This is a genomic window from Achromobacter sp. JCM 18799 (assembly GCF_055395645.1).
On record NZ_AP043866.1, the window covers coordinates 4,431,369 to 4,487,149 of the forward strand.

The 55,781-nt window shown below is 66.9% G+C and carries 53 protein-coding genes (1 of these 53 only partly in view); 23 read left to right on the plus strand and 30 right to left on the minus strand.

What is annotated here, in order from left to right; all coding sequences use genetic code 11:
* Positions 1–104: 104 nt before the first annotated feature.
* Positions 105–542: a universal stress protein gene (locus ACZ5YA_RS20860; protein ID WP_059377110.1), complete on the plus strand. Its 438-nt coding sequence runs from the start codon at positions 105–107 to the stop codon at positions 540–542.
* An 18-nt stretch (positions 543–560) separates the two neighbouring features.
* Here the strand turns inward: ACZ5YA_RS20860 and ACZ5YA_RS20865 are convergent, their stop codons facing one another.
* The 4 genes from ACZ5YA_RS20865 to ACZ5YA_RS20880 all read right to left on the minus strand — a co-directional run bounded on the left by ACZ5YA_RS20865 (position 561) and on the right by ACZ5YA_RS20880 (position 5,266).
* A complete protein-coding gene (locus tag ACZ5YA_RS20865; RefSeq protein WP_464091171.1) occupies positions 561–1,568 on the minus strand; it encodes a 2Fe-2S iron-sulfur cluster-binding protein in 1,008 nt (335 codons plus the stop codon).
* Between the two features lie 12 nt (positions 1,569–1,580).
* Complete coding sequence (locus ACZ5YA_RS20870; protein ID WP_059377103.1) at positions 1,581–2,060, minus strand: GlcG/HbpS family heme-binding protein; 480 nt, start codon at positions 2,058–2,060, stop codon at positions 1,581–1,583.
* Between the two features lie 38 nt (positions 2,061–2,098).
* A complete protein-coding gene (locus ACZ5YA_RS20875; RefSeq protein WP_059377100.1) occupies positions 2,099–3,559 on the minus strand; it encodes an aldehyde dehydrogenase family protein in 1,461 nt (486 codons plus the stop codon).
* Between the two features lie 174 nt (positions 3,560–3,733).
* On the minus strand, positions 3,734–5,266 hold the full coding sequence (locus ACZ5YA_RS20880) for a hypothetical protein (protein WP_059377097.1): 1,533 nt from the start codon (positions 5,264–5,266) through the stop codon (positions 3,734–3,736).
* Between the two features lie 229 nt (positions 5,267–5,495).
* Here ACZ5YA_RS20880 and ACZ5YA_RS20885 point away from each other — a divergent pair, with 229 nt between their 5' ends.
* Positions 5,496–6,239 (plus strand): sulfite exporter TauE/SafE family protein, encoded by a 744-nt coding sequence (locus ACZ5YA_RS20885; protein ID WP_118932329.1) that lies wholly within the window; start codon positions 5,496–5,498, stop codon positions 6,237–6,239.
* Between the two features lie 78 nt (positions 6,240–6,317).
* A complete protein-coding gene (locus ACZ5YA_RS20890; RefSeq protein WP_059377095.1) occupies positions 6,318–7,037 on the plus strand; it encodes a GntR family transcriptional regulator in 720 nt (239 codons plus the stop codon).
* 95 nt (positions 7,038–7,132) lie between these two features.
* Here the strand turns inward: ACZ5YA_RS20890 and ACZ5YA_RS20895 are convergent, their stop codons facing one another.
* The 4 genes from ACZ5YA_RS20895 to ACZ5YA_RS20910 all read right to left on the minus strand — a co-directional run bounded on the left by ACZ5YA_RS20895 (position 7,133) and on the right by ACZ5YA_RS20910 (position 8,917).
* Complete coding sequence (locus ACZ5YA_RS20895) at positions 7,133–7,483, minus strand: 2Fe-2S iron-sulfur cluster-binding protein (RefSeq protein WP_041652092.1); 351 nt, start codon at positions 7,481–7,483, stop codon at positions 7,133–7,135.
* Positions 7,480–7,809, minus strand: a complete 330-nt coding sequence (locus ACZ5YA_RS20900) for a ferredoxin (RefSeq protein ID WP_118932328.1) — start codon at positions 7,807–7,809, stop codon at positions 7,480–7,482. The genes ACZ5YA_RS20895 and ACZ5YA_RS20900 overlap by 4 nt, the downstream gene beginning before the upstream one ends.
* Positions 7,810–7,814: 5 nt before the next feature.
* Entirely contained in the window at positions 7,815–8,114 is a 300-nt protein-coding gene (locus tag ACZ5YA_RS20905; protein WP_054455328.1) for a 2Fe-2S iron-sulfur cluster-binding protein, read from the minus strand.
* A gap of 71 nt (positions 8,115–8,185) precedes the next feature.
* Positions 8,186–8,917 carry a TenA family transcriptional regulator gene (locus tag ACZ5YA_RS20910; RefSeq protein WP_054455904.1) on the minus strand — a complete coding sequence of 244 codons (732 nt, stop codon included), beginning with the start codon at positions 8,915–8,917 and terminating at the stop codon, positions 8,186–8,188.
* A 237-nt stretch (positions 8,918–9,154) separates the two neighbouring features.
* Here ACZ5YA_RS20910 and ACZ5YA_RS20915 point away from each other — a divergent pair, with 237 nt between their 5' ends.
* Positions 9,155–9,370 carry a hypothetical protein gene (locus tag ACZ5YA_RS20915; protein WP_118932353.1) on the plus strand — a complete coding sequence of 72 codons (216 nt, stop codon included), beginning with the start codon at positions 9,155–9,157 and terminating at the stop codon, positions 9,368–9,370.
* A gap of 51 nt (positions 9,371–9,421) precedes the next feature.
* On the opposite strand, the gene ACZ5YA_RS20920 is transcribed toward ACZ5YA_RS20915, so the two are convergent.
* On the minus strand, positions 9,422–9,817 hold the full coding sequence (locus ACZ5YA_RS20920) for a DUF2809 domain-containing protein (RefSeq protein WP_059377089.1): 396 nt from the start codon (positions 9,815–9,817) through the stop codon (positions 9,422–9,424).
* A 124-nt stretch (positions 9,818–9,941) separates the two neighbouring features.
* Between ACZ5YA_RS20920 and sorA the strand changes: the two genes are divergently transcribed.
* The 3 genes from sorA to ACZ5YA_RS20935 all read left to right on the plus strand — a co-directional run bounded on the left by sorA (position 9,942) and on the right by ACZ5YA_RS20935 (position 13,370).
* On the plus strand, positions 9,942–11,177 hold the full coding sequence (gene sorA, locus ACZ5YA_RS20925) for a SorA family sulfite dehydrogenase catalytic subunit (RefSeq protein ID WP_118932327.1): 1,236 nt from the start codon (positions 9,942–9,944) through the stop codon (positions 11,175–11,177).
* A gap of 10 nt (positions 11,178–11,187) precedes the next feature.
* Entirely contained in the window at positions 11,188–11,532 is a 345-nt protein-coding gene (gene sorB / locus ACZ5YA_RS20930) for a SorB family sulfite dehydrogenase c-type cytochrome subunit (RefSeq protein ID WP_059377085.1), read from the plus strand.
* A gap of 146 nt (positions 11,533–11,678) precedes the next feature.
* Entirely contained in the window at positions 11,679–13,370 is a 1,692-nt protein-coding gene (locus ACZ5YA_RS20935; RefSeq protein ID WP_464091172.1) for an MFS transporter, read from the plus strand.
* Between the two features lie 19 nt (positions 13,371–13,389).
* On the opposite strand, the gene ACZ5YA_RS20940 is transcribed toward ACZ5YA_RS20935, so the two are convergent.
* From ACZ5YA_RS20940 to ACZ5YA_RS20950, 3 genes are read right to left on the minus strand one after another with little or no spacing between them, the layout of a single operon-like run.
* Positions 13,390–14,127 carry a phosphoribosyltransferase gene (locus ACZ5YA_RS20940; RefSeq protein ID WP_464091173.1) on the minus strand — a complete coding sequence of 246 codons (738 nt, stop codon included), beginning with the start codon at positions 14,125–14,127 and terminating at the stop codon, positions 13,390–13,392.
* Between the two features lie 26 nt (positions 14,128–14,153).
* On the minus strand, positions 14,154–15,338 hold the full coding sequence (locus tag ACZ5YA_RS20945) for a M20 aminoacylase family protein (protein WP_464091174.1): 1,185 nt from the start codon (positions 15,336–15,338) through the stop codon (positions 14,154–14,156).
* Positions 15,339–15,365: 27 nt separating this feature from the next.
* On the minus strand, positions 15,366–16,346 hold the full coding sequence (locus ACZ5YA_RS20950) for a Bug family tripartite tricarboxylate transporter substrate binding protein (RefSeq protein ID WP_059377068.1): 981 nt from the start codon (positions 16,344–16,346) through the stop codon (positions 15,366–15,368).
* Positions 16,347–16,475: 129 nt separating this feature from the next.
* Here ACZ5YA_RS20950 and ACZ5YA_RS20955 point away from each other — a divergent pair, with 129 nt between their 5' ends.
* Positions 16,476–17,426, plus strand: coding sequence for a LysR family transcriptional regulator (locus tag ACZ5YA_RS20955; protein WP_464091175.1), 951 nt, complete (start codon positions 16,476–16,478; stop codon positions 17,424–17,426).
* Positions 17,427–17,444: 18 nt separating this feature from the next.
* Here the strand turns inward: ACZ5YA_RS20955 and ACZ5YA_RS20960 are convergent, their stop codons facing one another.
* Complete coding sequence (locus ACZ5YA_RS20960) at positions 17,445–18,422, minus strand: tripartite tricarboxylate transporter substrate-binding protein (RefSeq protein ID WP_464091176.1); 978 nt, start codon at positions 18,420–18,422, stop codon at positions 17,445–17,447.
* A gap of 188 nt (positions 18,423–18,610) precedes the next feature.
* Between ACZ5YA_RS20960 and ACZ5YA_RS20965 the strand changes: the two genes are divergently transcribed.
* Positions 18,611–20,020, plus strand: coding sequence for an MFS transporter (locus ACZ5YA_RS20965; protein WP_464091177.1), 1,410 nt, complete (start codon positions 18,611–18,613; stop codon positions 20,018–20,020).
* Between the two features lie 7 nt (positions 20,021–20,027).
* Here the strand turns inward: ACZ5YA_RS20965 and ACZ5YA_RS20970 are convergent, their stop codons facing one another.
* The 7 genes from ACZ5YA_RS20970 to hutC all read right to left on the minus strand — a co-directional run bounded on the left by ACZ5YA_RS20970 (position 20,028) and on the right by hutC (position 28,438).
* Positions 20,028–20,780, minus strand: a complete 753-nt coding sequence (locus ACZ5YA_RS20970; protein ID WP_251878597.1) for a carbon-nitrogen hydrolase family protein — start codon at positions 20,778–20,780, stop codon at positions 20,028–20,030.
* A gap of 147 nt (positions 20,781–20,927) precedes the next feature.
* Positions 20,928–22,145, minus strand: a complete 1,218-nt coding sequence (gene hutI / locus ACZ5YA_RS20975; protein WP_464091178.1) for an imidazolonepropionase — start codon at positions 22,143–22,145, stop codon at positions 20,928–20,930.
* Positions 22,146–22,171: 26 nt separating this feature from the next.
* Positions 22,172–23,701, minus strand: a complete 1,530-nt coding sequence (gene hutH, locus ACZ5YA_RS20980; protein WP_059377048.1) for a histidine ammonia-lyase — start codon at positions 23,699–23,701, stop codon at positions 22,172–22,174.
* A gap of 27 nt (positions 23,702–23,728) precedes the next feature.
* Entirely contained in the window at positions 23,729–25,147 is a 1,419-nt protein-coding gene (locus ACZ5YA_RS20985) for a purine-cytosine permease family protein (RefSeq protein WP_059377045.1), read from the minus strand.
* Positions 25,148–25,213: 66 nt separating this feature from the next.
* Positions 25,214–26,893 (minus strand): urocanate hydratase, encoded by a 1,680-nt coding sequence (hutU, locus tag ACZ5YA_RS20990; RefSeq protein WP_118932319.1) that lies wholly within the window; start codon positions 26,891–26,893, stop codon positions 25,214–25,216.
* A gap of 202 nt (positions 26,894–27,095) precedes the next feature.
* A complete protein-coding gene (locus ACZ5YA_RS20995; protein ID WP_464091179.1) occupies positions 27,096–27,698 on the minus strand; it encodes a HutD/Ves family protein in 603 nt (200 codons plus the stop codon).
* Entirely contained in the window at positions 27,695–28,438 is a 744-nt protein-coding gene (gene hutC, locus ACZ5YA_RS21000) for a histidine utilization repressor (protein WP_059377027.1), read from the minus strand. Before hutC ends, ACZ5YA_RS20995 begins: the two co-directional genes overlap by 4 nt.
* A 209-nt stretch (positions 28,439–28,647) precedes the next feature.
* Between hutC and ACZ5YA_RS21005 the strand changes: the two genes are divergently transcribed.
* The 3 genes from ACZ5YA_RS21005 (at position 28,648) to ACZ5YA_RS21015 (ending at position 32,168) form a co-directional block, all read left to right on the plus strand.
* Complete coding sequence (locus tag ACZ5YA_RS21005) at positions 28,648–28,938, plus strand: metal-sensing transcriptional repressor (protein ID WP_041652083.1); 291 nt, start codon at positions 28,648–28,650, stop codon at positions 28,936–28,938.
* Between the two features lie 29 nt (positions 28,939–28,967).
* Positions 28,968–30,077, plus strand: a complete 1,110-nt coding sequence (locus tag ACZ5YA_RS21010; RefSeq protein ID WP_059377025.1) for an S-(hydroxymethyl)glutathione dehydrogenase/class III alcohol dehydrogenase — start codon at positions 28,968–28,970, stop codon at positions 30,075–30,077.
* A 168-nt stretch (positions 30,078–30,245) separates the two neighbouring features.
* Entirely contained in the window at positions 30,246–32,168 is a 1,923-nt protein-coding gene (locus tag ACZ5YA_RS21015; protein WP_464091180.1) for a bifunctional metallophosphatase/5'-nucleotidase, read from the plus strand.
* A 22-nt stretch (positions 32,169–32,190) separates the two neighbouring features.
* On the opposite strand, the gene ACZ5YA_RS21020 is transcribed toward ACZ5YA_RS21015, so the two are convergent.
* Both ACZ5YA_RS21020 and ACZ5YA_RS21025 read right to left on the minus strand, forming a co-directional pair.
* Positions 32,191–33,315 carry a glycosyltransferase family 4 protein gene (locus ACZ5YA_RS21020; protein ID WP_464091181.1) on the minus strand — a complete coding sequence of 375 codons (1,125 nt, stop codon included), beginning with the start codon at positions 33,313–33,315 and terminating at the stop codon, positions 32,191–32,193.
* Positions 33,312–34,304, minus strand: coding sequence for a hypothetical protein (locus tag ACZ5YA_RS21025; RefSeq protein ID WP_464091182.1), 993 nt, complete (start codon positions 34,302–34,304; stop codon positions 33,312–33,314). The genes ACZ5YA_RS21020 and ACZ5YA_RS21025 overlap by 4 nt, the downstream gene beginning before the upstream one ends.
* Positions 34,305–34,625: 321 nt before the next feature.
* Between ACZ5YA_RS21025 and panB the strand changes: the two genes are divergently transcribed.
* From panB to ACZ5YA_RS21040, 3 genes are all read left to right on the plus strand, one after another.
* Positions 34,626–35,471, plus strand: coding sequence for a 3-methyl-2-oxobutanoate hydroxymethyltransferase (gene panB, locus ACZ5YA_RS21030; RefSeq protein WP_118932314.1), 846 nt, complete (start codon positions 34,626–34,628; stop codon positions 35,469–35,471).
* A gap of 56 nt (positions 35,472–35,527) precedes the next feature.
* Positions 35,528–36,637 (plus strand): YcjF family protein, encoded by a 1,110-nt coding sequence (locus ACZ5YA_RS21035; protein ID WP_464091183.1) that lies wholly within the window; start codon positions 35,528–35,530, stop codon positions 36,635–36,637.
* 218 nt (positions 36,638–36,855) lie between these two features.
* A complete protein-coding gene (locus ACZ5YA_RS21040) occupies positions 36,856–37,068 on the plus strand; it encodes a DUF1059 domain-containing protein (RefSeq protein ID WP_059377009.1) in 213 nt (70 codons plus the stop codon).
* Positions 37,069–37,165: 97 nt separating this feature from the next.
* Here the strand turns inward: ACZ5YA_RS21040 and ACZ5YA_RS21045 are convergent, their stop codons facing one another.
* Positions 37,166–38,206 carry an ornithine cyclodeaminase gene (locus ACZ5YA_RS21045; RefSeq protein WP_059377007.1) on the minus strand — a complete coding sequence of 347 codons (1,041 nt, stop codon included), beginning with the start codon at positions 38,204–38,206 and terminating at the stop codon, positions 37,166–37,168.
* 124 nt (positions 38,207–38,330) lie between these two features.
* Between ACZ5YA_RS21045 and ACZ5YA_RS21050 the strand changes: the two genes are divergently transcribed.
* The 3 genes from ACZ5YA_RS21050 (at position 38,331) to ACZ5YA_RS21060 (ending at position 41,508) form a co-directional block, all read left to right on the plus strand.
* Positions 38,331–38,756: an Lrp/AsnC family transcriptional regulator gene (locus ACZ5YA_RS21050; RefSeq protein WP_059377005.1), complete on the plus strand. Its 426-nt coding sequence runs from the start codon at positions 38,331–38,333 to the stop codon at positions 38,754–38,756.
* 266 nt (positions 38,757–39,022) lie between these two features.
* Positions 39,023–40,492 (plus strand): dihydropyrimidinase, encoded by a 1,470-nt coding sequence (gene hydA, locus ACZ5YA_RS21055; protein ID WP_118932311.1) that lies wholly within the window; start codon positions 39,023–39,025, stop codon positions 40,490–40,492.
* 83 nt (positions 40,493–40,575) lie between these two features.
* On the plus strand, positions 40,576–41,508 hold the full coding sequence (locus tag ACZ5YA_RS21060; protein WP_187523969.1) for an N-carbamoyl-D-amino-acid hydrolase: 933 nt from the start codon (positions 40,576–40,578) through the stop codon (positions 41,506–41,508).
* Here ACZ5YA_RS21060 and ACZ5YA_RS21065 read toward each other — a convergent pair.
* Positions 41,505–42,461 (minus strand): LysR family transcriptional regulator, encoded by a 957-nt coding sequence (locus ACZ5YA_RS21065; RefSeq protein WP_251878586.1) that lies wholly within the window; start codon positions 42,459–42,461, stop codon positions 41,505–41,507. The genes ACZ5YA_RS21060 and ACZ5YA_RS21065 overlap by 4 nt on opposite strands.
* Positions 42,462–42,538: 77 nt before the next feature.
* Here ACZ5YA_RS21065 and ACZ5YA_RS21070 point away from each other — a divergent pair, with 77 nt between their 5' ends.
* Complete coding sequence (locus tag ACZ5YA_RS21070) at positions 42,539–43,198, plus strand: aspartate/glutamate racemase family protein (protein WP_464091184.1); 660 nt, start codon at positions 42,539–42,541, stop codon at positions 43,196–43,198.
* A gap of 5 nt (positions 43,199–43,203) precedes the next feature.
* Here ACZ5YA_RS21070 and ACZ5YA_RS21075 read toward each other — a convergent pair whose 3' ends face one another.
* From ACZ5YA_RS21075 to ACZ5YA_RS21095, 5 genes are all read right to left on the minus strand, one after another.
* A complete protein-coding gene (locus tag ACZ5YA_RS21075; protein ID WP_464091185.1) occupies positions 43,204–44,964 on the minus strand; it encodes an ABC transporter ATP-binding protein in 1,761 nt (586 codons plus the stop codon).
* Positions 44,965–44,976: 12 nt separating this feature from the next.
* Positions 44,977–46,431, minus strand: coding sequence for an amidohydrolase family protein (locus ACZ5YA_RS21080; protein WP_118932307.1), 1,455 nt, complete (start codon positions 46,429–46,431; stop codon positions 44,977–44,979).
* Positions 46,432–46,497: 66 nt separating this feature from the next.
* Positions 46,498–48,075: an ABC transporter substrate-binding protein gene (locus ACZ5YA_RS21085; protein WP_251878580.1), complete on the minus strand. Its 1,578-nt coding sequence runs from the start codon at positions 48,073–48,075 to the stop codon at positions 46,498–46,500.
* A 51-nt stretch (positions 48,076–48,126) separates the two neighbouring features.
* A complete protein-coding gene (locus tag ACZ5YA_RS21090; RefSeq protein WP_059376989.1) occupies positions 48,127–49,032 on the minus strand; it encodes an ABC transporter permease in 906 nt (301 codons plus the stop codon).
* Entirely contained in the window at positions 49,029–49,967 is a 939-nt protein-coding gene (locus ACZ5YA_RS21095; protein WP_059376986.1) for an ABC transporter permease, read from the minus strand. The genes ACZ5YA_RS21090 and ACZ5YA_RS21095 overlap by 4 nt, the downstream gene beginning before the upstream one ends.
* 414 nt (positions 49,968–50,381) lie before the next feature.
* Between ACZ5YA_RS21095 and lhpI the strand changes: the two genes are divergently transcribed.
* Positions 50,382–51,326: a bifunctional Delta(1)-pyrroline-2-carboxylate/Delta(1)-piperideine-2-carboxylate reductase gene (gene lhpI / locus ACZ5YA_RS21100; protein ID WP_059376984.1), complete on the plus strand. Its 945-nt coding sequence runs from the start codon at positions 50,382–50,384 to the stop codon at positions 51,324–51,326.
* Between the two features lie 19 nt (positions 51,327–51,345).
* Here lhpI and ACZ5YA_RS21105 read toward each other — a convergent pair whose 3' ends face one another.
* Positions 51,346–52,245 (minus strand): LysR substrate-binding domain-containing protein, encoded by a 900-nt coding sequence (locus ACZ5YA_RS21105; RefSeq protein WP_059376982.1) that lies wholly within the window; start codon positions 52,243–52,245, stop codon positions 51,346–51,348.
* Between the two features lie 122 nt (positions 52,246–52,367).
* On the opposite strand from ACZ5YA_RS21105, the gene dkgB reads away from it, so the two are divergent.
* The 3 genes from dkgB to ACZ5YA_RS21120 form a co-directional block, all read left to right on the plus strand.
* Entirely contained in the window at positions 52,368–53,171 is an 804-nt protein-coding gene (gene dkgB / locus ACZ5YA_RS21110; protein WP_251878578.1) for a 2,5-didehydrogluconate reductase DkgB, read from the plus strand.
* 178 nt (positions 53,172–53,349) lie between these two features.
* On the plus strand, positions 53,350–55,371 hold the full coding sequence (locus ACZ5YA_RS21115; protein WP_464091186.1) for a C1 family peptidase: 2,022 nt from the start codon (positions 53,350–53,352) through the stop codon (positions 55,369–55,371).
* Between the two features lie 46 nt (positions 55,372–55,417).
* Positions 55,418–55,781: the beginning of a PAS domain-containing protein gene (locus ACZ5YA_RS21120; protein ID WP_464091187.1), read on the plus strand. The gene runs 2,465 nt beyond the window's last position; 364 of the gene's 2,829 nt are visible here — the first part of the coding sequence; its start codon is at positions 55,418–55,420; its stop codon lies off the right edge, out of view.

Sequence of the window (55,781 nt, forward strand, 5' to 3'; positions counted from 1 at the left end):
ACAGCCCGCCCTCTCGTCCGTATGCAGGACTGGCTTGCACCAGGCGGCGAGCCTATACTGGATTGGCTAGTTGCTCCCGATTCCTTTTCGAAAGGAGAGGCAACATGTATAAGCACCTGCTCGTCGCCGTGGATGGCTCCCTGCTGTCTGAATCGGCTTTCAAGCGCGCTCTTGTTTTCGCCAAGGAAATGGGAGCCACCATCACGCTCATCCGCGCCATTCCGGAGGACCATCTGCTGGTCTACCAGGCCGAAATGCTGGGCACCACGCAGGCGCACCACACCGACCAGGCGCGCAAGAACGCGCAAACCTACCTGGACAACCTGGAGATGGAAGCGCGCCACGCGCTGGTGCCGTGCAACGCCGTGGTCACGGTCAACGACCATCCGCACGAAGCCATCGTCGAGGCGGCGCAGAACCAAGGCTGCGACCTGATCATCATGGGTTCGCACGGTCGCCACGGCATGACGGGCTTCTTGCTGGGCAGCGAAACCCAGCGCGTGCTGGCGCGCACCCGACTGCCGGTGCTGGTGTACCGATAATCCGGCAGGCGCGGCCGTTCAGGCGGCGGCCAGCGCGTGCTGGAAGGTAAAGCTGTCGGAATACATGTGGTCCAGGCTGGCGCCGCGCGCGGCCAGCAGGCTCTTGGCTTGGTGGATCATGTCCGGCGCGCCGCACAGGTAAAAGGCGTGCTCGGACAGATCCTGGTGGTCTTCCAGGACCGCCTGCTGCACGTGGCCGCGGCGGCCCTGCCAGTCCGCGCCCGCGCGCGACAGCACCGGCACGAAGTTGAATTCGTACAGCCGCCCTGCCCAGCTTTCGATTACGTCGCGCAGGTAGAGGTCGGCCTCGGTGCGCATGCCCCAGTAGAGCGTGACGGGCGGGCAGTCCTCGTTGTCCAGCAGCGATTCCAGGATGGCCTTGATCGGCGCGATGCCCGTGCCGGTGGCCATCATGATGAGCGGCCGCCAGTCTTCCTCGTGGTAGCTGAACACGCCCAGCGGCGCTTCGATCTCCATGCCGGCGCCGGCTTGCGCCTGGCCCAGCCACTGGTCGGTGTAGCGGCCGCCTGGAATGCGGCGCACGTGGAAATCCACCAGGTTGCCGGCGGGCGCCGAAGCCATGGAAAAGCTGCGCGTCTCGCCGTCGGGCAGCACCACGTTCATGTACTGGCCCGGCACATACTCCAGGCCCGCTTCGGGCAGCGCCAGCGTCAGGTGGATGACGTCGTCGCAATACCGTTCGATGCGGTGGATGGTGGCGGGCAGGCGGCGCGGTTCGGGAAACGACTGCCGGCTGCTGGCCACGCTGATGCAGAGATCGCCCAGCGGCCGGGCCTGGCAGGCCAGCGCGTAGCCTTCGGCCGCTTCTTCGGGCGTCAGGGCCATGGGGAACTCTTCATACTCCACGGCGCCGAACTCCAGCTTGATGCGGCAGGTGCCGCAGCCGCCGAAGGTGCACTCGTGCGGCAGCTTCACCGCCGAGCGCTCGGCGGCCTGCAGTACGGATTCGCCTTCTTCGACCTGGAACGATTCGTCGGTTTGCAGGATGTGCACGCGGTATGCCATGGCCGGCCTCGCTTATTTCTTGATATCCGCCTCGACCAGCACTTTCATGCCGCGCGGCTCCAGCAGCGCCGCCAGCGCGGCAAGCGCGGCCAGGCCGGCCTTGGTGTCCTGTTCGCCGTTGCCGCCGCTCAGGCCCACGCCCCCGATCACCTCGTTGTTCACCACGATGGGAAAGCCGCCGACGAACACGGCGAACTTGCCGTCAAAGCTCCACTGGATGCCGAAGGCCTCGTTGCCAGGCAGCGCCGGACCGTTGGGCGGAGTGTTGAACAGATGGGTGGAACGCTTGTGCCCGGCGGCGGTAAAGGCCTTGTTCCAGGCGATCTGCGGGCCGGTGATGCGGGCGCCGTCCATGCGCTCCAGGGCGATGGGATAGCCGCCGTCGTCGACGATGCAGATCGACTCCAGCACGCCGATTTCCTCGGATTTTGCGATGGCCGCGCGGACCATCACGCGCGCTTCTTCCAGTTCCAGACGATAGACCTGCTTCATGGGGATACCTCTTCTGCTTGCGATTGGGAGCCGCGGCCTCAGCCGGCGCGGTAGACGGTCTTGATCTGCGTGTAGAACTCCAGGCCCACCCGCCCCGATTCGCGGAACGTGGAGGTGCTGGAATGCTTGAGCCCGCCGAACGGCGCGTTGATCAGGTTGCCGGTGGTGGTCCGGTTGATCTTCACCGTGCCGGCCTGGATGTCGCGGGCGAAGCGGTGCGCATAGCGCGCATCGGTGGTGGCGATGGCGGCCGACAGGCCGTATTCGGTGTCGTTGGCCTTGGCGATGGCGTCTTCGTAGCCGTCCACTTCGATCAGCGCGATCACCGGGCCGAAGATCTCTTCGCGGGCGATGCGCATCTGCTGCGTGACGTCGGTGAAGAGCGCCGGCGACACGTAATAGCCGCGCTCGAACCCGGCGCCCGTCAGGCGGTCGCCGCCGTACAGGTGGGTGGCTTCCTGCTTGCCTGCCGCCACATAGCCCAGCACGTTGTCCAGCTGCTTGGCCGTGGCCAGCGGCCCCAGATCGAAGTTGCCGTCCAGGCCGTTGCCGATGGTCAGCGCCTTGATGCGGGCCAATAGCTTGTCGGTATAGGCCTGGCGCACGCGCTTGTCCACCAGCACCCTGCTGGTGCCGGTGCAAGCCTGGCCGCTGAGCGAAAAGCCGCCCTTCACGGCCAGGTCCACGGCGCGGTCCAGGTCGGCGTCCGCCAGCACGATCAAGGGGTTCTTGCCGCCCAACTCCATCTGCGTACGGGTGGTCAGGCCCGCGGTCCGGTGGATCTGTTCGCCCGCGGCAGTGGAGCCGGTAAAGGAAATCGCCCGCACCGCGCGCGCGCCGGTAATGGCCTCGCCCACCGCGCCGGCCGGGCCGGTCAGAAAGTTCAGCACCCCGGCCGGCAGGCCGGCTTGGACGAAGGCTTCGGTCAGGCGGTAGCCCGACATGGGCGCGTCGGACGAGGGCTTGAACACCACGGTATTGCCCGTGATGAGCGCCGGGGCGATCTTGCGGGCGGGAATGGAGATGGGGAAGTTCCAGGGGGAAATCACCGTCACCACCCCCAGCGGCTCGCGCTGGCTGTAGACCACCATGTCCGGGTCGTCGTTGGGATAGGTCTCGCCCGTGAAGGACTGCCCCTCCACGGCGTAGAAGCGGATCGTCTGCGCCGAACGCAGCACCTCGTCCTTGGCCAGGTTCAGGCTCTTGCCCTCTTCCCGTGTCAGTTCGCGGGCGATGTCGTTGGCGTGGTCTTCCAGATACTGGGCCGCGCGGAACAGGATGGCCGCGCGCTTGGAAATCGGGGTATCGCGCCAGCCGGCGAAGGCGGCTTCGGCGGACGCCACCGCCTGGCGGGCGTCTTCCGCGTCCGACACCTGGAAACGGCCCACGATATCGCTGGTGTCGGCCGGGTTGATGTTGGGCGCCGTCTTGCCGGTGCCGCTGGGCACCCAGCTGCCGCCGATGTGGTTCAGGAATGTTTGCTGCGAGAGGTCGTCCACGGGAGCTGTTCCTTAATCTGCGCCCGGCTGGCCGCGATTGCCTGGGCGGGTTGGCTTATGAACATTGTATACTTTAATCAATATGGATCGATACGTGTAAACCCCTGCTTCAGGGCGCCCCCCCTGGAAAAAAGGGTCCCCGCAGGGACCCCAAGGCAGCGCCACAAACCGGTATCAACTCCAGATCAGCACCGCGCAGATCGTCGAGACGAATAGCGCCAGCAGCACCGGCAACAGCAGGGCGCGCACCAGCGACAGCACGTTGACCCGCGCAAAGCCCGCCACCGCGATCAGCGAGGACCAGGCGATCAGCGTGCCGCCACCCGTCCAGACCGCACCCATCTGCCCCACCGCCGCCAGCGTCGCCGGGTCCACACCCACCACCGGCCCCAGGGCGCCGGACAGGGTGCCGGTCAAGGGCAGGCCCGCGAAGCCTGAACCGTCGATGCCGGTGATCATGCCGACCAGCAGCACGCCAAAGGCCACCAGGAAGTGGTTTTCGGGAATCAGGTGCTGGCCGGCGGAAATCACCTCGAACAGCAGGCCCGGCGCCTGCGCTTGCGGCACGCCCAGGATCTGCGCGGCGGTCTCATTGGCGCCCACGAAGAAGAAGCCCGCGATCGGCAACACCGAGCCCATGGCCTTGAAGGCGAACACGAAGCCGTCGGTGACGTGCTCCGGACAGACGTCCAGCATCTTGCGCGGGCCTTCCGCGGCCAGGGTCACCAGCATCATCACGACGAAGGCCACCCCGCCCACCAGCGCCGCCGCGTCGCCGCCGCGCAGCGCGGGCAGGGACGGGAACAGGCGCGGCAGCACCATGACCGCGATCACGGCCAGAAAGGCCAGCGGCGTCACGACGGCAAAGGTCTTGGACCAGCGCACGCGGCGACGCTCTTCGTCGCTCAGGGCCGGGCCGCTGGGTAGCGCGGGGTCCGCGCCCATGGTGCCGCGGGCCAGCTCGGCCTTGTCGAACGAGCCGGACTGCTCGATGCGGGCCAGGCTGCCGTCCTGCGCCCGTGCCTGCCAGGCGGACAGGAGCCCGGCGTCGGCCGGCACGATGTGCTTGCGGATCAGCAGGTAGGCCGCCACCAGCGCGACCCCGCCGGTGATGAGCGACAGCACCAGCGCGCGGTCCGCGACCACGGCGGCGCTGACCGCCGCCCCGGCAGCCTTGGCGCTGATGCTGGGCGCCACGCCGATCACGTAGTCCGAGGACAGCGCCATGCCCTGTCCGGCGATGGCGATGGCCATGGCGCCCGCCAAGGGCGGCAGGCCCGCCGCGATGGCAGCGGGCAGCAGGATGGCCGACACCAGCGGCACCGCAGGCGTGGGCCAGAAGAACAGCGAGATCACATAAGTACAGAGAGCGATGATCAGAAAGGACGAATGTCCGCCCCGCATGACGCGGCGAAACGGCTGCACCATGCGCACGTCCGCCTGCAGGGTTTTCAGCGCGTTGAGCAGCGCCGTCATGAAGGTGATCACCAGGAAGATGTTGAACAGCTCCTTCGCAGCCACGAAGCTGGCCGAGAAAATGCCGATCAGGGCGCTGATCGGATTGCCCGTGATGGCAAGCACCACCAGAAAGGTGCCGATCACCGACGGCACCACCACGTTGGCCCGCAGAATCATCGTCAGGATGATGGCGGCCACGCTGATCAGGTACATCCAATGAGCAGCGTTGAGCACTACGTCCGCTTGCATGTGCTATTCCCCTTGTATGCGTGGCTGTTATGGCGCCACGTTCGGTATACTATATTTCGTTTGTAGCCATACCAATCAAAATATGCAGCGCCTAGGGAAAGCGATAATTCTGAAAAACCCATGAATAACGCCTAAAAATCAGGGGATTACCCTAGTTTTTGCAGCATCTCATGAAATTCAGAAAAATCCTGGATAGACTATCGTATACATAGTAACGATTAAGCCGGGCATGACATCCTCCCTGCCGTACCCCGATCTCCTCCAGTACGCCACCATGGCCGCCGTGGTGTTCGGCGCCGCGATCGCACAGGGCGTGGGCGGCGTGGGCTTCGCCATGTTCGCCGCGCCGGTGGCGGCCATGTTCTTCCCGCAGCTGGCGCCGGGGCCGCTCTTGACGCTGGGCGGTTTCATTTCGCTGTTGACCGCGTTGCGCGAGCGGGCCGCCATCGACTGGCCTTCGGTGTCCTACGCGCTGGCGGGCCGCGCCGTCGGCACGTTGATCGCGATCTACGCCATGACGCGCTTCGCGCCGCAGGCGTTGGGGGTGCTGTTCGCCGCCCTGATCCTGGTGGCCGTGGCGCTGAGCGCGGCCGGCCTGCACTTTTCCGCCACGCCCGGACGCGTGTCCGGCGCGGGCGTGGCCTCGGGCATCATGGGCACCATGACCTCGGTGGGCGCACCGCCCATCGCCATCGTGATGCAGCACGCGGCGCCGCCGCGCCTGCGCGCCACGCTGGGCATGGTGCTGTTCCTGGGATCGATCTTCTCGCTGGCCATGCTGGCATGGGCCAAGCGGTATACGGGCTATCACGCCGGGCTGGCGCTCAGCCTGGCGCCTTTCCTGCTGGCCGGTTTTGCGGTCTCCAACCGGCTGCGCCACCGCCTGCCGCCGCGCGCGGTGCGCAGCGTGCTGCTGGCGGTATGCGCCTTGGGCGCGCTGGGCGTGCTGGCCAAGGCTTTTTGGGGACACTGATGCGGCGCCCCGCCAAGCCATGCAGCTACACCCGGTAATACAATGGAGACTGTATCCATTACGCCAAACCTGCTCGCCATGACAACCTCACCCGTCAGCCCGCAAGCCGCAGCAACGCAGCATTCCGCCTCGCTGAAGATCGGCGAGCAGCATCCGCAGTTGTTTGCCGTCATCCGCGACAAGCTGCGCGAGCGCATCCTCAGCGGCGAGTTCACGCCCGGCGACCGCTTGGTCGAAGGCCGCCTGTCCGAAGAAATGGGCGTGTCGCGCATCCCGGTGCGCGAAGCGCTGCGCGCCCTGGCCGCCGAAGGCCTGGTGACCATCGAGCCGCGCCGCGGCGCGTCCGTGTCGGTGCTGTCCGACGCGGTCGCCTACGACATGGTGGAAGTGCGCGCCACGCTGGAAGGCCTGAACGCCAAGCTCGCGGCGCAGCGCCGCGATGAGAAAACCGTGGAACGCCTGCAAGCCTTCCTGCGCGAAGGCACGGAAGCCGCGCGCAGCGAACAGCTGGACAAGTTCCTGGCGCTGAATTCCCAGTTCCATGAAATGCTGGCGACCATCGGCGGCAACGTGGTGCTGACCGACCTGATGCGTTCGCTGCGCGATCGCACCGCGCTGCTGTTCGCGCCCAGCAACATGCTGCGCGCCAAGCAGAACTGGGATGAGCATTCCCAGATCCTCAATGCCGTCATCGCCGGCAACGGCGACCTGGCCGCGCTGCTGGCCAGCCAGCACGTGCACAACGCCGCCAAGGCCTATACGGAAGCGCAGCAGCAGCCGCACGCGTCGGTGGCCTGACTCGGCGACACGCCAGAAGCTGACACCACCGCGACGGCCGCGCGGCCAGGGGCCTCGGCTACCGGCCGCGGCCTTGCAGCCCGCGGCAGCAACCCTCAGGTCGCTGCTTCCACCGGATCGGACGCCGCGCCGACCACCACGCCCTTGCCATTCTGGATCACCCACGAGACCTTCACGTCGCCATTGACGAAGGTCTGGCAGGCCATGCGGTAGCCGGCCTCGAAGTCTTCCGGACGCAGGTGCTTGCGCTCCTTCGGTTTGATGGCGTCGGTGTTTTCCAGCCCTTCCTCGATGCGGCACTTGCAGGTGCCGCACAGGCCGCCGCCGCACTTGAAGGGAATGCCGCCTTTTTCCTTGAGCGACACGCGCAACAGATTGCTGTTCTCGGGCGCCGTGGCGACCAGGCCGCCATTGGAGATGAATGTGATCTGGACCATGTTGTTCAGTGCTCCGCGGCGACCGCGCCCGGGCGCAGCGTCAAGGTCGATTCCATGCTGCCGAAGCGCGTCAGGTGAGCCAGTTCCTTGCGGGCCGCTTCCACTGACGCGAACTTCTCCAGGAATTTGGAAGGCACGCGATTGACCACGTAGGGCGGCGTTTCCTCGGTGACGATGAGCTTGGTTTCGCCATGCAGGCGGGCGATGCGGTAGACGGCCAGCGCGCGGCCGTAGAACGCGTAATCGTAGGTTTCAAGGATATCCACCGCGCCGTCGTCGGCTTCCGTGCGGAACACGCCGGGCTTGGTGGTCAATATGACGTACACCGGGTCCATGGCCGCTATGCCTCCACGTCCTGGACCAGCTCGATGTCGCTGGTGAGCCAAAGCTGGCACGCCAGCCGGTAGCCCTGGTCGATGCGTTCGCCCAGCTGCTTCTTTTCCTTCCAGTTGACCGGCGGCAAATGCTCGGCCCCGGCCAGCACGCGGCAGGCGCACTTGGCGCACTTGCCCATGCCGCATTCGTAGCGCAGATGCGGATACGGAAACTGCTTGATGCCGGCCCGCACCACCAGATTGGTGTTGTCCTTCACCACGTCGGTGTAGGTCTGGCCGCCCTTATGAAACACGATGGTAGGCATGGATTTTCTGCTCTGGGTTCTGCGGGGCCGCGGCCGTCCGGCGCTCGGCGCCAGACGGTCTTGCGGTGTGCTCAGGCGGCAAGGCCCAGTTCAGGCAGCGTGATTTCCTGCTGCACGTAGTCGGTGTAGAGCGCGGTCGTGTACAGCAGCCGCATCTGCGCGCCGATCTCGCAGATCTTCAGGCAGCGCTGTTGCAGGTCCACCGTGTTGGCGTGCTCCAGCACGATCTGGTAGCCGCGTTCGCCGTGGATTTCGTCGGACACGATATGCAGGTCGAAGAACTCCACTTCCTCGTCGGTGAAGCCGTACTTCTCGCGCAGAGTCGGCGTCTGCTTGCGGTAGATGGACGGCACTTGCGATTCCAGGCCCACCACCAGCCCGGCCACCGCCACGATGGGATCCTCGCGCATGGCCACGGCGTAGCACCAGCTCTGCAGGGCGCGGGTGGTGGGCGACATGTTGTCGGGGTTGGTGACGCGTTCGCGGGTGGTGCCGCAGGCTTCGGCAAAACGGATCAGCAGGTCCGTGTGGCGGTCGCCGCCGATTTCCTCTTCATACATATTGGCCAGCAGGAAGTCCTTGGCCTCGGTGTAGGAATCAGGCGTGCGTGCGTACAGGTAGCCCAGGTAATCGGCGAACGGGCCCACGTAGTGGTAGTGGTTCTCGGCCCAGCGCTGCAGATGCTGGCGGCTGAGCTTGCCTTCTGCCCAGGCGATGGAAAAGGGCGAAGCGTTGGCGCTCTTGCCCTTGATCGCGTTTTCCAACGCGGTACGGAATTCATCTCGGTTCATCAGTTCAGCCATGACGCGCTCCAGGTCCAGTGGTGAAGACTCCAGGCTGGTCTAAGCCCGGGCATGATGCACATTGTATACCGTCTACTATTTTGAACTGCTAGGGCAATCCCGGAGATCGGTCAGATGTTGCCCAATAAACAGGGACAGTCTTTATGGATCAATGACTTGGCGTGTGCAGGCGGGGGTTGGCCGGAATGCGTGTACGCTGGTACAATGAATACACTTTCAATGCAATACGGAAATACCATGAATACCCGCCATCCCCTGGGAGACGCCCCGATCGGTCAACAACTGCTGACGCATTACGCCCGCCGCGATGCCGTGCGCCACGCCACGCCGCTGTTTCCTTCGTCCTGGGCCGAGCTCTTCGCGCCGTTTCGCAACGCCCGCTTGCAGCCGCTGCGCGCGACCAAGCCCGCCGCGCGCGCGCACGACGACGCGCCGGTCTGCCAGGCAGGCTGATTCCCGGTTGGAGGCCCGGCGCGTTCGGCCGGGCAGAAAGATGAAAAGCGCCTAGGCGCCGCGCAGCGCGGCGTCCCGCCGCCGGTTCCAGGCGGCCAGCGCCAGCACCAGGAAGAATCCCAGCGTATAGGCCAGCATGTCCCACCAGTCGGGCACGCTGCCCAGGATCACGCGCAATACCGGCTGCTCCAGCCGCCAGCCGAAATGCCGGGCCAGGTACTGCCCCAGTTCCACCGCGTAGCCGGTGAACAGCGCGGCCAGCGCCAGCGGCAGCACGTCCGCGCGGATGAAGCTGCGATACACCAGATAAGCCCAGCCCACCGCCACCACGTCGCCCACGAAGCCCCGCAACAGGGGATAAGGCGCGCCCAGGGTGGCGATCAGCGCTTCCAGCGCGGTTACGGCCAGCAGCGCGGCAAAGGCGCGCTTGTTGAAGGTCAGGATCATCGGTGCGGAAAACGCGGAAATTGAAACGGGCAGCGCGGACGTTAACGCATTTGTCAGGCCACCGCGCGTAGGCTCGTCTGAACGCGCCGGGGCAGGGCGCTGACAAGAACGAGGAGACACCAAGATGAGCACATTCGACCCGAATGGGCGCCGGCGCTTCCTGCGCCAGGCCTGTACGCTGGGCGCCACCGGCACGCTGGCCGGCCATGCGCTGACCAGCCTGGCGGCGCCGGCCACCGTCACCCTGCCGTTCGCCAACGGCGAGCGCGACCTGATCGCCTATCCGCAGAAGCGGCCCCTGATCCGCCAGACCTCGCGCCCGCCGCAGCTGGAAACGCCGTTCGCGGTCTTCAATGAAAACATCATCACGCCCAACGACGCGTTCTTCGTGCGCTACCACCTGGGCAATATTCCCACCGCCATCGACCTGAACACCTACCGCATCAAGGTCAGCGGGCTGGTGGACAAGCCGCTGGAGCTTTCGCTGGCCGATCTGAAGCAGCAATTCGGCAAACCGGTGGAGCTGGTGGCCGTCACCCAGTGCTCGGGCAACAGCCGCGGCTTCTTCGCGCCGCGCGTGGGCGGCGGGCAGTCGGGCAACGGCGCCATGGGCAATGCCCGCTGGCTGGGCATCCCGCTCAAGCGCGTGCTGGAGAAAGCCGGCATCCGCGCCGGCGCGCGCCAGGTGACGTTCGAGGGCATGGACCGCCCGGTACTGCCCGGCACGCCGGAATTCGTCAAGGCGCTGGACGCCGCCCATGCGCTGGACGGCGAGGTCATGCTGGCCTATGCCATGAACGGCGCCGACCTGCCCATGCTCAACGGCTATCCCGTGCGCCTGGTGGTGCCGGGGTACTACGGCACCTATTGGGTCAAGCACCTGGCCGACATCAAGGTGCTGGATAAGGAGTTCGACGGCTTCTGGATGCAGAAGGCCTACCGCATTCCCGACAACGATTGCGCCTGCACGCCCCCGGGCAAGGCGCCGGAAAAAACACGCCCCATCGGCCGCTACAACGTGCGCAGCTTCATCACCAGCCTCGCAGAAGGCGCGCGCGTCGCCCGCGGCAAGCCGGTGCAGGTGCGCGGCATCGCCTTCGACGGCGGCAAGGGCATACGCGAGGTCCAGTTCTCGTCGGACGGCGGCAAGACCTGGCAGGCCGCCAAACTGGGCCGCGACCTGGGCCGCTACTCCTTCCGCGAATGGCACGCCGATTTCACGCCCAAGGCCGCCGGCGACTACATGCTGAAGGTCCGCGCCACCAACACGGCCGGCGAAACCCAGCCGCTGGACCCGCTGTGGAACCCGGCCGGCTACATGCGCAACGTGGTCGAAGCCGTCCGCGTCACCGCCGCCTGAGGAGAGCGCCATGAACCGCCATTTCCGTCGCTGCCTGCCGGCGCTCGCGCTGGGCCTCGCCTGTTTGGCCCCGGCCGCCCAGGCCCTGGAGATCAAGCTGCCCCAGGAAACCGCCACCCTGCATCCCGGCACGGGCGCGGGGGCCCAGCATGCGGCCCTGTGCCTGATGTGCCATTCGGTGGACTATGTATCGTCGCAGCCGCCCATGCCCCTGGGCTTCTGGGACGCCGAGGTCAAGAAGATGGTGGGCACCTACGGCGCCCCCATTCCCGCCGACCAGGTGCCGCTGATCGTGGAATACCTGAACCAGGCCTATCCGCCGGCCCCTGCGCCGGCCCCGGCCGCCAAGCAATAGGCGGCCCCTGGCAGCAGCCCCCGGGGCGGCGCGCGGCCGCCCCGCGGTGGCGCGCGCGCTCCCATCGACCGCTGGCTTAGGCGTACCATTACCCGACCCAGACCACGTCCGACAGGAGCGCCTACCCGGCGCGCCGGAAGAACTCCATGCTGCAACCCGTTTCGGCCAACACCGATCTGCCCACGGACGCACCCGCCGCTCCCGCCCCCGTGCTGCAGGTCAGCACGCTATCCCCCTTCGCGTTTCCGGCCTTCCGCATCATCTGGATCGCCAATCTGTTCGCCAACCTGGGCACCTGGGCGCAATCCGTCGCTGCCGCGTGGATAATCACCACCGAACAGAGCAGCCCGCTGATGGTCGCCATGATCCAGGTGGCCGCCGCCTTCCCGCTGGTGGCGCTGTCCATCCTGACTGGCGTGCTGGCCGACAACTACGACCGCCGCAAGGTCATGCTGACCGGCATGCTGCTGGAGCTGACAGGCGGCGTCTTCATCACCATCCTGGCCTTTGCCGGCCTGCTGCATCCCATCACGCTGATCGCGTCGGTGTTCTGCATCGCCATCGGCAGCGCCATCGTCACGCCGGCCTGGCAGGCCGCGGTGGGCGAACAGGTCCCGCGCGCCCACGTCGGCAGCGCGGTGCTGCTGAACAGCGTCAACTTCAACGTGGCGCGCGCGGTCGGCCCGGCCATCGGCGGCCTGCTGCTGGGCGCCATGGGCGCGCCCTGGGTGTTCCTGCTGAACTGCTTCTGCTACGGCGGCCTGATCTGGGCGATCTGGCGCTGGAAGCGCGACCTGCCGCTGCGCCGCCTGCCGCCCGAAGGCATCCTGGAAGGCGTGGTGGCGGCGCTGCGCTACACCCAGCACTCCACCGTCACGCGCGTGGTGATGCTGCGGTCATTCGCCTTCGGCCTGTCCGCCAGCGCGCTGTGGGCCTTGCTACCGCTGCTGGCGCACGAACATGAAGGCGGCAGCGCCCTGCTGTACGGCTACATGCTGGGCGCGCTGGGCCTGGGCGCCATCCTCGGCAGCGCCGTCGTACGCCGGGTGCAGGCCGCCTGGGGCGCGAGCGGCCTGATCAGCGCCGCGGCGGGCCTGCTGGCCGCATGCCTGCTGGCGCTGGGCCTGACCGGCACCCTGTGGGTGGCATTTCCCGCGTTGCTGCTGTCAGGCAGCTGCTGGATCGGCGTGCTGGCCACCTATAACACCACCGTCCAGATGCTGGTGCCAGACTGGGTCAAGGCGCGCGCGCTGGCGCTGTACCAGACGGCCATCTTCGGCGGGCTGGCGGCGGGCTCCTTCATGTGGGGCCATTTCGCCGGCACCATGGGCGTTTCCGGCGCCCTGGCCACCGCCGGCATCATGCTGGGCATCACCGTCGCGCTGATGTACCGCTCGCGGCTGCCCGAACATCTGGACACCACGTCGCTGGCGCGGGCCGACACCACCGAGCCGGCGATGGCCGCGGTAGGCTTCAACACGCAGCACGGCGCGGTGCTGGTCGCCGTGGAGTACCTGATCGAAAAGGAAAAACTGTCCGCGCTGATCGGCGCGACGCACCCGCTGCGCCTCATGCGGCTGCGCAACGGGGCGCAGCAATGGCAACTGTTCCGCGACCTGGAGCGCGAGGGCGTCTGGCGCGAGGTCTTCCTGGTGGAAAGCTGGATGCAATACCTGCGCATGATCGACCGCATGACGCTGGAGGACAAGATGGTGCTGGACAAGGTGCGCGCGCTGCACGCCGGCGACAAGCCGCCGGTGGTGTCGCGCAACGTCAGCTACCTGGCCATGAACGAAGCGCAAGGTTTCTCGCTGCGCCGCGATCCGGAATCCCTGTAGGCGCCAGCGCCGCCGTACTTCAGGCGGCCGTTTCCGGCACCCAGCCCGCGGCCGTGCGGCGCATGCGCGGCGACTCGAACGCGCAGGCCACCGATATCGGCGCGCCCTCCGCATCCACCAGCCGCTCGCGCCAGCGCTCGCCCTGGCACATGGCCACGACGATGCCCGCCACTTCCGCGCCGCAGCGCGCCAGCAGTTCCAGCGCGGACAGCATCGTCTGCCCCGTGCTGACGGCGTCGTCCACCACCAGCACGCGGCGCCCCGCCAGGCTGCCCGCCAGATTCGGATCCACGTACAGCAGCTTGCCGGCGTCCGGCGTGGTCAGCGACTGCACCGGCACGGCCAGGCGTTCGTCGTACCAGTACTTGCGCGAATAGCCGAAGGGCACATAGCGCGTGAACCCCAGGCCGCGCGCCACCATGGGCGCGAAAGCGAGGCCCAGCGTCGGCAGGCCCACGACCACCTCGGCCTCGAAGACGCGCGCGCGCTCGGCCATGAAGCCGGCCAGTGCGTCGACCACTTCCAGGCTGGCATGGTTGGCGATCAGCGAGGCCACGCAGCGGTCAGGGTCGCCGGGCACGCCGCGCAGCGGCAGTACCAGATAGCGGCCGTCGGGCAGCCGCGCGGGATAGCCGCGGGAATAGGGCGGGTCTGCCGGCAGCGTCAGCGCATCGGCGCTGACGATCTCCTGCCAGTAGTCGGTGGTGGCGTCGAAGGCAGGCGCGCCGGCGGTGGTCAGGTCGTGTGAGGCAGTCATGCGTCGCGGAAAGTAGCGGCGGCCGGTCAGCGCGCGCCGGCGGCCAGATAGGCTTCCGCCAGCGTCACCCAGTAGCTGGCCGTGACCGGCAGGATGCCGTCGTTGAAATCGTAGTCGGGGTTGTGCACCATGCAGCCGCCTTCGCCCTCGCCATTGCCGACGATGAAATAGCTGCCAGGCACCTGTTCCAGCATGAAGGCGAAATCGTCGCTGGCTTGCAGCGGCTCCAGGTCGGGGATCAGCAGGCCTTCGCCGAGCCAGCCGCGCGCCACCTCGGCCGCGAACTGCGTGGCATCCCGGTCATTGACCACCGGCGGATAGCGCCAGCGATAGTCCACCTGGACGCTGGCGCGGTGCACCGCGGCCTGCGCGGTGGCGATCGCCGTGATGCGTTCGCGCAGCAGCGCGCGCGTTTCAGGGCGGCGCGCGCGCACCGTCAGGCGCAGCTCCACCGTCTTCGGAATCACGTTGGGCGCGTCGCCGCCATGGATGGCGCCTATGGTCACCACCGCCATGTCGTTGGGATCGATCTCGCGCGAGACGATGGTCTGCAGGGCCAGCACGATGCTGGCCGCCGCCACGATGGGGTCCACCGCCACGTGCGGCATGGCCCCATGGCCGCCCACGCCGCTGACGGTCAGGATCACCGTGTCGGACGAGCTGTACATCACGCCGGAGCGGAAGCCGAAATGGCCGGTCGGATAACCCGGCTCGTTGTGAAAGCTGTAGACGGCGTCGCACGGAAAGCGTTCGAACAGGCCGTCGGCAATCATCTTCTGCGCGCCGCCATGGCCTTCCTCGGCCGGCTGGAAGATCAGGTGCACGGTGCCGTCGAAACGGCCGCGCTCGGCCAGCGCGCGGGCCGCGGCCAGCAACGTGGCCGTATGGCCATCGTGGCCGCAGGCGTGCATCTTGCCGGGATTCTGGCTGGCATAGGGCAGGCCGGTGGTCTCATGGATGGGCAGGGCATCCATGTCGGCGCGCAGGCCCAGCCGGCGCGCGCCGCTGCCGCGGCGCAAGGTGCCCACCACGCCGGTCACGCCCAGGCCGCGATGCACCTCGTAGCCCCAGGCCGCCAGCCTTTCGGCCACCAGCTCGGCCGTGGCGACCTCTTGATACGCCAGTTCGGGATTGGCGTGGATGCGATGGCGCAGCGCCACCATCTCTTCCTGGATGGCCTGGATCTCGGGCAGCACGGGGGGTGTATTCATGGCATGGCTTCCTGCAAAGGGGCAGGCCTATTCCTGCTGGATGTTGGCGCTCTTCACGATGTGCGCGTACAGGGCTTTTTCCTTCTTCAGGAAAGCGGCAAAATCCTGCGGCGTGCCCTGTCCGGGCATGGCGCCGCCTTCGGCCAGGCGCTTTTGCACCTCGTCCATGCGCAGCACCGCGTTCAGTTCCTGGTTCAGCCGCTCGACCACGGCGGGGTCGGTGCCTGCCGGCACGAACACGCCGGTCCAGGTGTTGAGTTCAAAGCCCTTGAGCGCCGGCGTCTCGCCAAACGCCTGCACCTGCGGCAGCGTGTCAACGCGCGCGGCGGACGTCACGCCCAGCGCGTGCAGTTTCTTCTGCTGCACCAGCGGCGTGGCGCTGGTGGTCACCAGGAGGCCCAGGTCCACCTGGCCGCCCATGACGTCGTTGGTGATCTGCGCGCCGCCACGATAGGGCACGTGCACCAGCTTGACGCGGGCCTGGTCCTGCATCACCTCCATGGCCAGATGCAGCACGGTGCCCACGCCGGACGAGGCGTAGGTCAGCGTGTCGGGTTTCTCGCGCGCCAGCGCGATCAGCTCGTCCATGTTCTGCACCGGCAGGCCCGGACGCGCCAACAGCACCACGGGCGCGGTAGTCACCAGCGCCACCGGCGTCAGGTCGGATTCGGCGTCGTACTTCACGGCCGAGTTGATCAGCCGGGCCACGCTGATCGGACCGTCAAAGCCCATCACCAGCGTGTAGCCGTCCGGCTTGGCGTGCACGGCCTTGGCCACGCCCAGCACGCCGCCCGCGCCCGCCACGTTGTCGACGATGACGGACTGCTTGAGGCGGTCCGACAGCTTCTGCGCCACCAGGCGCGCCGTGGTGTCGACGTTGCCGCCCGGGCTGAACGGCACGATCAGGGTCAGGGGCCGGGCTTCCGGCCAGGTGTCGGCGCCGGCAGCGGGGGCAAGGCACAGCGCGGCCGCCAGCGCGGACACGGACAGGAACAGGCGTTTGAACATGGAAGGAGCGGGATCGGAGCGAGGGGCGCGCGCGGAACCGGCAGCGCGGAGGAGGGCGACGGCGCCATCCTAACCAGATCCTGGTGATAACTGAAATGCTATATTTTTATAGATTCATCAGGCAAATCTATGACCAAGCGTCCCGCTCCCGATGGCCACGCCGCCCCCGCCCGCCAGCCCACGCTGCGCCAGCTGCGCGGTTTCAAGGAAGTGGCCCGCCACGCCAGTTTCAGCCGCGCCGCCGAGGCCCTGGCGCTGAGCCAGCCGGCCCTGTCCGCCGCCATCCGCGAACTGGAGACGCTGATGGGCGTGGCCCTGTTCGAACGCAGCACCCACCACGTGCGCCTGACGCCCGCCGGACAAGCCGCGCGTGCGCAGATCGAATGGCTGCTCAACAGCTACACGCAGGGCGCCGAAGACCTGCAGCGCCTGCTGGATACCCAGGCCGCAACGGTGCGCATCGGCTGCATCCCGTCCACCATGCACTTGCTGGCGCCGGTGGTGGCGCAATGGCGCCTGCGCCATCCTGAAATCGTGCTGATCCTCAGCGACCACCTCAACGACGAGCTCATGGCCGCGCTGGGCAATGGCGAACTGGACATCGGCCTGGGCCTGGACTTCGGCCTCACGCCCGGCGTGGCCGCGGCCTTCGTGGCCGAGGACGACCTGGTCGCGGTGCTGGCCGACACCCACCGGCTGGCGCGGCGCCAGGCGGTGACCTGGCAGGACCTGAAGGCCGAGCCGCTGGCCGTGCTGTCGCGCGGCAGTACCTACGAAATGATCGTGGCCACGCTACGCCAGCTGGGCTCGGACCTGGCCGCGACCGACACCCTGAATTACACCGACACGCTCTACAGCCTGGTGCGCGCGGGCTTGCGCGTCGGCCTGATCTCGCGTCTGTACACACAAGGGCAGCGGCAGGACGGTCTGGCCATCGTGCCACTGCAGCGTCCGCAACTCACACGGCGCATCTGCCTGATGGCGCGCGCCCCCGAACAGCAGGCCCGCGCGGCGGTCCGGCTCTGCCACGCCGAACTGGTTCAACTGCTGCGCGAACGCGCAGCCATCCGCACGCCCTAGAGAGCCGGGCGCGGGCGCTCAACCGCCCGTCCGCGCACGCCAGGCCAGGGCGCGTTCGGCCCAGGCCTGATGAATCGCGTTCATGTTGCGCGCCAGCGTGGCGGCATCGCCGAAACTCACCCGCGACCCCTGCAAGCGCAGTTGCGTGCGGACCTCCTCCGATTCGAGCGCCCGCGCCACCTGCTGCTGCAGTTGCTCGATGCGGGCGGGCGCCACGCCGCGCGGCGCGAACAAGCCGGCCACGCCGCCGTGCTCCAATCCTCCGAAGCCTTGCTCGGCAAAGGTGGGAACATCGGCCAGGTCGGCATGGCGGCCTGGCCCCGAAATGGCGAGCAGGCGCAGCCGCCCGGCGCTTACCGGCTCCCGCAGTTCAGCCAGGGATGTCAGGCCCAGCGCCAGATAGCCGGCCTGCAAGTCGGTCACCAAGGGCGCGCCGCCGCGATAGCACACTGCCGTGGCCGCCACGCCGAAACGCTCGGCCAGCAGCTCCACGGCCAGCTCCGGCACACTGCCGGGCGCCGGCACGCCCACCGGCAGCGGACCTTCGTATCCGCGCAGATCCTGCAGCTTCAACCAAGGCGAATCCGCCCTGACCGCCAGCGCAATGGCGCTCTGGTCGGTCGTCTGCGCTACCGCCGCGAAATCATCCGGCGACGCAAAGCCGGCCTGCGCATCGATGTGCGGCACGATCGCCAAGGTGTGTTCGTTGGTGAACAGCAGGGTGTGCCCATCGGGACGCGCGGCCAGCAATTCCTGCGCCGCCAGCAAGCCTCCCGCGCCGGGGCGATTCTCGACCAGCACCACTTCGCCCAGGCCGGCTTCCAACTGCCGCGCCAACAGGCGGGCGATCACATCCACCCCGCCCCCCGGCGGAAAGCCGACCAGGATGCGAGTCAGGGGCACGGCGCCAAGACGCCCTGCCGCCGCAGCGCCCAGAACGCCCAGCGCGAGCGCCGGCAAGAACCGGCGACGGTGCTGGGATACGCCAGATTGCATAGTCGACCACTCCTTGAAAACGCGGCCCGCCGCCGCGCAAGGCGGCAGGATAAGGAGAAACGCCCCGCAAGGAAAGCCAGCTCGCGACCCGGTCCGCGGGCCGGATCCCTTAACACGTTCTAGAATCAGTGATCGCAGCTTCCGGCCCTCTCCCTCTATCCGGACGCGTTGCCCCCGTGGTCCCGCACATGCTCTCGTTCTCCCGCCATACTGTCTATCCGGCCGGCGTCGGCCTGCCGGCAGCCGAACGCCCAGGCGCGCTCCTGGCCGTCATGCTGGCGCTATGCATGGCCAGCCTGGACACCGCCATCGCCAACACGGCGCTGCCCACCATCGCGCGCGACCTGCAAGCCAGCGACGCGGGCTCGATCTGGATCGTCAGCGGCTATCAGCTGGCCATGGTGGCGGGCCTGCTGCCGGCCGCGGCGCTGGGCGAAATCCTGGGCCACCGGCGGGTCTACATCGTGGGACTGGCCATCTTCATCCTGTCCTCGCTGGCCAGCGGCCTGGCGCCGTCCTTGCCCACGCTGGTGATCGCGCGCGTGCTGCAAGGCCTGGGCGCGGCCGGCGTCATGAGCGTCAACGGCGCGCTGCTGCGCTTCATCTACCCTTCGCACCTGTTGGGTCGCGGCCTGGGCCTGAACGCCATGGTAGTAGGCATTTCCTTCGCGGCGGGGCCGACCGTGGCCTCGGCCATCCTGCTGCTGGGATCCTGGCACTGGCTGTTCCTGATCAACGTGCCCATCGGCCTGCTGGCGTTCGCGCTGGGCCTGCGCAAGCTGCCCGGGACCGCGCGCGCGCCGCATCGCTTCGACGGCCTGGCCGCGGCGCTGTGCGCCCTGACGCTGGGCCTGTTCGTGCTGGGATCGAACGAATTGGCGCACGCGGCTCCCTTGCCGCGCGTGGCGCTGGAATGGGGTATCGCCGCGGCCAGCCTGTGGCTGCTGATGCGCAGGCAGGCCGGCCACCCCGCGCCCATCCTGGCGGTGGACCTGTTGCGCCGGCCCTTGTTCGCCCTGTCCGCCGCCACTGCCGTGTGCGCGTTCGCGGCGCAGGCGCTGGCCTTCGTGTCGCTGCCGTTCCTGCTGCAGGCCACGCTCGGCTACAGCCAGGTGCAGACCGGCTTTCTCATCACGCCCTGGCCGGTGGTGGTGGCGGTCATGGCGCCGATAGCGGGGCGACTGTCGGACCGCTATGCGGCCGGCGCCCTGGGCGGCGTGGGGTTGGCGCTGCTGGCGCTGGGCCTGGCCTCATTGGCGCTGATGCCGGCCTCGCCCTCGGTCTGGGACCTCTGCTGGCGCATGGCGCTGTGCGGCGCCGGATTCGGCTTCTTCCAGTCGCCCAACCTGCGCGCCATCATGATGCCGGCGCCGGCCTCGCGCGCCGGCGGCGCCAGCGGCATGATAGGCACGGTGCGGCTCTTGGGCCAGGCCTCGGGCGCGGCCCTGGTGGCCGCCTGCTTCAACATTTCCAGCACGCACGGCGCCATCGCCGCGCTGTGGCTGGGTTGCGTGTGCGCCGCGCTGGCCTGCGTCGCCAGTTTTTCGCGGCTGCGCTTTGACGCGAGCGAACCGGCGCAGGCCAGCTCGACGCGCTAGGAACGCGCTATTCCCGGACGTAGCACGGGTATAGCGACTGCTGCGCGCGCGCACGGGCCGGATCCACCTCGATCACCACGATGGATTCGGTATCGCTGGTTTGCGCCAGGGGTTCGCCATCCGGCTGGAACGCGAACGCCGTGCCCCCGAATACCTGCCCCGCCGCCGTGCGTCCCGCGCGGTTCGAGCTGACCACATAGCAGCCCGACACCAGCGCCGCCATGGCGCCCGCCGTCAGCCAGCGGCGCGTCGACGCGCTGCTGGCTCGCGGCGCCACGATCAGCTCGGCGCCCGCGCGTCCGTAGGCGCGCGAGCGCTCGTTGAACATCAATTCGGTGCATAGCTGCACGCCCAGGCGTATGCCGCCCACCTCGAACACCTCGAACCCATCCATGGCGGCATGGAACCAGGTCGCTTCGAAATAGCCCGGTTCCTCCGGGAAGTATTGCTTATGGTGCAACCGGGTATAGCGGCCGTCCTGCAGGGCGAACGCCTCGTTGGCCAACCGTTCGCCCGCATGCACCGGCCGCGACGATACGATGGCCGGCACTCCCAGCGCCGCCAGCGCATCCAGGCCCGCCTCATGCATGCGCACCGACGCCGCCGCGCGGGCCGCGTCGTATTGCGGGTCGGCGGCCAGCCACGGCCCGAACGGCATTTCACTGGTCACCAGAAGATCCGGGGCCAGCTCAGCGATGCGTTCGGCGATACCTTCCCAGGTCGCGCCCTTGGGCTCCAGATCAGCCGGCCCTTCCATCATGCATATCCGCATACCCACATCCAAGTTGAGCGCGCGCCCCCGGACGGGGCACGTCATCCATGGATGGTAGACCGCCTGTGGCGATTGCGGACGCGGGCCGGTTCAAGCCGTCCGTTGCGGGCGCGATCCTGTCCGGATCTGCCCGTTTCAGGCGAGTGTTGCGGCGTCGACCAGCGCGCCATGCCGGACCACCCGCTTGGGCAGGTCGCCGCCTATCCAGTAGGCCAGCTCGGCGGGATGCTGCACCTCCCAGGCAACGAAGTCCGCATACTTGCCTGCTTCCAGCGTGCCATGCGTGGCCTGCAGTCCCAGCGCTGTCGCCGCATGCGCCGTCGCCCCGGCCAGCGCTTCTTCGGGCGTCAGGCGGAACAGCGTGCAGGCCATGCTCAGCATCAACCGCAGCGACAGCGCGGGCGAGGTGCCGGGGTTCAGATCGCTGGAGATGGCGATGGGCACGCCATGGCGGCGCAACAGGTCGATGGGAGGCAGCCTGGTCTCGCGCAGGGCGTAGAACGCCCCGGGCAGCAGCACCGCCACCGTGCCGGCCTGCGCCATCGCCAGCACATCGCTTTCGGTCAGGTATTCCAGATGATCCGCCGACCAGGCGCCATAACGCGCAGCCAGCGCCGCCCCGTGCAACGAAGACAATTGCTCTGCGTGCAGTTTCACCGGCAGTCCCAGTTCACGCGCAGCCTGGAACACCCGTTCGACCTGTGCCGGCGTGAATGCCAAATGCTCACAGAATGCATCCACCGCGTCGATCAAGCCCTCGACGGCCAGCAGCGGCAGCATGCGGCGCGCGACTTCGTCGATGTAATCGTCCGCGCGGCCCGCGTAGTCCGGCGGCAGCGCGTGCGCGGCCAGACAGGTCGCGCTGATGGTCAGCGGCAGGGTCTGGCCCAGGCGCCGCGCCACCCTGAGCATCTTGCGCTCGTTGGGCAGGTCCAGCCCATAGCCGGACTTCACTTCCAGCGTGGTCACGCCGTCGCGCATCAGATGCAGGGCGCGCTTGCGTGCGCTGGCGTAAAGTTCATCCTCGCTGGCGGCGCGGGTGGCGCGCACGGTGCTGGCGATGCCGCCGCCTTGCGCGGCGATGGTGGCGTAGTCCACGCCTTGCAGGCGCTGTTCGAACTCCAGGCTGCGATTGCCGCCGAACACCAGGTGGGTGTGGCAATCGATCAACCCGGGCGTGACCCAGGCGCCGCCCAGGTCGTGCTCGCGCGCGTCGCCCCCAGGCGGCAGTTTCTCCTCAGGACCGATCCACTCGATGCGGTTCTCGCCTGTCACGATGGCGGCCCGTTCGATCACGGAGTACTTACCCTGCGCCATCGTGGCGGCGTGGCAATTGCGCCAGACCTGTCTCATGCGTAGGCTCCTCTTGCGCGCCGGCGTTAAAGACTGGGCAACAGGCCGGCCGGCACCAACGCCGTCAGACCCTGGCCCGCAATGAGCTGACTCGCCGCTTCAATGTCGGGCGCGAAGAAGCGGTCCCGCTCATAGTGCGCCACTTTCTGGCGCAACAAGCCGCGAGCGCGCTCCAGCTTGGGCGCAGTCTTCAAGCCCTGGCGGAAATCCAGGCCCTGGCAGGCGCCCAGCCATTCGATCGCGAGGATATCGCGCACGTTCTCGGCCATGGGCCAGAGCCGCTTGCCCGCATTCGGCGCCATGGACACGTGGTCCTCCTGGTTGGCCGAAGTCGGCAGGCTGTCCACGCTGGCGGGGTGCGCCAGCGCCTTGTTGTCGCTGGCCAGCGCCGCCGCGGTCACCTGGGCAATCATGAATCCGGAATTCACGCCGCCGTTGCTCACCAGGAACGGCGGCAGCTGCGACATATGCTTGTCCATCATCAGCGAGATGCGGCGCTCGGACAGCGCGCCGATCTCGGCCAGCGCCAGCGCCAGGTTGTCCGCCGCCATGGCCACCGGCTCGGCATGGAAGTTGCCGCCCGAAACCACATCGCCCTGCTCGGCAAACACCAGCGGATTGTCGGAGACCGCGTTGGACTCGATCTCCAGCACCTGGGCCGCATGGCGTATCTGCGTCAGGCAGGCGCCCATGACCTGCGGCTGGCAGCGCAGCGAATAGGGGTCTTGCACCTTGTCGCAGTTCGCGTGCGAATGCCCGACCTCGCTGTCCTCGGTCAGCAGATCGCGGTACACGGCCGCCACGTCGATCTGGCCAGGCTGGCCGCGCGCGGCGTGGATGCGGGGATCGAACGGCGCGCGCGATGCCAGCATGGCTTCCACGCTGAGGCTGCCGCAGACCAGCCCGGCCGCCAGCAGGTCCTCGGCCTCGAACAGCCCGCGCAGCGCATAGGCCGTCGAAACCTGCGTACCGTTCAAGAGCGCCAGGCCTTCCTTGGCCGCCAGCGTCAAGGGTTCCAGCCCCGCCTGGGCCAGCGCTTCGCGCGCGGGCAGCCAGGCGCCGCGATGGCGCGCCTTGCTCTCGCCCAGCAGCAACAGAGACATGTGCGCCAGCGGCGCAAGGTCGCCGGACGCGCCCACCGATCCCTTCAGCGGAATATGCGGATAGACCTCGGCGTTCACCAGCGCGATCAGCGCATCGATCACCTTGCGGCGGATGCCCGAATAGCCCCGCGCCAGGCTGTTGATCTTCAGCACCATGATCAGCCGCACCATCGCGTCGTCCAACGCCTCGCCCACCCCGGCCGCATGCGACAGCACCAGCGAACTCTGCAGGGCTTCCAGATCCTCGCGCGCGATCCGCGTCGTGGCCAGCAATCCGAATCCGGTGTTGATGCCGTAGGCCGTGCGGCCTTCGGCAATGATGCGCTCGACGCAGGCCACGCTGTCCTCGATCGGCCCGGCCGCCGCCGGGTCCAGCGTCACGCGAGCCGGCTGCTGGTAGACGCGCCGCAGGTCGGCCAAGGTCATGTGGCCGGGTGTCAGATGCAATTCCATTGTTGTTCTCCTAGGCGAGTGCCGGCGTCAAAGCGTATGGGTCGCGCGGACGGCGCCGCGATGTTGCGGCACGGCGCCCCGGCGCGCGAACAGGTAATACAGGATGCTGGGTACGACCAGGCCGATGATCCACGAGATATCCACCCCGCCCAGGCGTTCGACCATCGGACCCGTGTAGAGCTTGGTCGAAATGAAGGGCATCTGCACCAGCACCCCGAACAGATAGATCAGGATCCCTGGCCAGTTCCAGCGGCCATAACGCCCGTTCGGATCCGACAGCGCCTCCACGTCGTATTGTTCGCGGCTCACGAAGTAGTAGTCGACCAGGTTGACCGCGCTCCACGGCACGAAGAACGCCAGCAGGAACAGGATGAAGGACTTGAATGCGTTCAGGAAGGAATGCTGGCCGATCAGCGCCACCGCCGTGGCCGCGGCGACGATCGCCAGCACCAGCAGCGCGCGCTGCCGGCGGGAAATCTCCACATGTCCGCGAAAGCCGCTGGCGATGGTCGCGATGCACATGAAGCTGCCGTAGGAGTTCAGCGTCGAAATCGTGACCTTGCCGAACGCGATGGTGAAGTACAGCAGCGCGGCCGTGGCTCCCGTGCCGCCCAGCCCCACGATGTAGGCAACTTCGCGCCCGGCGAACTGGCCGGCCGCCATGGCCGCGGCCAGCACGCCCAGCACCATGGCGATCTGCGCGCCCAGCACCGAACCCAGTCCTACCGCCAGAAAGGTCTTGAACGACGAGGTCCGGCTCGGCAGATAGCGCGAATAGTCCGCGACGTATGGGCCGTAGGCGATCTGCCACGATGCCGCCAGCGAAACCGCCAGCAGGAAGGAACTCCAGGTGAAATGGCGGATCTGCAGCAACTGGCCCACGTCGCCCAGCGCGATGACGCGGCTGAACAGGTAGAAGAAGGCAATGATGCCCAGCACCGTCGCAATCCGTCCAATGATGTGGATCATGCGGTAGCCGAACAGCGTCACCCCGACGATCACCGCGGCGAAGATCAGGATGCCGGCCGTATCGCTCACGCCGAACAGCTGGCCCAGGGCCTGCCCCGACAGCACCGTGCCCGTGGCCGTGAATCCCAGGTACATCAGGCACACCAGCACGATGGGTATCGCCGCGCCATAGACGCCGAACTGCACCCGGCTGGATATCATCTGCGGCAATCCCAGCTTGGGCCCCTGGGCCGCATGCAGCGCCATGACCGCGCCGCCGAAGACCTGTCCGACGAACAGCCCGATCAGCGACCAGAAAACGTCTCCGCCCAGCACCACCGCCAGCGCTCCGGTGATGATGGCGGTGATCTGGAGATTGGCGCCCATCCACAGCGTGAACTGGCTGTAGAGCTTGCCGTGACGCTCCGTTTCGGGGATGAAATCGATCGAGCGCCGCTCGATGAGCGGTCCTCTTGCTGCCTGGCTGTCCTGAGTCATTATGTCGTCCCGGTCATGGCGATTGGACGGGCGCGGTCACGGCCCGCGGGTATGGGCAGCGCGGTATCAGCGCTTGCCCGCAAGCATGGGCAGATTGAGGTTCTGCTCCTGCGCGCATTCAATGGCGGCCGCGTAGCCCGCGTCGGCATGGCGCATGACGCCCGTGCCCGGGTCGTTGGTCAGCACGCGGGCGATGCGTTCGGCGGCCTCGTCCGTGCCGTCGCACACGATGACCATGCCGGCATGCTGCGAGAAGCCCATGCCCACGCCGCCGCCATGGTGCAGCGACACCCAGGTCGCGCCGCTGGCGGTATTCAACAGCGCGTTCAGCAGCGGCCAGTCCGACACCGCGTCCGAGCCGTCGCGCATGGCTTCGGTTTCACGATTGGGGCTGGCGACCGAGCCGGAATCCAGGTGATCGCGGCCGATGACAATGGGCGCCGACAGCTCGCCCGTGCGGACCATTTCATTGAACGCCAGGCCCAGCCGGGCGCGCTGGCCCAGGCCCACCCAGCAGATGCGCGCCGGCAGCCCCTGGAAGCTGATGCGTTCGCGCGCCATGTCCAGCCAGCGGTGCAGGTGCGCGTCGTCGGGAATCAGTTCCTTGACCTTGGCATCGGTCCTGTAGATGTCCTGCGGATCGCCCGACAGCGCTGCCCAGCGGAACGGGCCCACGCCACGGCAGAACAACGGCCGGATGTAGGCGGGCACGAAGCCCGGAAAATCGAATGCGTCCGCCACGCCTTCTTCCTTGGCCATCTGGCGGATGTTGTTGCCGTAGTCAAAGGTCGGAACGCCCTGGCGCTGGAAGGCCAGCATGGCCTGCACGTGCACCGCCATGGACTGCTTGGCGGCCTTGATGACCGCGGCCGGCTCGCGCTTGGCGCGCGCGCGGTAGTCCTGCCAGGTCCAGCCCGCCGGCAGATAGCCGTTCAGCGGATCGTGCGCGCTGGTCTGGTCCGTCACCATGTCCGGCCGCACGCCGCGGCGCACCAGCTCGGGCAGGATCTCGGCGGCATTGCCGCACAGGGCGATGGAGACGGCGCGCCCTTCCTGCGTGTACTTGGCGATGCGCGCCAGCGCGTCGTCCAGGTCGCGCGCCTGTTCATCGACGTAACGGGTGCGCAGGCGGAAGTCGATGCTGGTCTGTTGGCATTCGATGTTCAGCGAGCAGGCGCCGGCCAGCGTGGCCGCCAGCGGCTGCGCGCCGCCCATGCCGCCCAGGCCCGCGGTCAGCACCCAGCGCCCCTTGAGGTTGCCGCCGTAGTGCTGGCGGCCCGCCTCGACGAAGGTTTCGTACGTGCCCTGCACGATGCCCTGGCTGCCGATGTAGATCCAGCTGCCTGCGGTCATCTGGCCGTACATGGCCAGGCCCTTGGCGTCCAGTTCGTTGAAGTGCTCCCAGGTGGCCCAGTGCGGCACCAGGTTGGAGTTGGCGATCAGCACGCGCGGCGCGTTGGCGTGGGTCTTGAAGACGCCCACCGGCTTGCCGGACTGCACCAGCAGGGTTTCGTCCTCGTTCAGGTTCTTGAGCGACTCGACGATCTTGTCATAGCAGTCCCAGTCGCGGGCGGCGCGGCCGATGCCGCCGTAGACCACCAGTTCCTTGGGATTCTCGGCCACGTCGGGGTCCAGGTTGTTCATCAGCATGCGCAAGGGGGCTTCGGTCAGCCAGCTCTTGGCATTCAGTTGCCTGCCGCGCGGGGCGCGGATAACGACGTCGCGGTATCGGTTCGAGTGTTCCAAGAGGCTCTCCTTGATCAGTTCGGTTGCACGCCGTCGCAGGCGCTGCGCTAGTCTGAATCATAGGATGCCTATGCTTGTATATACAAACTGATGGGAGTCGATTTTTCCTCGGGGATTACCCGAACGAAAAACCGGGACGATGACGTCCCGGTTTTCATGGAAACAGTGGAATGCCGCCGCCCGCTGGCGGCCGCGCCTCCAGTCAGACCTTGCGCGGCAGCAGTTCGATCACGCAGGCATCCAACGGCGCCTCGGCTTCCAGGCGGTACTCGGCCAGGCCGCCCGACGATGCGGCATGCAGGCAGTCGTAACGCGACGGCAGCGCATGCGGCGCGCCATTGATACGCACAACGAGCGCGCCGCCCGCCGTCAGCACCAGCACCTCGGACGCGGCGCTATGGAATGCCCACGGACCCGCGCCCGCCACCCATTGCAGCCGGGCATGCCAGCGCGCCGGCGCATAGATCAGGTTGAAATCGCGTATCGGCCCGTTCAACAGGCGGCACTGCACCTGCGCATCGCCCGCAAAGGCATAGGCCTGCCGCGGCGCCAGCGGCGTCTGCGCGCGGCCGTCCACGGTGAGTTCTATGCCCTGGCCTTCGAGCACGGTGATGATGCGCTGATAGCCCGTGAAGACGGAAAACCCGCCGTCCTGCGCCACATCGGCGATCGACAGCCGCCAGTCGAACGCGGCGGCGCTGCCGCCCGGATTGCAGGCGACTTCCTGCGTGGTGCCGCCGCCATTGCGCCAGGGCATGCGTGGATAGTCGGCGGCGCGGTACAGATGAACTTCGGGTTGCTTCATGTGGTGAACTTGCCTTCCAGGCGATGCCGGGAACCAGGGTGAATCAAACGGGCCAGGGTGACGGCGCGGTCGCCCGACCAAGTGCGGCGGCTGATCAGCAGACAGGGCTCGTCGCGCTCGATCTGCAGCAGCTGGCATTCGCGCGGCTTGGCGAGAATGGCTTCGACCACGTGCTCGCCTTCGCTCAGCGGCGCCACGCGCGTCAGGTATTCATAGGGCGTGCTCTGCGTGAAATCCTGCTTCAGATAGTCAGGCGCCAGACGCACGTTGACGTAGCGATCCTCTAGCTGGATCGGCAGGTCGTCCTCGTAGTGCACGATGACCGAGTGATACACCGGCTGCCCGGCGCGGATATCCAGCGCCAGCGCCTGTTCGGCGCCTGCGGGCTCTTCGGCCAGGCGCACCACGCGGCTGTGGTGGCGATGGTTGCGCGCCGCGATCTCGTCGGCGATGTTGTTGACGGCGAACAGCGCCGAGCGCGCCTTGGGCTGGGCCACGAAGGTGCCTACGCCCTGCATGCGTACCAGCAGCCCCTCGGCCGTCAACTCGCGCAAGGCGCGATTGATGGTCATGCGGCTGAACCCGAGCTCATCGACCAGTTCGCTTTCCGACGGCACCCGGTAATGTTCCGGCCACGCGCCGCTGCGGATCTGCTGCGCGATCATCTGCTTGACCTGCGCATAAAGCGGCGCAGGCGGCGCATTGGCCTGAACGGGCAATTTGGGGGGGTTGGAAGCCATGGGAGATCCTGTAATGCGGCGCAAGGCGACGGACGGCGATCAGCGCCTAGTATAGACAGGTACAGACGGCTATCGGATCCGCGTACCGCGCCCGCACCGGGCTTGTCGCCCGCGCCGCGCCTAGGCATGGTCCCCGGCGCGGGAGTACCGTAGTGGACGTGGGCAGCCAGATTTCCTATACTCCCCCCCTGTATTTATCGGAGCCTGCCGTGCCGCACTCCCCGGAAGAGAAAAAACGCGTCGTCACCCGTTTGCGCCGCATCCAGGGCCAGGCGCTGGCGCTGGAACGAGCCGTGAACGAAGGCACGGAATGCGGCGCGTTGCTGCAGCAATTGGCCGCCTTGCGCGGCGCCGCCACCGGCCTGATGGCCGAGGTGCTGGAAAGCCATCTGCGCGAAACCTTCCTCCAATCCGCCCAGGGCGGCCGCCAGGACGCCACGATCGAACCCGAAGCGGAGATCGATCTCTTGATGCGCCTGGTCCGTTCCTATTTGAAATAACGCCATCTGACATACGTGGAGCCCTAGCTATGAAATCACGCGCAGCAGTCGCATTCGGACCCGGCAAGCCGCTGGAAATCGTTGAAATCGACGTCGCGCCGCCGCAGCGCGGCGAGGTGCTGGTGAAGATCACCCACACCGGCGTCTGCCACACCGACGCCTTCACCCTCAGCGGCGACGACCCTGAAGGCCTGTTCCCCGCGGTGCTGGGCCACGAAGGCGCGGGCGTGGTGGTCGAAGTCGGCGAAGGCGTGACCTCGCTGAAACCCGGCGACCACGTCATCCCGCTCTACACGGCCGAATGCCGCGAGTGCAAGTTCTGCCTGTCCGGCAAGACCAACCTGTGCCAGAAGGTGCGCGCCACCCAGGGCAAGGGCGTCATGCCCGACGGCACCTCGCGCTTCAGCTACGAAGGCAAGCCGCTCTACCACTACATGGGCTGCTCCACTTTCAGCGAGTACACGGTGGTCAACGAGATCTCGCTGGCCAAGATCAACCCGGCGGCTCCGCATGAAAAGGTCTGCTTGCTGGGCTGCGGCGTCACCACCGGCCTGGGCGCCGTGCACAACACCGCCAAGGTCAAGGAAGGCGACACCGTCGCCGTGTTCGGCCTGGGCGGCATCGGCCTGGCCGTGATCCAGGGTGCGGTGCAGGCCAAGGCCGGCCGCATCATCGCCGTGGACACCAACCCCAACAAGTTCGTGCTGGCCAGCGCCATGGGCGCGACCGACTGCGTCAACCCCAAGGACCACGACAAGCCGATCCAGGACGTCATCGTCGAAATGACCGACGGCGGCGTGGACTTCTCGTTCGAGTGCATCGGCAACGTGCACGTGATGCGCGCCGCGCTGGAATGCTGCCACAAGGGCTGGGGCGAGAGCATCATCATCGGCGTCGCCGGCGCCGGCCAGGAAATCAGCACGCGTCCGTTCCAGCTGGTCACCGGCCGCGTCTGGCGCGGTTCGGCCTTCGGCGGCGTCAAGGGCCGCACGCAGTTGCCGGGCATGGTGGAAGACGCCATGAGCGGCAAGATCGACCTGGATCCGTTCGTGACCCACACCCTGCCGCTGGAACGCATCAACGAAGCCTTTGACCTGATGCATGAAGGCAAGTCGATCCGCACGGTGATCCACTACTAAGCCCGCATCTTGCGGCAACGACGGGCCCGGCGCGGCATGCGCCGGGCCCGTTGCTTTTCCATGACAGGCGTGCGACATGTCGCGCGCAACATGACAACACTGTCATTCATTTCCGCGTCATCTTGACCCGCGACCATTCGCCCTCCGATGACAGAGGGGTACACGCGAATGAACACGTGGAAGAGGAACGCGGGCGCGGCCATGCTGAGCGCCCTGGCGCTTCTGGCCGGCTGCGGCGGCGGCGATGGCGATGACGACAAGGTCGTCGAACAGCCCGAACAGCCCGCGCCCGGGCGGCCGATGGAACTGACGATCCTGCACATCAACGATCACCATTCCAACCTGGACAGCAAGAAGAAGGACCTCAAGCTCAAGAACGCTTCCGGCGCGCGCGTCGCCGTGAACGCCGATACGGGCGGCTTTCCGCGAGTGACCGGCGCGATCAACGCGCTGGCTGCGCAATCCGCCAACGTGCTCAAGCTGCACGCGGGCGACGCCACCACCGGCACGCTGTACTTCAACCGCGCGGGCGAACCGGGCGAGGCCGACGCCGCCATGATGAACACCGTCTGCTTCGACGCCATGACCCTGGGCAACCACGAGTTCGACAAGGGCGACAGCGGCCTGAAGCGCTTCATCGAACTGCTGCACGCGGGCGCCTGCCAGACGCCCGTGCTGAGCGCCAACGTCACATTCGCCGCCGGCTCGGCGCTGAACCCCTCGCGCGCCCCCGACATGGTCAAGCCCGCCGTGGTCCTCAAGCGCGACGGCCAAGATATCGGCCTGGTCGGCCTGACCATCGCCGCCAAGACCCAGCAGTCCTCCAGCCCGGACGCCGGCACCGTGTTCTCGGACGAGACCATCGCCGCGCAGCAGCAGATCGACGCGCTGCGCGCGCAGGGCGTGAACAAGATCGTGGTGATGAGCCACATCGGCTACGGCTATGACAAGCAGGTGATCGCGCAGCTAAGCGGCGTGGACGTGGTGGTGGGCGGCGACTCGCACACGCTGCTGGGTCCCGCCTCCATGGCGGACTATGGCGTGGGGTCGCCAGCGGGCGCCTATCCCACCGTGCTGCAGGACAAGGACGGCAAGCGCGTCTGCCTGGTGCAGGCCTGGGAGTACTCGCAGGTGGTCGGCGAGCTGAAGGTCAGCTTCGACGCCAATGGCGACGTCACCGCCTGCGCCGGCACGCCGCACGTGCTGATGGACGGCCCGCTGAAGGTCGCCGGCGCCGCGCCTTCGGCGGCTGACGAAGCCGCGATCCAGGCGGACGTGCGGGCCAGCGGCTTCTTGCGCATGCAGACGCCCGACGCGCAGGCCGCTTCCGTGCTGCAGCCGTTCAAGGCCCGCGTCGATCAGTTCAGCCGCAGCCTGGTCGCTTCGGTGCCGCAGGAACTATGCTCCCGGCGCGTGCCGGGCGGTCCCGGTACGCGCGACTACAGCCGCTCCAGCGCCGCCTGCAATACGCTGGGCAGCGTCAGCCTGCGCGGCGGCGACATCCAGCAGCTGGTGGCCCAGGCCTACCTGGACGTGGCCAACGCCAGCTACGGCGGCGCCGACATCTCGCTGCAAAGCGGCGGCGGCGTGCGCGTGCCGCTACTGGGCAACGTCACGGCGGCCAATGTGATCGAGGTGGTGCCTTTCGGCAATATGCTCTGGCGCCTGGACGTGACCGGGGCCGAGGTCAAGAGCATGCTGGAAGACGGCATGCAGGCGGTCTACGGCGCGGGTGGCTCCACCGGCCCCTATCCGTACGCCGGCGGCCTGCGCTGGGACGTGAATGCGGCCCAGGCCCAGGGCAGCCGCGTGTCCAATATTGAAGTTCGGGATCAGGCCAGCGGCAACTGGCTGCCGCTGGACCCAAGCCGCAGCTACAAGCTGTTCGTGCTGAGCTTCAACGCCACCGGCGGCGACGGCTACAAGACCCTGGCCAACGTGCCGGCCTCGCGCCGGCAGGACATCGGCGTGCTGGACGCCGACGTGTTGCAGGCCTACATCGACAAGCAGGCCAAGGACCCCGTCAGCGGCCTGCCGGTGCTGAACCTGCTGCCCGTGAGCCTGTACAGCACCAAGACGTACAGCGAATAACGGCGGACGCCGGGCGCGGCCCTCAGGCCGGCTGCGCCTGGCTCTCGCGATAGACGCGTTCGGTCTTGCCGACGAACGTGCTCAGCGAAAATTCCCGCAACGCCGTGCTGCGGGCCTCGGCGCCCATCACGCCCAAGGCCTCGCGGTTTTCCAGGATCTTCGACAGCGCTTCGACGATGCTGTCCACCGAGGCCGGCGGCACCACCCAGCCGTCGCGGCCATCGGTGACGTTTTCGGGCAGTCCGCCCACCGCGCTGACGATCACCGGCTTGCCGGCGGCCATCATCTCGCGGCAGGCGAAGGAAATCGTCTCCAGCTTCGAGGACAGCACAAAGCCCACGTCCAGCGCCGACAGGAAGGGGCCGACATCGTCCAGCAGGCCGGTGAACACCACCTGGTCCGACATGCCCAGCTCGCTGACGCGGCGCATCTGCTCGCCGTCCGGCAGTTTTCCGGCGATCAGCACCACCACCTGGCGCCGCTTGCTTTCAGGCAGCATGGACACGGCAGTCACCATGTCCAACCAGTTCTTGTAGACCGCGGTGCCGGCATTGCTGCCAATGACCAGGCGGCCTTGCATGCCCTCGGGCAGGAGACTGCCGCGCGCTTGAGCCACTTCGCGCCGCGACGCCGGGCTGCACTTTTCCGTATCCACGCCGTTGTGCACCACGCGCAGGTCTTCGTTGCGGAAGACCGACTGCTTCATGCGGCGAAACGTATGGGTGCACACGCAGATGACGCGGTTGGTGCCCCACTTGGCGCGCACCCGCGCGCCCAGGCTGTTGGCGCTGCGGTCGGTATGCTGGGTGTACACCATGAAGGGACGCCGCGCGCCCATGCCCATGGTCGCCAGCATGCACAGGCGATGGTCGGCGGAGCCGTTGGCGTGGACCACGTCGAACTTTTCGTCGCGCAGCAAAGCCCGCAGGCGGCGCAGCGCGCGCAGCTGCTGCAGCGGCCGGCCCTTGAACTCCAGGTCCAGCGTGCGCACGCCGGGCAGCGCAGCGGCCTCGGCCAGCAGGCGGCTGCTGGCGGGCGCCGCCACCGTCACCTCGGACTTTTCGCACAGAATGCGCGCCAGCGACATTACGTAGGTAGTGTGGCCGCCGCCATCGCCTTGGTGGAAATTGGTGTACAGAATCTTCATGGGGTCATACTCGATAACGGCTGCGCGGGCAGCAGGCAGCTCCAATCGCGCTTCTCGAACACGTCGTTCCCCAGCCGGCTGGCGAGCGACAGGTTGTAGACCTTGATGCCGCGTGCGCCAAGCAGCCGGCTGGCTTGCCGGAATGCGGGTTCGATGTGTCCGGAGAATTGCCGGTCCAGCGCGGTGGACAGCTGCGTTGCCGCGCTTTCATAGAAACGGGGTCCCGCCGCGGCCGTCAGGTCCAGGCCGTGCAGGTAGATGGTTTTCGCGCCCAGCCACGCCAGCAGCTGCAAGCCCGTATAGGCGACGGTGCCGCCGCCGAACAGGCCGCGCGGCGGGTCCAGGCTGAAGCCGTGCGCATGTACCGGATTGCGCGCATCGAACAGCACCAGTCCGGGGTCGCCGGCCAGGCGCGCTTCCAGCTCCTCGGGGCGCGCGCGCGGCTGCAGCGCGCGCTGATGCACCTCTTCGAACAGCGCAATGCGGCAGCGCACGTTCTTGCGGTCGAACAGGAAGCCTATCCAGCGGTAGACCTCGGGCGTGACGAACAACGTCAGGTCCTGCGCCAACACTTCCGCCACCAGATCGCGCCTGCGGTTGACGAAACCCGCGTCGAGCATCGCGTAATAGGCAAAACGCAGGGTAGGGTGCTGACGCCGCAGCGCGATCGAGCCGTTGACGCCCATCGCCACATCCAGGCGGCAACGCGCGTAGTCGATCCGAGCCACCGAAGGGCCGCTCAGTATCAGATGGGCGTCGGCGCCGATGTCGCGCGGCAGTTGTGCCAGCGGGGTGATGGCGGGGCCTTGCACGCCACGCAGTTCGCAACCTGTCAGCCGCTCTTGCGCATCGCGCCGCAACGTCACGAAGGGCCACAAGGTTTCGTTGTGCCGGTACGCGGCGGGCCGGGTGTGGCGGTAGAAGTAACGCAGGCTCTTGGTCAGCGGACGCGAACACAGCAAGCGTGGAATGAGCCCGGGACTAGGCATGAGCAATGTTGCGCGGAAGCCGCGAAATAACCTGGTGAGCGGCGAATTCTACGCAGGCGGACCTGTCGAAAAAGCGAGTGAACCCTTGAAGATGTAACGCTTTTGTGGAAACTTCAAAACGTCCCTAAATTTGTTGCGGACGCTTTCCACAGAGCACGGCATCGCGATGTCCAAAAATTTTCGATTACGTTTTGCCGCAAAGATTAGCCTGCTCGGCAACGCCATGCGCTAGCTGCAGCGCCGCGCCCGCGGCCTTCCGCTACGATGCGGGTATCGCAATGTCCCGATTCAAGCACTCAACCCTGGATAGGAAGGATTTCGATGTCTACGACCGCCACCCTGAACGCGGCTGCCGCCCACGCCCCCCGCCTGAGCGTGCCGGCGTTCCGCGCACGCAAGCGCCAGGAACCGCTGGTGATGCTGACGGCCTACACGGCGCGCATGGCCGAACTGCTGGACCCGCATTGCGATGCCCTGCTGGTGGGCGACAGCCTGGCGCAGACGATCTACGGACTGCCTTCCACCGTGCCCGTCACGCTGGACATGATGATTGCGCACGGTGCCGCCGTGGTGCGCGGCTCGCGCCGGGCGCTGATCGTCGTCGACATGCCTTTCGGCAGTTATGAGGAAAGCCCCGAACAAGCCTTCCGATCCGCGGCGCGCATCATGAAGGAAACGGGCGCGGGCGCGGTCAAGCTGGAGGGCGGCCAGAGCATGGCGCCCACCGTCGCCTACCTGTCGGCGCGCGGCATCCCGGTCATGGGCCATGTCGGCCTGACCCCGCAAGCCGTGAACATCCTGGGCGGCTATGGCGCGCGCGGCCGCGGCGAAGCCGAGTACGCCCGCATCGCCGCCGATGCCGCCGCCGTGGCGGACGCCGGCGCCTTCTCGCTGGTGATCGAGGGCGTGGTCGAGCCGCTGGCGGCGTCGATCACCGAGGCCGTCGCCTGCCCGACCATAGGCATAGGCGCATCCGCGCGCTGCGACGGCCAGGTGCTGGTGGTGGACGACATGCTGGGCATGTTCGAGCGCACCGCGCGCTTCGTGAAACGCTACGACGACCTGGCCGGCCGCATCCAGCAGGCGGCACAAAGCTATGCCGGCGAAGTCCGTGCGCGGACCTTCCCCGAATCGGCCCATCTTTACGGCGTGGCGGGCGGCGCCTGATGGCGGCGCGTGTTTCTCGCTAGAATCTTCCCCATGCCTTTCTACGCACACACCTCATGAGCACGCCCCGCATGGACACGCCCCAGTTGCAGGACGCCATCGCGGACGCCATCAGCACCGCGACGCGCGGCGCGGGGCGTGTGAACATCCTGGTCGCGGGCAAGACCGGCGTCGGCAAGAGCACGCTGATCAACGCCGTATTCCGCGGCGACCTGGCCAAGACCGGCGCGGGCAAGCCCGTCACCCAGTCGACCCAGGAATTCACCCGGGCCGGCCATCCGCTCACCATCATCGACACGCGCGGCCTGGAGGTCGGCGACTACGAGCGCTCGCGCCAGCAGCTGGCGGACCTGATCCAGGAACGCTCCGCCTCCGACGACCAGGACCGGCATCTGCATGTGGCCTGGCTCTGCATCCAGGACAGCAGCCACCGCGTCGAAGACGCCGAAATCGAGCTGTGCAACATGCTGTCCGATGCCGGCATCCCCGTCGTGGCGGTGCTGACCAAGGCGCGCAAGAACAGCCCCTTCGTCGACGAAGCGCGCAAGCTGCTGCCGCGCGCCAAACAGGTGGTGGCGGTGCGCGCGCTGCCTGAATGGATCGAGGAACTGGACGCGGAACTGCCGCCCATGGGCCTGGACAACCTGATCGAGGCCACGGCGCTGCACATCCCCGAAGCGCAGCAGCGGGCCTATGCCAACGCCCTGTCCACCCGCAACAAGAAAGCCCTGGAAGTAAAAAAAAAGCGGGCTGAGATAGAGGTCAGCGTGGCCGCCGGCCTGGCCGCCTCGGCTGCCGCCGCGCCCATCCCGTTCTCCGACGCCGTCGCGCTGGTGCCGATCCAGGTCGGCATGATCGCCAAGATCGGCATCACCTTCGGGATGGAACTGAATACCGCCGCCATCACCACGCTGGTCACCTCCACGCTGGGCGCGTCCGCCGCCACGCTGATCGGGCGTTCGGTGGTCTCGGGGCTGCTGAAATTCATCCCCGGCGCGGGCAGCGCGGTGGGCGGCACCATCGCCGCCACCACCGCCGGCGCCATCACCAAGCTGCTGGGCAATGCCTACGTGGCCGTGCTGTACGACTTCTGCCTGAAGCATCCGGGCAAGGACATCGACATCGCGATGATCGCCCAGGCCTTGAAACAGCGCGTCAGCTTCTGACGGGCCGCGTCCGCGCCGGTGTTTGCGCACCAGTGCGGACGGATCCCTTTGCGCACCGGCGCGGACCGTTCCTTGCGAACCGCGCCGCGCCCGCGGCGCCAGATCTATACTTTTCGAACCGCCCCCGCCGCTGCGACGCGCCAGCGGCCCGGACTTCCCGCGCCGCGCGCCGGATGTTCTTGCGCAGGCCCACGCAGCCTGCGCACAGGGAGACTCTCATGACTCGCAAATACATCGATTGCCGCGAGTACCCCAGCGAAATGAATTGTTCGGTGGCCTTGGCCGCGGATTCCGAAAAGGAACTGCTGGAAGCGGCCGTGCAGCACGCCACCACGGTCCACAAGCATGCCGACAGTCCCGAGCTGCGCTCGCAGCTGAAGTCGCTGTTCCACGACGGCACGCCGCCGGTTGAAACCCCGCGGCGCGCCTGACCGCGCCGCGGCCGCCATCGCATCAGCGCTGGCGCGGCCCGCCGCGCCAGCGTCGGCAAACACGGCCGCGCCACGAAGACGCAGCCGTCCGCCGGCGCTATGCCCGGGCGAGCGCGGGCTGCGCCGCGCGCACCGCCTCGAACAGGTTCTTCGGATCCGGCAATTGCGGCGCCACCTCGATGCGGGCGCCGATGCCGTGTCGAGCGGCGGCGTCGCGCAGCCAGCGCAGCGCCGAAAAATCCTCCAGCGCAAAGCCCACCGAATCGAAGATGGTCACGTCCGCTGCGCTCCTGCGGCCGGCGCTCTGGCCGGTCAACACCCGCCACAGTTCCGTCACCGCGAAGTCCGCGGGCATCTGCTGCAGATCGCCTTCGATGCGCGTCTGCGGCTCGTATTCCACGAACACCGGTCCCGCGCGCAGCACGTCCTCGTGCAGTTCCGTCTTGCCCGGGCAGTCGCCGCCGACGGCGTTGATATGCATGCCCGGCTCGACCATGTCCGCGGTCAGGATGGTGGCGTAGGCCTTGTCCGCCGTCACCGTGGTGACGATGTCCGTGCCCTTGACCGCCTCTGCCGCACTATCGAAGCGCACCACGCGCAAGCCGGGCACTGAAGCCAGATTGCTTTCAAGCTTGCGTGTGGCGCCTGCGTCCACGTCATAGACGTGCAGCGTGTCGACGCCGAGGATGTAATGGAAGGCCAGCGCCTGGAACTCGCTTTGCGCGCCGTTGCCGATCAGCGCCATCTTGCGCGAGTCCGGCCGGGCCAAAGCGCGCGCCGCCAGGGCGGAGGTCACGGCCGTGCGCAATGCGGTGGTCAAGGTCAGCTCGCTGATCAGCAGCGGCTCCCCGGTGCTGACTCGCGCCAGCGCGCCGAAGGCCATCACGGTGGACAGCCCGTCCAACGGATTGCCCGGATGACCGTTGACGTACTTGAAGGTGTAGAACTCGCTGTCGGCGGTGGGCATCAGTTCGATCACGCCGGTCGCGGAATGGCTGGCCACCCGCGCGCTCTTGTCGAATTCCTGCCATCGAAGAAAGTCCGACAGCAGATAGTCCAGCAGACCGGAAAAGACCTGTTGCGGGCCTTGCAGGGCCACGATCTTGGCCACGTCGGAAGTTGAAAGCAGCGTCGTCAATTTGTTCTCCCCGAGTTATGGAACAGAAATTCTGGGGGATGGGCAAACCAATTAATAGTGACAATAATCCACACAAAACGCTAAGATTCTGCCATTCTGCCAGCGCCAAATAGCACTATTAACAATGGACACGCTAGATCAGAACCTGCTGGGCCTGCTGCGCGCCGACGCCCGCATGTCCGTCGCCACCTTGGCGAAAAAACTCGATGTCTCGCGCGGCACCATCGACAACCGCATCCGCAAACTGGAAGAGCGCGGCGTCATCCGCGGCTATACCGTGCGCCTGCGGCCCGAGGTGGAAACCGAGGACATCGTCGCCTGGATGAGCATCGCCGTCGAAGGCCATGAAACCCGCAAGATCGTGAGCCTGCTGATGGGCGAACCCAGCGTGGCGGGCCTGCACGACACCAACGGCCGCTGGGACCTGCTGGCCGAGCTGCGCGTGCCCACCATCGACCAGCTGTCCGAAGTGCTGGACCGCCTGCGCACGCTCAAGGGCATCTCCGCCACGGAAACCAGCATCCATCTCAAGACCTTCAAGGCACTCTGAGCGCGGATTGCCCCGGGGAAACCCGATATAAAACTTTGCATAGCCTCCATGATCCAGCGTTATGCATCGTGCGCGGGCAACCTCTCCCTGTCCGTCAAATAGCCCGCCGAATCATGGCCTTAGCGTAAATCCCGGTGAGCCGCTCGCGGCGGCGCGCGGGCCTGCCGCGTGGTTTCCGATTTCCCGGTACGCATGCATGCTTGCGTCTTCCGCCGGGCACGCCGCCGCGCGCGCCGCGGCATGCCCTTCCCCGCGCTCGGATTCCCATGACAGACTTCGATCTGACCCTGCACAACGGCCGCATCGTGACGGCCGACGCCGACTTCATCGGCGATATCGGCATCGTGGACGGCGTCATCGCCGCGATATCGACATCGTTGCCAGCAGGCCGCCGCGCCATCGACGCAAGCGGCAGGCTGGTCATGCCTGGCGGCATCGACAGCCACTGCCACGTAGAACAGCTTTCCAGCATGGGCGTGCTGTGCGCCGACGATTGGCACAGCGCCTCCATCTCCGCGGCCCATGGCGGCAACACCACCATCGTGCCGTTCGCCGCGCAGCATCGCGGCCAATCGTTGCGCCAGGTGGCGGATGCCTATGCCGCCTCGGCCGCCGAAAAATCGGTGATCGATTACAGCTACCACCTGATCATCTCCGACCCCACACCCGAAACGCTGAACCGCGACCTGCCCGAGCTGATCCGCGCGGGCATCACGTCGTTCAAGGTCTTCATGACCTACGACAAGCTCAAGCTGGATGACAAACAGCTGCTGGACGTGTTCGCCATTGCGGCGCGCGAAGGCGCGCTGCCGATGGTCCACGCCGAAAACAACGACGTCATCAGCTGGATCACGCGCCACCTGCTCGCGGCCGGACACACGGCGCCCAAGTACCACGCCGTCAGTCATGACCCCATCGCGGAAACCGAAGCGACACAACGCGCCATCAAGCTGGCCGCGGTACTGGAAGTGCCGGTCCTGATCGTGCACGTGTCGACTCAGGGCGGCGCGCAGGCGATCCATGCGGCGCAAACGCTGGGCGCGCCCGTGTATGGCGAAACCTGCCCCCATTACCTGCTGCTGACCGCCGAAGACATCGACATCCCCGGCGTCGAAGGCGCCAAGTTCTGCTGCAGCCCGCCACCGCGCGACCCGGTATCGCAGCAAGCGCTGTGGCAGAGCCTGGACAGCGGCACGCTGGCGCTGTTGTCTTCCGACCATGCGCCGTACCGCTATGACGAATCCGGCAAGCTGCCCGCCGGCGACGCCACCACGTTCAAGCAGATCGCCAACGGCCTGCCGGGGCTGGAAGTGCGCATGCCGCTGCTGTTTTCGGAAGGCGTGCGCAGCGGCCGGCTCAGCCTGCAGCAGTTCGTGGCGCTCACCTCGACCAACCATGCCCGCATGTACGGCCTGTATCCGCGCAAAGGCACGCTTTCGGTCGGCGCCGACGCCGACATCGCGATCTGGGACCCCGAGAAGACCGTGACGGTGAGCGCCGCCGGCCTGCACGACGCCGTGGGCTACACGCCGTACGAAGGCCGCCAGGTCACCGGCTGGCCCGTCACGGTAATCAGCCGCGGCGCCGTCATCATCGACGAAGGCCAGCTGAATGCCGAGCGCGGCCGCGGCCAGTTCATCGCCCGCGGCCTGCCGGCCCCGCTGCAGAAAACGCGCGAGGTCAGTCCGCGCGCGGCCCTGCTGCGCAAGATTTTTCCGACCGTGATCGAGCCGTAGACCACGGCGCATGGCACGCAATCCACAACGACAAGCAATACCTGGAGATCTACATCGTGAGTAACGCAACTCCCGCCCGCAAGATGGGCCTGGCGGTCGCCCAGATGGGCGCAGTCAACCTTGCCGATTCCCGCGCGGCGGTAGTCCGCCGTCTGGTCGAAATGATGCGCGAAGCCGCCGCCCGCAAGGCGGAGTTCGTCGTCTTCCCCGAACTGGCGCTGACCACGTTCTTCCCGCGCTACTGGATGGACGACGCCGAGGCCGTCGAGCGGTACTTCGAGAAGAGCATGCCCAACGCCGACGTGCAGCCGCTGTTCGACACCGCGCGCGAGCTCGGCATTGGCTTTTATCTCGGCTACGCCGAGCTGACGCCCGAAGGCCGCCAGTTCAACACCGCCATCCTGGTGGACCGCAGCGCCCGGATCATCGGCAAGTACCGCAAGATCCACCTGCCGGGCCACTCCGACCACAAGATCGGCGCGCCGTTCCAGCACCTGGAAAAGAAGTTCTTTGAAGTCGGCGACCTGGGCTTCGGCGTCTGGGAAACCAACGACGTCAAGATCGGCATGTGCCTGTGCAACGACCGCCGCTGGCCCGAAACCTATCGCGTCATGTCGCTGCAAAGCGCCGAGCTGATCGTACTGGGCTACAACACGCCATCGCTGAACATCCACTGGAACGAACCCGCGCACCTGCGCACCACCACGCATGAGATCGTGCTGCAGGCCAGCGCCTACCAGAACGCGGTCTGGGTCGGCGCCGCCGGCAAGTGCGGCCATGAAGACGGCCATCACATGATAGGCAGCTCCATGATCGTGGCGCCGTCCGGCGAAATCGTCGCGCGTTCCAGCGGCGAAGAAGATGAAGTGATCACGGCAAACATCGATCTGGCGATGGGCCAGACCTTCCGCGACCACGTCTTCAACTTCGCCAAGCATCGCAGCCCGCATCACTACCGGCTGATCATCGAACGCACGGGCGCCGGCGATCCGCTGCCGGTGCCGGAAGTGGTCTAAGCCCGGTTGACGATGGCCTGCGTCATCGCAGGCAGTTCTTTTTTGACGATCTGGGAAAACTGGGCCAGAAACGCCTTGGCGATGGACGGCGGAGGTTCGATCCGGGAATGGGAAATGTGCACCGAGAGCGCGATCGCGGGTTCGATCCGGCGCACCACGATGCCCTGCATCAGCGCGTCCGTCAGTCCATACGAATCCACCAGGGCGATGCCGACGCCCTGGCGCACGAAGGAGCACGCGGTCTGCGAAGAACGCACCTCGATGGCCGGCGTGAATCCCTGGCCCAGCGGATCCAGATAGTCGTGCAAGGTCTCGCCCAACGGCGTGTCGCGGCCATAGCCCACCAGCATTTCGCCCGCCAGCATCGCCGGCTCGATGACGCTTTCGCGTGCCAGCCGGTGGCCTGCCGGCAGCACGCAGACGATCTCGCCCTGCGCCAGTTCACTGGTAATCAGGTTGGGATGCTCGGGCTTGAACGTGGAAATGGCGATATCCGCATGTCCCAGCAGCACCTGGGGCAGCAGCGCGTCCATGCCCAGCGGCCGGTAGCGGATGCGCACGCCCGGATTGCGCGCGCAGAATTTCGCGGTAGCGGCAGGGATCAGCCATTCGCCGAAGCTGGGGCTGGACACCACGCTGACCAGTCCCGCGCCATGGCCCGCCATGCCGGCGGCCATGTCGTTCAGGCGGCTGACCCCGGCCTGAATCGATTCAACCTCCTGGAAGAGCTTGCGCGCCTCCTTGGTGGGATGCAGGCGCCCCTTGAACCGCTCGAACAAGGCGTAGCCCAGACGCAGCTCTATCGATGCCAGCACCCGGCTGATGGCGGGCTGCGTCACGTGCAGCAGCCGGCCCGCCGCGCTGAGCGAACCCGTGATCATGATGGCGTGGAATACCTCGATCTGCCGCAGGTTCAACGGCCCGGACCGGACCTTTCCAGGTAACTCCGACATGCTGCTTTATTTCCTCCAGACCTGAACCACGCGCGCACCGCGCCTTACCGCCTCTTTCGCAGGGATTCTACTCAATCGTGTCCAACGCCCGCATCACCCTCGTAAACCCGAACTCCCTGGTCAAGGTCACGGAAGCCATCGCACGCGCGACGGCGCCGTTCCAGGGCCTGCCGCTGGATTTCCGCTTCCTGACATCGACCGGCGGCCCCGCCGGCATCCAAACCCAGGCAGAGGCCGACGCCAGCATCGCGCCGATGGCGCAACTGTTCCGGCAGGAGGCCGCCGCCACCGACGCCTTCATCGTGGCCTGCTTCAGCGATCCCGGCCTGCACGGATTGCGGGACCTGGTCCCGGTCCCCGTGCTGGGCATCGGCGAGTGTTCCGTGCTGACGGCCATGAGCATGGCTACGCGCATCGGCGTGATCGCCATCGCCAGCGCCGCCGTTGCGCGGCACCTGCGCTACTTCCGCGCCATGGGCGTCGCCGACCGCATCTGCGGCGAACTGGCGCTGGACATGAAAGTCAGCGACCTGGCGGATCCGGAAAGCGCCTTCGAGCGCATGACGGCGGTGGGCCGGACGCTGCGCGACGACCACGGCGCCGACGTGCTGATCATGGGATGCGCCGGCATGGCCGACCTGCGCGACAGATTGGAAGAGGCTTGCGGCCTGCCCGTGGTGGAACCCACGCAGGCCGCCGTCGCCATGGCGGCAGGGCGGCTTTTCAGCCGCGCCTGAGTTTCCTAGGCCGCCATCTGGACGTAGTGCCCCGCGGCCACCTGCACCAGTTCGCAGACCTGCGGGTTGTCGCCGACCTTGCGGATCGGGCTGGGAATATCGCGCGCGGTGCTGGCCGCGCGCAGGTGGCGGCGGGCGGGATCGGGAATCGGCACCGCCGACAGCAACCGTTGCGTGTACGGGTGCCGGGGACGATGCAGCACTTCCTGCGTCGGACCGATCTCCACGATCTGTCCCAGATACATCACCGCCACGCGGTGGCTGACTTTCTCCACCACCGCCATATCGTGCGAGATGAACAGGTAGGACAGGTCCATCTCCGCCTGCAGTTCCTTCATCAACTCGATCACGCGCGCCTGCACCGACACGTCCAGCGCCGACACCGGCTCATCGGCCACGATGATCTTCGGGCTCACGCTCAAGGCGCGCGCAATGCACAGGCGCTGGCGCTGGCCGCCCGAGAACTGGTGCGCGTAGCGGTCGAGGAATTCCCGCGGCAGGTTGACCCGTTCCAGCAGCTGAGCGGCACGCTCGCGGCGCTGCTCGCGGCTGAGCCCGCCGTGCACCTTGAGGGGTTCGCTGACCAGGTCCCAGGCATGCAGACGCGGGTTCAGGGAGGCATATGGATCCTGGAAGATCATCTGGATATGCCGCCGCATCTCGCGCATCTGGTCCGGTTTCATGTGAGTCACGTCCTGGCCGGCCAGCCGGATCGCCCCTTCGCTGGGCTGTACCAGCTTCATCAGCAGGCGGCCGGTGGTCGATTTTCCGGAGCCGGATTCGCCCACCAGTGCCAGCGTCTCGCCGGCCCGCAGCGCAAACGACACGCCTTCCACCGCGTGCACGTTCGCCACCACCTTGCCAAACGCCCCCGCCTTCACCGGGAAACGCTTCGCCAGGCCCGCGACCTCGAGCACAACCGGGCGTCCCTGCAGCGCGGCTTCGCCGGGCGAGCCGTCGCCCAGCTTGGGCACGGACGCCAGCAGGTCACGGGTGTAGGGCTGGCCCGGCGCGCCGAACAGCGCGGCGGTCTCGTTTTCCTCGATCTTGTCGCCGTGCCGCATGACCACCACGCGGTCGGCGATCTCCGCCACCACGCCCATGTCGTGGGTGATGAATAGCACCGCCATGCCCACCTCGCGCTGCAGGTCGCGGATCAGGTCGATGATCTCGGCCTGCACCGTCACGTCCAGCGCAGTCGTCGGCTCGTCCGCGATCAGCAGCTGCGGCCGGCAGGCCAGCGCCATGGCGATCATCACGCGTTGGCGCATGCCGCCGGACAGGTCGCCCGGATACTGGGTCATGCGGCGCTCGGGTTCGGACATCTTGACCGCGGCCAGCATGGCTTCGGCCTGCTTCCAGGCCTGCGCGCGCGAGATGTCCTGATGCAGCAGATACACCTCGGCCAGTTGATCGCCCACCGTCATCACCGGGTTCAATGACGTCATGGGCTCCTGGAACACCATCGATATCTCATTGCCGCGTACCCGCCGCAAGGCCGACTCTTCCAGTTTGAACAGGTCGACTTCGCGTCCGTCGCGTGGCACGAAGCGGGCCGCCCCCGCCGCGATGCGGCCGCCGGCGCGCTCGATGAGGCGCAGGATGGACAGCGCCGTGACTGATTTTCCGGAACCGGACTCTCCCACCAGGGCCACGGTCTCGCCTCGGCCTATGGTGAAGTCCAGCGATTTCACGGCGCGGTAGGGCTGGCCGCGAGGACCGAACTCCACGCTCAGGCCTTCGACCGCCAGTAGTGTCTCGCTCATCCAGGCTCTCCGTTAAGCGCGGCTGGGGAAAACGCGCGGCGACATATCGTCGATGCTGCGGCCGGCATAGTCACGCTGCGCCACGGTCGCGATCGTCTGCGCCTGGGCACGCTCCACCTGCTGCATCGCGTTTTCGATATCGATGGTCAAGAGCTCGCCATTGCGCACCAGCTGTTCGCCGTCGACGTAGACATCGCGTATGGCCCGGTCCCCGGCCGAGTAGATCAGGCTGCGCAGCGGCTCGCGGCACGGGCGCATGTATGGATGCGACAGATCTACCAGGGAAAAGTCTGCCTTGGCGCCCACGGCCAGCCGGCCGATATCGTCGCGCCCCAGCATCCTGGCGCCATTGACCGTGGCGGCATTGAAGACTTCTTGCGTGGACGCTGCGCGGAAATTTCCCGCCTGCAGCCGCGCCACATAGCAGGCCAGCCGCATTTCATCCAGCATGTTGTGCGGGAAGGTATCGGTGCCGATGCCCACGTTGATGCCGGCGCGCAGGTAGCGGCCCAGGAAACTCAGCGCAATGCCGCGTCGCACGAACACGGTCGGACAATGCGCCACGTGGGCGCCGGAACGCTGCAACAGGCCGAAGTCGTCGGCATGGGGCCAATAGAGCGTGCGGTGATCGTTCAGGAAAATGCCATGTCCGATGATCAGGTCGCTGTTCAGCAGGCCCTGGTCGTCCAGCCATTCGATGGGCGTGCGGCCATGCCGGCGCGTCATCTCTGAAAATTCCACCACGCTCTGCGCGGCGTGTATCTGCATCGGCACGCCCAGGCGGCGGGCGGCTTGCTGCGCCTGCTTCAGCAGGCCGGGCGAGCAGGTATCGACTTGCGAGGGGCACAGCATGGCGCTCAGGCGTCCGCTGGGATGATTGATGGCGCTGTCCGCCACGGCCAGCGCCGCCTCGAACGATTTTTCCGCCCCGTCCTCGTCCCAGGTGTATTCGACCGAATGGCCGTCCGTGGTGCGCCATGCGGCGGACCGGAACATGGGTCCCAGTACGCCGCGGATGCCGGTGGCCGCCACCACGTCGGCCCAGCCCGGACGCGGCAGGGACATGTCGACGAAGGTTGTCACTCCGCTCAGCAACATCTCCGACACCGCCACCTGATTGGCATATGGCGCAGTTTCTATGCCCATGCGGAACACGGGCATGTATTCGTACAGCGAGCTTTGGCCCAGCTTATCGCTGCCCAGTTCTTCCAGCAGGCCGCGGTTTCCAGGCTCGGAGGAGGGATGGGTGTGGACGTTGACCAGCCCCGGCATCGCCATCAGGCCGCTGCCGGACACCACCTCATCGGCCGGGCCCGCGTAGCCGGAGCCTGCGTGGATGATGGTGTTGCCGCGCATCACCAGATCGGCGTTTTCGATATAGACGTGCGAGCCCAGTTCGGCGTCCCACGCCACCAGCGTGGACAGGTTCTTGAAATGAGTGATACGGGATTGATTGCTTGCGCTCACGGAAGGCTCTCAGCGACGTGATGAATGATGAAACGGCGGCGCGGACCGGCCGCGCCGCCATCGCGCTTACTTGAAGGCGATGTCCAGGCCCTTGTAGGCCGCCGCGCCGAAGATGCCGTGCGCCTGCATCGGCTTCATGCGCGGTCCGCCCACCAGGTAGAGCGAGTCGTGGTACAGCGGAATCCAGGCGACCCCGTCCGAAATCTTGGTCAACGCCTTGGACAGGATCGCGTCGCCCTCCTTCGGGTCCAGCGCCTGGCCGCCTTCCTCCAGCCACTTGTCGGTATCGGCATCCTTCCAGTTCATGCGGTTCGGCGTCGGGATGCTGGCCGACAGGAAATAGCTGTTGAGGGCCTCGCCCGTGCTCATGTAGCCAAAGCTCATGCTGAACTCGTCGAACTCCTGCGTGGCCAGCTTGCCCCAGGCCGAGGTCGAGTCGAACAGCTGCACGCGCAGGTCCACGCCGACTTTCTTCATGTCGCCCTGCACGGCTTCCATGATGTCCTTCCAGTAGCCCGTGATCCCGTAATGCAGCAGCGAGAGCTTCTGGCCGTCCTTGTAGCGGTAGCCGTCGGACTGCATTTTCCAGCCGGCCTCGTCCAGCAGCTTTTTGGCGGCGGCCGGGTCATAGCGGTAGGCCTCGTTCTTGCCCGCCGGTGTCTTGGTGGCCAGCATGCTGGTGGCGGGCGCCGCCTCGCCGAAGGTGATGGCCTCGGTCAAGGCCTGGCGGTTGACGGACAGGTTGATCGCGCGGCGCACGTTCACGTCCGCCAGCATGGGCTTGTCGATCTTGAAACCCAGGAAGAAGGTCCAGTAGAACGGGTCAGCCTTGCTCACGAAGAGACGCTTGTCGGCCTTGAGGTCCTTGATCGACCACTGCGGCAGGTAGCGCGACAGGTCCGCCTGGCCGCTTTGCAGCGCCGTCAGGCGGGTGCTTTCCTCCGGCACAATCTTCCAGACGATCCGGTCGACCTTGGGCGTGGGATCCTTGTAGATCGTTGGGCCCCAGTCGTATCCGGCATGCCTGGTCAGCACGACCTCGTTGCGCGGCGTCCAGCTCTGGAAGCAGTAGGGTCCGGTGCCGTCGAAGGCCTTCACGCCATAGTCCTGGCCCAGGGCCTTGACCTGATCGATATTGATGACGGAATGCATGTAGTGCGCCATCTGCTGCAGCAGCTCGTTGTAGGGCTTCTTCAGCTTGTAGACCACGGTGTAGTCGTCGGGCGCCGTGATGCTGTCCACCGGACCCGCGCGCCAGCGCTCCAATCCCTTGGTTTCCGGATTCAGCCAGCGCTCGTAGCTCGCCACCACGTCCTTGGCCGTCATCTTCTTGCCGCTGCAGAACGTCACGTTGTCGCGCAGGCTGAAGGTGTAGGTCAGGCCGTCGGGCGATACGGTCCAGCTCTTGGCCAGCGCCGGCACCGGCGTCTTCATGTCGTAGTCCAGGCCCACCATCGTGTCGGCAGCCATGAACAGCACCTCGGCAGCGCCGCGCGCGGTGGTGCGGTGCGGGTCGTATTTGTCGGTATCCAGCTCGCGCAGGATCAGGACAGTCTTGTCGGACTGCGCCAGCGCGGGCGTCTGCACGGACAACAGAAAGGTCAACGCCAGCGGCGCGAGGGCCAGGCCCTTGGTGATCGTCATGGTTGTGGTTTCCCCGAAGTTGGTCTGATGTGTGGTCAAGCGCGCCGCGGTTCAGAACCGCAGCTTGGGATCGAGCGCATCGCGCAGGCTGTCGCCCAGCAGGTTGAAGGCCAGCACGATGAAGAAGATCGTCATCGTCGGAATGGTGGAGATATGCGGGAACACCTGCAGGAACTTGCGTCCGTCGGCGGCCATGCTGCCCAGTTCGGCGAAAGGCGGCTGCGGCCCCAGGCCCAGGAACGACAGCACCGATCCCAGCAGGATGGTGTGGCCTAGCTGCAAGGTGGCGTAGATCATCAGCATCGACGAACAATTCGGCAGCAGGTAGCGCGTGATCAGGTAGAAGTTGCCGAAGCCCATCGCGTGGCCGGCTTCCATGTATTCCTGTTTCATCACCACCATGGCCGAACCGCGGGCGATTCGCGCCATGCCAGGGATGGCGGATATGCCCAGGGCAAGCACCATGCTCAGCGTTCCAGGCCCCATCAGCGCCGACAGGCTGAGCCCGAACAGGATCGCGGGAAACGACAGCAGCACGTCCACCACGCGCATGATCACGCCTTCCAGCGGACGGTAATAGGCCGCCAGGATGCCGAGCGCCGCGCCGATTCCCGACCCGCCGATGACCGCCAGTACGCTCAGCATCAACGTGGCGCGTATGCCGTAGATGATGCGCGACAGGATGTCCCGGCCCTGTACGTCGGTGCCCAGCAGATAGGCCACGCCCTCGGGCGAGGTCCAGCCCGGCGCCTTGCGGGCGATGGACATGTTGGTGGAATAGGGGTCGTGCGGCGCCAGCCAGGGCGCGAACACCGCCGTCAGCACAATCGCGATCACAGCCAGCAGCGACAGCAGCAGGATGGGGTCGCGGCGCAAGCGCGATGCGAGGCGCGCCAGCGGCGCGGCCATGGCCTGAGGCGGCACGCCGCCCAACGAAGAAGTCGCGCCTGCGCTCATGATTTTTGTCCTCGCGGATCCAGGTAGCCGTAGAGCAGATCCACGATCAGGTTGATGACGATGAAGCCCAGCGCCGTCACCAGGATCGCGCCCTGGGCCAACGGGAAATCGCCGGCAAAGATCGCGCCCACGGCCATGCGGCCGACGCCCGGCCAGGAATAGATCTGTTCGGTCACGACAGCGCCGCCCAGCAGGTTGCCGACTTGCAGGCCCACCAGCGTGACGATGGGCAGGAGCGCGTTGCGCAGCGCGTGGCGCAGCACCACGCGGCGCTCGCCGGCGCCTTTGGCCCGGGCCGTGCGCACGTAGTCGCCGCTGAGCGTTTCGATCACGGCGGTGCGAGTGATGCGCGCCACCGGTCCGATCAGCACCGAACCCAGGGTCAAGGCGGGCAGGGCGATGGACTGCAGCCCGGCCAGCGTCCACAAGGGGCCATTGCGGCCGATATAGGGCAACAGGCCCGCGCCCCCCACGTGCTGCACCAGCAGCAATCCGACCCAGAACACGGGCAGCGACACGCCGACGACCGACAGCGTCATCACGAACCGGTCGATGAGCTTGCCGCGCCGGTAGGCGGCCAGCGTGCCCAGCAGGATGGCCAGCGGGACCGACCAGACCACGCTGGCCAGCATCAGCTCCGCCGTCGCGCCTATCGTGGCGCCGATCTCGTCGATCACCGGCACGTTGGAAATCATCGACCGCCCCAGGTCCAGATGCAGCAGGCGCCACATGTACATGGACAACTGGTAGGCCATCGGCTTGTCCAGGCCCAGTTCCTGGCGTACCTGCGCCAGCTCTTCCGTGGTTGCCGTAGGCCCGGCGATGACGGCGGCGGGATCGGCCGGCGCCACTTGCAGGAGGACGAAGCACACCACCACCACGCCCAGCAGGACGGGCAGCGAGATGGTGAGGCGGTTGAGCAGTTGCCGGATCATGCGACGCGCGCTCCGGCGGCGGAAATTTGCCTGCGGACAGCCCGGGCCAGCACGGGCCGTCCTGTGGCGGGATGAACTGAACTCGACATGAAACGACCTCTCTTTGCGCGCCCAGGCGCTAACGGTGGTCGAAGCATGCCAGCGGGATTTGCCCCCGTGGACCCAGGGAAATCCACTATGCAGGGATTTTGCGGCGGCTCGGTAAGTTCCAATCAAATCATTGATTCAAAAGGAATTTATGGAACAGAAAAAGCAAGGGGCGCAGGCATGCGATAACGGGGTGTTATGACGCCTGCGCAAAGATTGATAGCCAGCGGCGAGGCCCGCCGCCGCCCTTGCGGCGCGCCTCCGACGCGGCGCTGCTAGACTGCCCCTGCTCCCTACGACAGACCGCCCCGCCGCAGGCACCTAACCATGCGCTTCATCGACACCGAACAAACCCGCGACGCCCTGTCCTTCGACGCCGTCATTCCCGCCCTGCGGGAGGCCTTCCGCGGCAGCGCCACCGTGCCGCCGCGGCATGTCCACGCCATCCAGTCGGGCAATGCGCACGGCACCTCGCTGATCATGCCGGCCTGGAGCGACCGCGGCTATTTCGGCGTGAAGATCATCAACATCTTCCCCGAGAACACCCACCAGGGCCTGCCCGGCCTGCACGCCACCTACAACCTGTACAGCGCCACCACCGGCGTCCCGATAGCCCAGGTGGACGGCGACATCGTCACCGTGTACCGCACGGCGGGCGCGGCCGCGCTGGGCGCGGACTATCTGGCGCGCGCCGACGCCAGCACGCTGCTCATCGTGGGCTCCGGCCGCATCGCCGGCCTGGTGGCGCAGGCCATGCGCACGGTGCGCCCGATCCAGCGCGTGCTGGTGTGGAACGTGCGTGCGGCCGGCGCCGAGAAACTGGCCGGCGAGTTGCGCGCGCAGGGCTTCGATGCGGCAGCCGCCGCCGACCTGGAAAGCGCCGCGCGCCAGGCCGACATCATCAGCTGCGCCACCCTGTCCACCGTGCCGCTGATCCACGGCGCCTGGCTGCGCCCCGGCGTGCACCTGGACCTGATCGGCAGCTTCAAGCCCGAAATGCGCGAAACCGACGCGGCCTGCTTCGACGGCACCTCGGTCTACGTGGACACCAGCGAGGCGCCCACCAAGTCCGGCGACCTGCTGGCCGCCTTCGAAGCCGGCGCGCTCAAGCGCGAGGATATCCGCGGCGACCTGCACCAACTGGCCGCCGGTGAACTGCCGGGCCGCCGCGACGATCAGGAAATCACCGTGTTCAAGGCCGTGGGCAGCGCGCTGGAGGACCTGACGCTGGCGACGCTGGTGTACGAATCGGTCAGCGGCGAACGCGCCTGAGCCCGCAGCGCCCGCGCCGCTATTCGAAGCCGCGCGGGCCCAGCGCCTGGACCATGTAGTCGATGAAGGATTTGATGCGCGAAGAGATCGCGGTGTTGCGGTAGTACACCGCGTTGATCGGCTGGCGCACGTCCTGCGTCTGCTTCACCAGCAGCTGCTGCAAGGCGCCGCTGGCGCGGTCGCCACGCGTCATGAAATCGGACAGGCAGACGACGCCGCCGTCGTTCAGGGCCAGTTGCCGCAAGGTTTCGCCGCTGAACGCGCGCACGTGCGGCTTGATGTGCAGGGCCTGACCGTCGGCCTCCAGCAAGGGCCATTCGTTCAGCGCTTCCAGCTGGCTGAAGCCCAGCAAAATGTGCGAAGCCAGATCGGCCACGCGCCTGGGCGTGCCATGCACGCCCAGATAACCGGGACTGGCCAGCACGCGCACGCGGCTGTGGCCCAGCGGCACCGCATGCAACGACGAATCCTTCAGGCGTCCGATGCGGATGGCCAGGTCGGTGCGGCGCTCCAGCAGGTCGATGTTGCCCTCGTTGCTGTTGAGCTCCAGTTCCACCTGCGGATAGCGCTTGCGATAGCCCGGCACCAGCGGCGCGATCACGTGCAGCATGAAGGGCGAGGCCGCATCCACCCGCAAGCGACCGGCCGGCTGGTTGCGGCGCAGGCTCATCAGCTCCTCGCTTTCCTCCACCGCGGCCACGATCTTGCGCGCCTGCTCCAGGTAGGCCCGGCCTTCCTCGGTCAGCTCCAGCCGCCGCGTGGTGCGGCGCATCAGCGTGGTCTGCAACTTCTCTTCCAGCCGGCTCATGGTCCGGCTGGCGGCGGAAACGGTCTGTCCAAGCACGTCTGCGGCAGCGGTGATGGAACCGCTGTCCACAATGGCGATAAAGACCTGCATTTCATCGAGGGTCGTCTTCATTCTTGCATTTATATCAAAAGTCTTTCGTGAATACCGGACTTTTTCCGCAAGTATCCGCCAGGCACACTGCAGGCATTCCCGGGCATCTGCGCCCGGATCCGCGAACCCATCAGGAGTTACCCATGAGCATTCCCGCCTTCGGCGTCGGCACCTTCCGCCTGCAGGGCCAGGCCGTCATCGATTCCGTGCGCAACGCGCTGGATCTTGGCTACCGCGCCATCGACACCGCGCAAATCTACGAAAACGAAGCCGAAGTCGGCCAGGCCATCGCCGAATCCGGCGTGCCGCGCGAAGCGCTGTTCGTCACGACCAAGATCTGGGTTCCCAACTACGCCCGCGACAAGCTCATCCCCAGCCTGAAGGACAGCCTGGCCAAGCTGCGCAGCGACTACGCGGACCTGACCCTGATCCATTGGCCCGCGCCCGGCAACGGCGTCGCCATCGACGAATTCATGACCGCACTGGCCGAGGCCAAGACGCAAGGCCTGACCCGCCAGATCGGCATCTCCAACTTCCCCATCGCCGAAACCCGTGCCGCCATCGCCGCGGTGGGCCGCGAGCAGATCGCCACCAACCAGATCGAACTCAGCCCCTACCTGCAGAACCGCAAGCTCGCCGCCTTCCTGCAGGAACAGGACATTCCGGTCACGTCGTACATGACGCTGGCCTATGGCAAGGTGCTGAAGGATCCGGTCATCGGCCTGATCGCCCAGCGGCATGACGCGACACCCGCGCAGGTCGCGCTGGCCTGGGCGCTGCAACTGGGCTATGCCGTCATTCCGTCGTCGACCAAGCGCGAGAACCTGGCCAGCAACCTGCTCGCCCAGGACCTGCGGCTGACGGACGAGGACATGGCGCAGATCGCTGCGCTGGAGCGCAATGGGCGCGAAGTCAGTCCCGAGGGCCTGGCGGCGCAGTGGGATTAAGCCGTACATAGTGCAAACGCACCATTGCAAATTCACGGATTAATACTTTCGGATACTAGCGAAGCAGAGTAGGCGCGCCTATATATCGCAGCTACGGGCGCAATCTTTGCTGTCGTCATATTGTCTTGCCTGAAACCGCCGCCCTCGCGCTGAAAGCCTGTCTCCACTGGAGTACGCCATGGCTGCAAAGAAGCAAGCGGGGCGCGCCGCCCCGGCACGCAAGGCGGCGGCAAAGCGGCAGCCCGCCGCGGCCGGCACGGCGGCGGCCAAGACGCCCCGATCCACCCCGAAACGCAAAAGCCGCGCACTGCCGCCCGCGCTGCCGTTTCGCCGCACGGCCAAGCCTGACGCCTTCGACGTCCGCGATCTCCCATTTCGCCCAAACATCTCGGTCACGCCCAAGACCGAGATGATTCCCGCGATGGGATTGACCGTGAAGCACCAGGAAGACACCTCGGCCTGCACCGGCTTCGCCTTGTCCACGGTGGTCGAATACCTGCTGCGCAAGTCGGAGCGCGAACCGCGCCCAGCCATCTCGCCATTCATGCTGTACTCCATGGCCAGACGCTATGACGAGTTCCCGGGTTCCGTCGACGACACGGGATCGAGCCTGCGCGGCGCGCTCAAGGGCTGGTTCAAGCACGGCGCGTGCGCCCAGGAACTGTTTCCGGCCCTGGCCATGCCGGCGGCGGCCAACGAAACCGCCGACGACTGGTGGCTGGACGCCGTCAAGCGCCCGCTGGGCGCCTACTACCGCATCGACACGCGCAACATCGTCGAAATGCACGCGGCGCTCAACGAGGTCGGCATCCTGTACGCCAGCGCGGGCTGCCATGCCGGCTGGGACGACGGCCATGGCGTCACCCCGCAGAAGGCGCCTTCCACGCCGGGCGCGCAGCCATTCTGGATCATCCCGCCCGACAAGCAGGACTCCGCCACCGACGGCCACGCCTTCGTCATCGTCGGCTATACCCAGGACGGCTTCCTGATCCAGAACTCCTGGGGCGAGGAATGGGGCACCCATGGCCTGGCGGTGCTGACCTACGACGACTGGATGCGCAACGCCATGGATTGCTGGGTGGTGCAGCTAGGCGTGGTCACGCATGAGCACACCAAGATCTCGAACAGCATCACCCTGCGCACCGAAGGCAAGCGTGTCACGCTGGCCGCGGGAACCGTGCTGCGCAACCGCGAGCTCTCGCCCTTCATCGTCAACGTCGGCAACAACGGCAAGCTCAGCAACAGCGGCACGTTCCGCACCACGCCCGACGACCTGCGCGCCATCGTCGATGTGCACATGAACGCCGCGCGCGAGAAGTGGGGCTTGAAGGACAGGCCCATGGACGTCTGCGTGTACGCGCATGGCGGCCTGGTGGGCGAAGAAGATGCGGCGGAAGCCGCCGCCGAATGGATCCCGCTGCTCTACGAGAAACAGATCTTCCCGGTCTTCCTGATGTGGGAAACGGACTTCATCACCACCGTGAAGAACATCATCCAGGACGCCGCCCACAGCGTGCCGCGCACCACGGGCGGCCTGGGCGAGCGGCTGGAGCGCTGGTGGAACCAGCGCCTGGAACGCTGGCTGGCCCGGCCTGGCACGGTGATCTGGGGCGAGATGAAGCAGAACGCCCAGGCCATGAGCGAACCGACGCCCAAAGGCATGGCGCAGGAAGAAGCCGCGATGATCATGCTCTACAAGCACTTCAAATCGCATGTCAGCCAGGGCCGCGTGCGCCTGCACATCGTCGGCCATTCGGCCGGCGCGATCGTCGCCAGCCACTTCGTGCACCGCTTGACGGCTGACGGCGGCGAGCTGGAATCGCTCAACCTGATGGCCCCGGCAGTCACGCTGGACACCTTCCAGAAATTGGTCGTGCCGCACCTGAAGACGCGGGTAAAACGCTATCAGCAGTTCCACCTTTCCGACCGGGCCGAGGAAGACGACCCCACCTGCGGCCCGTATCGCCGCTCGCTGCTCTATCTGGTGAGCGAGTCCTTCGAAGGCGGCACCACCACGCCGCTGCTGGGCATGGAACGCTATTTCCGCGATGCCGGCATCGCTTGCGACGCCGTGCACGTCTCGCCCGAAGGCAGCCCCGCGCCCGGCTCCGCCAACCCGCCCGTGGCAGCCAGCACGCATGGCGGCTTCGACAACGACAAAGGCACCCAGCAGCAGATCATTGCGTTCATCAAACGTTGAGCCGGCAGCCGCGCCAGCAACCGCGGCAGGCAGGGAGGGCTTGGATATGTTTGAGATTCCTCAGGCACAGACGGATCTGGAGCATGACCAGTACGTGCGCGTACCGGCGTCCGCTTCGATACCGGGCGATCCCGCGGAAATGCTGCGGGTAATGTCGCGAGCGGGCGTGCCTTGCCTGCTGCTCGGCCAGAACGGCGCAATCCTGGACGCCAGCGATGCGCTCGACCCCAGCGTCCAGGAGTTCCGCGGCCGCGACGTCGCCGAAGCCTATGGCCTGGGCACGGCGCTGACGATGGGTAACGGCGCCGTCGACGGCATCTACCATGCCAGGGACGGCGCGCCGGTGCCCGCGCAACTGGTGCCGCTGTGCAAACTGGAAAGCGGTGAACTCGTGGTGCTGGTCAACGACG

Excerpts from the sequence above, each read along its gene's own strand:
- ACZ5YA_RS20950 (WP_059377068.1), bottom strand. The coding sequence starts at position 16,346 with ATGTTCAAACGCCTGTTCCTGTCCGTGTCCGCGCTGGCGGCCGCGCTG.
- ACZ5YA_RS21075 (WP_464091185.1), bottom strand. The coding sequence starts at position 44,964 with ATGAGCGAGACACTACTGGCGGTCGAAGGCCTGAGCGTGGAGTTCGGT.
- ACZ5YA_RS21035 (WP_464091183.1), top strand. The coding sequence starts at position 35,528 with ATGAGCACGCCCCGCATGGACACGCCCCAGTTGCAGGACGCCATCGCG.
- ACZ5YA_RS20915 (WP_118932353.1), top strand. The coding sequence starts at position 9,155 with ATGAATACCCGCCATCCCCTGGGAGACGCCCCGATCGGTCAACAACTG.
- dkgB (WP_251878578.1), top strand. The coding sequence starts at position 52,368 with ATGAGCATTCCCGCCTTCGGCGTCGGCACCTTCCGCCTGCAGGGCCAG.
- ACZ5YA_RS20860 (WP_059377110.1), top strand. The coding sequence starts at position 105 with ATGTATAAGCACCTGCTCGTCGCCGTGGATGGCTCCCTGCTGTCTGAA.
- hydA (WP_118932311.1), top strand. The coding sequence starts at position 39,023 with ATGACAGACTTCGATCTGACCCTGCACAACGGCCGCATCGTGACGGCC.
- ACZ5YA_RS20995 (WP_464091179.1), bottom strand. The coding sequence starts at position 27,698 with ATGAAGCAACCCGAAGTTCATCTGTACCGCGCCGCCGACTATCCACGC.
- ACZ5YA_RS20935 (WP_464091172.1), top strand. The coding sequence starts at position 11,679 with ATGCTGCAACCCGTTTCGGCCAACACCGATCTGCCCACGGACGCACCC.
- ACZ5YA_RS21115 (WP_464091186.1), top strand. The coding sequence starts at position 53,350 with ATGGCTGCAAAGAAGCAAGCGGGGCGCGCCGCCCCGGCACGCAAGGCG.
- ACZ5YA_RS21095 (WP_059376986.1), bottom strand. The coding sequence starts at position 49,967 with ATGATCCGGCAACTGCTCAACCGCCTCACCATCTCGCTGCCCGTCCTG.
- ACZ5YA_RS21085 (WP_251878580.1), bottom strand. The coding sequence starts at position 48,075 with ATGACGATCACCAAGGGCCTGGCCCTCGCGCCGCTGGCGTTGACCTTT.
- ACZ5YA_RS21025 (WP_464091182.1), bottom strand. The coding sequence starts at position 34,304 with ATGCCTAGTCCCGGGCTCATTCCACGCTTGCTGTGTTCGCGTCCGCTG.
- ACZ5YA_RS20910 (WP_054455904.1), bottom strand. The coding sequence starts at position 8,917 with ATGGCTGAACTGATGAACCGAGATGAATTCCGTACCGCGTTGGAAAAC.
- ACZ5YA_RS21105 (WP_059376982.1), bottom strand. The coding sequence starts at position 52,245 with ATGAAGACGACCCTCGATGAAATGCAGGTCTTTATCGCCATTGTGGAC.
- ACZ5YA_RS21065 (WP_251878586.1), bottom strand. The coding sequence starts at position 42,461 with ATGTCGGAGTTACCTGGAAAGGTCCGGTCCGGGCCGTTGAACCTGCGG.
- ACZ5YA_RS21020 (WP_464091181.1), bottom strand. The coding sequence starts at position 33,315 with ATGAAGATTCTGTACACCAATTTCCACCAAGGCGATGGCGGCGGCCAC.
- ACZ5YA_RS21050 (WP_059377005.1), top strand. The coding sequence starts at position 38,331 with ATGGACACGCTAGATCAGAACCTGCTGGGCCTGCTGCGCGCCGACGCC.
- ACZ5YA_RS20970 (WP_251878597.1), bottom strand. The coding sequence starts at position 20,780 with ATGATGGAAGGGCCGGCTGATCTGGAGCCCAAGGGCGCGACCTGGGAA.
- ACZ5YA_RS20905 (WP_054455328.1), bottom strand. The coding sequence starts at position 8,114 with ATGCCTACCATCGTGTTTCATAAGGGCGGCCAGACCTACACCGACGTG.
- ACZ5YA_RS20960 (WP_464091176.1), bottom strand. The coding sequence starts at position 18,422 with ATGCAATCTGGCGTATCCCAGCACCGTCGCCGGTTCTTGCCGGCGCTC.
- ACZ5YA_RS20985 (WP_059377045.1), bottom strand. The coding sequence starts at position 25,147 with ATGACTCAGGACAGCCAGGCAGCAAGAGGACCGCTCATCGAGCGGCGC.
- lhpI (WP_059376984.1), top strand. The coding sequence starts at position 50,382 with ATGCGCTTCATCGACACCGAACAAACCCGCGACGCCCTGTCCTTCGAC.
- ACZ5YA_RS20920 (WP_059377089.1), bottom strand. The coding sequence starts at position 9,817 with ATGATCCTGACCTTCAACAAGCGCGCCTTTGCCGCGCTGCTGGCCGTA.
- ACZ5YA_RS20865 (WP_464091171.1), bottom strand. The coding sequence starts at position 1,568 with ATGGCATACCGCGTGCACATCCTGCAAACCGACGAATCGTTCCAGGTC.
- hutC (WP_059377027.1), bottom strand. The coding sequence starts at position 28,438 with ATGGCTTCCAACCCCCCCAAATTGCCCGTTCAGGCCAATGCGCCGCCT.
- ACZ5YA_RS20900 (WP_118932328.1), bottom strand. The coding sequence starts at position 7,809 with ATGGACCCGGTGTACGTCATATTGACCACCAAGCCCGGCGTGTTCCGC.
- ACZ5YA_RS21015 (WP_464091180.1), top strand. The coding sequence starts at position 30,246 with ATGAACACGTGGAAGAGGAACGCGGGCGCGGCCATGCTGAGCGCCCTG.
- ACZ5YA_RS20870 (WP_059377103.1), bottom strand. The coding sequence starts at position 2,060 with ATGAAGCAGGTCTATCGTCTGGAACTGGAAGAAGCGCGCGTGATGGTC.
- ACZ5YA_RS21060 (WP_187523969.1), top strand. The coding sequence starts at position 40,576 with ATGGGCCTGGCGGTCGCCCAGATGGGCGCAGTCAACCTTGCCGATTCC.
- ACZ5YA_RS20885 (WP_118932329.1), top strand. The coding sequence starts at position 5,496 with ATGACATCCTCCCTGCCGTACCCCGATCTCCTCCAGTACGCCACCATG.
- ACZ5YA_RS20890 (WP_059377095.1), top strand. The coding sequence starts at position 6,318 with ATGACAACCTCACCCGTCAGCCCGCAAGCCGCAGCAACGCAGCATTCC.
- ACZ5YA_RS21090 (WP_059376989.1), bottom strand. The coding sequence starts at position 49,032 with ATGAGCGCAGGCGCGACTTCTTCGTTGGGCGGCGTGCCGCCTCAGGCC.
- ACZ5YA_RS21040 (WP_059377009.1), top strand. The coding sequence starts at position 36,856 with ATGACTCGCAAATACATCGATTGCCGCGAGTACCCCAGCGAAATGAAT.
- ACZ5YA_RS20965 (WP_464091177.1), top strand. The coding sequence starts at position 18,611 with ATGCTCTCGTTCTCCCGCCATACTGTCTATCCGGCCGGCGTCGGCCTG.
- hutI (WP_464091178.1), bottom strand. The coding sequence starts at position 22,145 with ATGAGACAGGTCTGGCGCAATTGCCACGCCGCCACGATGGCGCAGGGT.
- ACZ5YA_RS20940 (WP_464091173.1), bottom strand. The coding sequence starts at position 14,127 with ATGACTGCCTCACACGACCTGACCACCGCCGGCGCGCCTGCCTTCGAC.
- ACZ5YA_RS20880 (WP_059377097.1), bottom strand. The coding sequence starts at position 5,266 with ATGCAAGCGGACGTAGTGCTCAACGCTGCTCATTGGATGTACCTGATC.
- ACZ5YA_RS20955 (WP_464091175.1), top strand. The coding sequence starts at position 16,476 with ATGACCAAGCGTCCCGCTCCCGATGGCCACGCCGCCCCCGCCCGCCAG.
- ACZ5YA_RS21010 (WP_059377025.1), top strand. The coding sequence starts at position 28,968 with ATGAAATCACGCGCAGCAGTCGCATTCGGACCCGGCAAGCCGCTGGAA.
- hutH (WP_059377048.1), bottom strand. The coding sequence starts at position 23,701 with ATGGAATTGCATCTGACACCCGGCCACATGACCTTGGCCGACCTGCGG.
- sorA (WP_118932327.1), top strand. The coding sequence starts at position 9,942 with ATGAGCACATTCGACCCGAATGGGCGCCGGCGCTTCCTGCGCCAGGCC.
- sorB (WP_059377085.1), top strand. The coding sequence starts at position 11,188 with ATGAACCGCCATTTCCGTCGCTGCCTGCCGGCGCTCGCGCTGGGCCTC.
- panB (WP_118932314.1), top strand. The coding sequence starts at position 34,626 with ATGTCTACGACCGCCACCCTGAACGCGGCTGCCGCCCACGCCCCCCGC.
- ACZ5YA_RS20945 (WP_464091174.1), bottom strand. The coding sequence starts at position 15,338 with ATGAATACACCCCCCGTGCTGCCCGAGATCCAGGCCATCCAGGAAGAG.